The organism is Streptomyces sp. NPDC053493 (assembly GCF_044544825.1).
Taxonomy (GTDB): Bacteria; Actinomycetota; Actinomycetes; order Streptomycetales; family Streptomycetaceae; genus Streptomyces.
Genome location: NZ_JBITXS010000001.1, coordinates 533,995 through 590,496, shown reverse-complemented (window position 1 = coordinate 590,496; position 56,502 = coordinate 533,995). Strand labels below are relative to the sequence as shown.

At 73.4% G+C, this 56,502-nt stretch carries 49 protein-coding genes and 2 tRNA genes (2 of these 51 cut by a window edge); 35 read left to right on the top strand and 16 right to left on the bottom strand.

Going from position 1 to position 56,502, the window contains the following annotated elements; all coding sequences use genetic code 11:
• From ACIGO8_RS02555 to moeZ, 4 genes are all read left to right on the top strand, one after another.
• Nucleotides 1-726, top strand: the 3' portion of a protein-coding gene (locus ACIGO8_RS02555; RefSeq protein ID WP_399722962.1) for a hypothetical protein. 588 nt of this gene lie to the left of the window's left edge; 726 of the gene's 1,314 nt are visible here — the last part of the coding sequence; its start codon lies beyond the left edge, outside the window; it ends in the stop codon at nt 724-726.
• A 172-nt stretch (nt 727-898) separates the two neighbouring features.
• Complete coding sequence (locus ACIGO8_RS02550; RefSeq protein WP_399722960.1) at nt 899-1,861, top strand: NAD-dependent epimerase/dehydratase family protein; 963 nt, start codon at nt 899-901, stop codon at nt 1,859-1,861.
• Nucleotides 1,849-2,586 carry a spherulation-specific family 4 protein gene (locus tag ACIGO8_RS02545; protein ID WP_399722959.1) on the top strand — a complete coding sequence of 246 codons (738 nt, stop codon included), beginning with the start codon at nt 1,849-1,851 and terminating at the stop codon, nt 2,584-2,586. Before ACIGO8_RS02550 ends, ACIGO8_RS02545 begins: the two co-directional genes overlap by 13 nt.
• Before the next feature lie 78 nt (nt 2,587-2,664).
• A complete protein-coding gene (gene moeZ / locus ACIGO8_RS02540) occupies nt 2,665-3,843 on the top strand; it encodes an adenylyltransferase/sulfurtransferase MoeZ (protein WP_399722957.1) in 1,179 nt (392 codons plus the stop codon).
• 72 nt (nt 3,844-3,915) lie between these two features.
• Here the strand turns inward: moeZ and ACIGO8_RS02535 are convergent, their stop codons facing one another.
• The 3 genes from ACIGO8_RS02535 to ACIGO8_RS02525 all read right to left on the bottom strand — a co-directional run bounded on the left by ACIGO8_RS02535 (nt 3,916) and on the right by ACIGO8_RS02525 (nt 10,004).
• On the bottom strand, nt 3,916-5,508 hold the full coding sequence (locus ACIGO8_RS02535; RefSeq protein ID WP_399722955.1) for an alpha/beta hydrolase: 1,593 nt from the start codon (nt 5,506-5,508) through the stop codon (nt 3,916-3,918).
• A 56-nt stretch (nt 5,509-5,564) separates the two neighbouring features.
• Complete coding sequence (locus tag ACIGO8_RS02530; RefSeq protein WP_399722953.1) at nt 5,565-7,160, bottom strand: alpha/beta hydrolase; 1,596 nt, start codon at nt 7,158-7,160, stop codon at nt 5,565-5,567.
• Between the two features lie 210 nt (nt 7,161-7,370).
• The gene (locus ACIGO8_RS02525; RefSeq protein WP_399724275.1) at nt 7,371-10,004 is read right to left on the bottom strand and encodes a flippase-like domain-containing protein; all 2,634 of its coding nucleotides are present in this window, start codon (nt 10,002-10,004) and stop codon (nt 7,371-7,373) included.
• Between the two features lie 141 nt (nt 10,005-10,145).
• Between ACIGO8_RS02525 and ACIGO8_RS02520 the strand changes: the two genes are divergently transcribed.
• From ACIGO8_RS02520 to nudC, 7 genes are all read left to right on the top strand, one after another.
• Complete coding sequence (locus ACIGO8_RS02520) at nt 10,146-10,544, top strand: MGMT family protein (RefSeq protein ID WP_399722952.1); 399 nt, start codon at nt 10,146-10,148, stop codon at nt 10,542-10,544.
• 180 nt (nt 10,545-10,724) lie between these two features.
• Complete coding sequence (locus ACIGO8_RS02515) at nt 10,725-14,288, top strand: ATP-dependent helicase (RefSeq protein ID WP_399722950.1); 3,564 nt, start codon at nt 10,725-10,727, stop codon at nt 14,286-14,288.
• A gap of 131 nt (nt 14,289-14,419) precedes the next feature.
• Nucleotides 14,420-15,229 (top strand): hypothetical protein, encoded by an 810-nt coding sequence (locus tag ACIGO8_RS02510; protein ID WP_399722948.1) that lies wholly within the window; start codon nt 14,420-14,422, stop codon nt 15,227-15,229.
• A 148-nt stretch (nt 15,230-15,377) separates the two neighbouring features.
• On the top strand, nt 15,378-16,277 hold the full coding sequence (locus ACIGO8_RS02505; protein ID WP_399722946.1) for a hypothetical protein: 900 nt from the start codon (nt 15,378-15,380) through the stop codon (nt 16,275-16,277).
• A 157-nt stretch (nt 16,278-16,434) separates the two neighbouring features.
• On the top strand, nt 16,435-19,965 hold the full coding sequence (locus ACIGO8_RS02500) for a UvrD-helicase domain-containing protein (RefSeq protein ID WP_399722944.1): 3,531 nt from the start codon (nt 16,435-16,437) through the stop codon (nt 19,963-19,965).
• A 10-nt stretch (nt 19,966-19,975) separates the two neighbouring features.
• Nucleotides 19,976-21,442 (top strand): dipeptidase, encoded by a 1,467-nt coding sequence (locus ACIGO8_RS02495; protein WP_399722942.1) that lies wholly within the window; start codon nt 19,976-19,978, stop codon nt 21,440-21,442.
• A 35-nt stretch (nt 21,443-21,477) separates the two neighbouring features.
• Entirely contained in the window at nt 21,478-22,425 is a 948-nt protein-coding gene (nudC, locus tag ACIGO8_RS02490; protein WP_399722941.1) for an NAD(+) diphosphatase, read from the top strand.
• Nucleotides 22,426-22,557: 132 nt separating this feature from the next.
• Here nudC and ACIGO8_RS02485 read toward each other — a convergent pair whose 3' ends face one another.
• Entirely contained in the window at nt 22,558-22,815 is a 258-nt protein-coding gene (locus ACIGO8_RS02485; protein WP_399722939.1) for a mycoredoxin, read from the bottom strand.
• Between the two features lie 232 nt (nt 22,816-23,047).
• Here ACIGO8_RS02485 and ACIGO8_RS02480 point away from each other — a divergent pair, with 232 nt between their 5' ends.
• The 5 genes from ACIGO8_RS02480 to ACIGO8_RS02460 all read left to right on the top strand — a co-directional run bounded on the left by ACIGO8_RS02480 (nt 23,048) and on the right by ACIGO8_RS02460 (nt 26,846).
• Nucleotides 23,048-25,171 carry an ATP-dependent DNA helicase UvrD2 gene (locus tag ACIGO8_RS02480; protein WP_399724272.1) on the top strand — a complete coding sequence of 708 codons (2,124 nt, stop codon included), beginning with the start codon at nt 23,048-23,050 and terminating at the stop codon, nt 25,169-25,171.
• Nucleotides 25,172-25,282: 111 nt separating this feature from the next.
• Nucleotides 25,283-25,690: a hypothetical protein gene (locus ACIGO8_RS02475; protein WP_399722937.1), complete on the top strand. Its 408-nt coding sequence runs from the start codon at nt 25,283-25,285 to the stop codon at nt 25,688-25,690.
• Between the two features lie 173 nt (nt 25,691-25,863).
• Nucleotides 25,864-26,241, top strand: a complete 378-nt coding sequence (locus tag ACIGO8_RS02470) for a WhiB family transcriptional regulator (protein ID WP_399722936.1) — start codon at nt 25,864-25,866, stop codon at nt 26,239-26,241.
• Entirely contained in the window at nt 26,238-26,561 is a 324-nt protein-coding gene (locus ACIGO8_RS02465; RefSeq protein WP_399722934.1) for a hypothetical protein, read from the top strand. The genes ACIGO8_RS02470 and ACIGO8_RS02465 overlap by 4 nt, the downstream gene beginning before the upstream one ends.
• A 102-nt stretch (nt 26,562-26,663) precedes the next feature.
• Complete coding sequence (locus tag ACIGO8_RS02460; protein ID WP_399722932.1) at nt 26,664-26,846, top strand: hypothetical protein; 183 nt, start codon at nt 26,664-26,666, stop codon at nt 26,844-26,846.
• 23 nt (nt 26,847-26,869) lie between these two features.
• On the opposite strand, the gene ACIGO8_RS02455 is transcribed toward ACIGO8_RS02460, so the two are convergent.
• Nucleotides 26,870-28,240, bottom strand: a complete 1,371-nt coding sequence (locus ACIGO8_RS02455) for an ABC1 kinase family protein (RefSeq protein ID WP_399722931.1) — start codon at nt 28,238-28,240, stop codon at nt 26,870-26,872.
• A 40-nt stretch (nt 28,241-28,280) separates the two neighbouring features.
• On the bottom strand, nt 28,281-29,417 hold the full coding sequence (locus tag ACIGO8_RS02450; RefSeq protein ID WP_399722929.1) for a ThiF family adenylyltransferase: 1,137 nt from the start codon (nt 29,415-29,417) through the stop codon (nt 28,281-28,283).
• A 158-nt stretch (nt 29,418-29,575) separates the two neighbouring features.
• Here ACIGO8_RS02450 and ACIGO8_RS02445 point away from each other — a divergent pair, with 158 nt between their 5' ends.
• The 4 genes from ACIGO8_RS02445 to ACIGO8_RS02430 all read left to right on the top strand — a co-directional run bounded on the left by ACIGO8_RS02445 (nt 29,576) and on the right by ACIGO8_RS02430 (nt 33,410).
• Nucleotides 29,576-30,151 carry a M48 family metallopeptidase gene (locus ACIGO8_RS02445; RefSeq protein WP_399722927.1) on the top strand — a complete coding sequence of 192 codons (576 nt, stop codon included), beginning with the start codon at nt 29,576-29,578 and terminating at the stop codon, nt 30,149-30,151.
• A 118-nt stretch (nt 30,152-30,269) separates the two neighbouring features.
• Nucleotides 30,270-31,940: a TerD family protein gene (locus tag ACIGO8_RS02440; RefSeq protein WP_399722925.1), complete on the top strand. Its 1,671-nt coding sequence runs from the start codon at nt 30,270-30,272 to the stop codon at nt 31,938-31,940.
• Between the two features lie 14 nt (nt 31,941-31,954).
• Nucleotides 31,955-32,635 (top strand): AIM24 family protein, encoded by a 681-nt coding sequence (locus ACIGO8_RS02435; RefSeq protein WP_399722923.1) that lies wholly within the window; start codon nt 31,955-31,957, stop codon nt 32,633-32,635.
• A gap of 19 nt (nt 32,636-32,654) precedes the next feature.
• Complete coding sequence (locus ACIGO8_RS02430) at nt 32,655-33,410, top strand: AIM24 family protein (RefSeq protein ID WP_399722921.1); 756 nt, start codon at nt 32,655-32,657, stop codon at nt 33,408-33,410.
• Nucleotides 33,411-33,495: 85 nt separating this feature from the next.
• Here ACIGO8_RS02430 and ACIGO8_RS02425 read toward each other — a convergent pair whose 3' ends face one another.
• The gene (locus ACIGO8_RS02425; protein ID WP_399722919.1) at nt 33,496-34,017 is read right to left on the bottom strand and encodes an NUDIX hydrolase; all 522 of its coding nucleotides are present in this window, start codon (nt 34,015-34,017) and stop codon (nt 33,496-33,498) included.
• A complete protein-coding gene (locus tag ACIGO8_RS02420) occupies nt 34,014-35,501 on the bottom strand; it encodes a zinc-dependent metalloprotease (protein WP_399722917.1) in 1,488 nt (495 codons plus the stop codon). Before ACIGO8_RS02420 ends, ACIGO8_RS02425 begins: the two co-directional genes overlap by 4 nt.
• A gap of 210 nt (nt 35,502-35,711) precedes the next feature.
• Here ACIGO8_RS02420 and ACIGO8_RS02415 point away from each other — a divergent pair, with 210 nt between their 5' ends.
• The 4 genes from ACIGO8_RS02415 to ACIGO8_RS02400 all read left to right on the top strand — a co-directional run bounded on the left by ACIGO8_RS02415 (nt 35,712) and on the right by ACIGO8_RS02400 (nt 39,048).
• Complete coding sequence (locus tag ACIGO8_RS02415; RefSeq protein WP_399722916.1) at nt 35,712-36,821, top strand: SDR family oxidoreductase; 1,110 nt, start codon at nt 35,712-35,714, stop codon at nt 36,819-36,821.
• Nucleotides 36,822-36,900: 79 nt separating this feature from the next.
• A complete protein-coding gene (locus ACIGO8_RS02410) occupies nt 36,901-37,362 on the top strand; it encodes a molybdenum cofactor biosynthesis protein MoaE (protein ID WP_399722914.1) in 462 nt (153 codons plus the stop codon).
• 236 nt (nt 37,363-37,598) lie between these two features.
• Nucleotides 37,599-37,859: a hypothetical protein gene (locus tag ACIGO8_RS02405; protein WP_399724351.1), complete on the top strand. Its 261-nt coding sequence runs from the start codon at nt 37,599-37,601 to the stop codon at nt 37,857-37,859.
• Between the two features lie 100 nt (nt 37,860-37,959).
• A complete protein-coding gene (locus ACIGO8_RS02400) occupies nt 37,960-39,048 on the top strand; it encodes a PDZ domain-containing protein (protein WP_399722912.1) in 1,089 nt (362 codons plus the stop codon).
• 67 nt (nt 39,049-39,115) lie between these two features.
• Here ACIGO8_RS02400 and ACIGO8_RS02395 read toward each other — a convergent pair whose 3' ends face one another.
• On the bottom strand, nt 39,116-39,673 hold the full coding sequence (locus ACIGO8_RS02395) for a PPA1309 family protein (protein ID WP_399722911.1): 558 nt from the start codon (nt 39,671-39,673) through the stop codon (nt 39,116-39,118).
• A 144-nt stretch (nt 39,674-39,817) separates the two neighbouring features.
• On the opposite strand from ACIGO8_RS02395, the gene ACIGO8_RS02390 reads away from it, so the two are divergent.
• The 4 genes from ACIGO8_RS02390 to ACIGO8_RS02375 all read left to right on the top strand — a co-directional run bounded on the left by ACIGO8_RS02390 (nt 39,818) and on the right by ACIGO8_RS02375 (nt 45,315).
• Nucleotides 39,818-42,784: a UPF0182 family protein gene (locus ACIGO8_RS02390; RefSeq protein ID WP_399722910.1), complete on the top strand. Its 2,967-nt coding sequence runs from the start codon at nt 39,818-39,820 to the stop codon at nt 42,782-42,784.
• A gap of 48 nt (nt 42,785-42,832) precedes the next feature.
• A tRNA-Met gene (locus ACIGO8_RS02385) sits at nt 42,833-42,906 on the top strand.
• Nucleotides 42,907-43,110: 204 nt separating this feature from the next.
• The gene (locus ACIGO8_RS02380) at nt 43,111-45,195 is read left to right on the top strand and encodes a sel1 repeat family protein (RefSeq protein WP_399722908.1); all 2,085 of its coding nucleotides are present in this window, start codon (nt 43,111-43,113) and stop codon (nt 45,193-45,195) included.
• Between the two features lie 46 nt (nt 45,196-45,241).
• A tRNA-Met gene (locus ACIGO8_RS02375) sits at nt 45,242-45,315 on the top strand.
• Between the two features lie 134 nt (nt 45,316-45,449).
• On the opposite strand, the gene ACIGO8_RS02370 is transcribed toward ACIGO8_RS02375, so the two are convergent.
• The 3 genes from ACIGO8_RS02370 to hisN form a co-directional block, all read right to left on the bottom strand.
• A complete protein-coding gene (locus ACIGO8_RS02370; RefSeq protein ID WP_399722906.1) occupies nt 45,450-45,869 on the bottom strand; it encodes a Fur family transcriptional regulator in 420 nt (139 codons plus the stop codon).
• 235 nt (nt 45,870-46,104) lie between these two features.
• Nucleotides 46,105-46,491, bottom strand: coding sequence for a cyclic nucleotide-binding/CBS domain-containing protein (locus ACIGO8_RS02365; RefSeq protein WP_399722904.1), 387 nt, complete (start codon nt 46,489-46,491; stop codon nt 46,105-46,107).
• A 136-nt stretch (nt 46,492-46,627) separates the two neighbouring features.
• On the bottom strand, nt 46,628-47,440 hold the full coding sequence (hisN, locus tag ACIGO8_RS02360; RefSeq protein WP_399722902.1) for a histidinol-phosphatase: 813 nt from the start codon (nt 47,438-47,440) through the stop codon (nt 46,628-46,630).
• A 106-nt stretch (nt 47,441-47,546) separates the two neighbouring features.
• Here hisN and ACIGO8_RS02355 point away from each other — a divergent pair, with 106 nt between their 5' ends.
• Nucleotides 47,547-48,356 carry a TetR/AcrR family transcriptional regulator gene (locus ACIGO8_RS02355; RefSeq protein ID WP_399722900.1) on the top strand — a complete coding sequence of 270 codons (810 nt, stop codon included), beginning with the start codon at nt 47,547-47,549 and terminating at the stop codon, nt 48,354-48,356.
• On the opposite strand, the gene ACIGO8_RS02350 is transcribed toward ACIGO8_RS02355, so the two are convergent.
• From ACIGO8_RS02350 to ACIGO8_RS02335, 4 genes are all read right to left on the bottom strand, one after another.
• Nucleotides 48,248-48,571, bottom strand: coding sequence for a DMT family transporter (locus tag ACIGO8_RS02350; RefSeq protein ID WP_399722899.1), 324 nt, complete (start codon nt 48,569-48,571; stop codon nt 48,248-48,250). The genes ACIGO8_RS02355 and ACIGO8_RS02350 overlap by 109 nt on opposite strands.
• A gap of 94 nt (nt 48,572-48,665) precedes the next feature.
• On the bottom strand, nt 48,666-49,676 hold the full coding sequence (gene rsgA, locus ACIGO8_RS02345; RefSeq protein WP_399722896.1) for a ribosome small subunit-dependent GTPase A: 1,011 nt from the start codon (nt 49,674-49,676) through the stop codon (nt 48,666-48,668).
• A 3-nt stretch (nt 49,677-49,679) separates the two neighbouring features.
• Nucleotides 49,680-51,008 (bottom strand): 3-phosphoshikimate 1-carboxyvinyltransferase, encoded by a 1,329-nt coding sequence (gene aroA / locus ACIGO8_RS02340; protein ID WP_399722894.1) that lies wholly within the window; start codon nt 51,006-51,008, stop codon nt 49,680-49,682.
• Between the two features lie 31 nt (nt 51,009-51,039).
• A complete protein-coding gene (locus tag ACIGO8_RS02335) occupies nt 51,040-51,735 on the bottom strand; it encodes a M50 family metallopeptidase (protein ID WP_399722893.1) in 696 nt (231 codons plus the stop codon).
• Between the two features lie 51 nt (nt 51,736-51,786).
• Here ACIGO8_RS02335 and ACIGO8_RS02330 point away from each other — a divergent pair, with 51 nt between their 5' ends.
• From ACIGO8_RS02330 to ACIGO8_RS02305, 6 genes are all read left to right on the top strand, one after another.
• The gene (locus ACIGO8_RS02330) at nt 51,787-52,602 is read left to right on the top strand and encodes an SOS response-associated peptidase (protein WP_399722891.1); all 816 of its coding nucleotides are present in this window, start codon (nt 51,787-51,789) and stop codon (nt 52,600-52,602) included.
• 92 nt (nt 52,603-52,694) lie between these two features.
• A complete protein-coding gene (locus ACIGO8_RS02325; protein ID WP_399722889.1) occupies nt 52,695-53,336 on the top strand; it encodes an alpha/beta family hydrolase in 642 nt (213 codons plus the stop codon).
• Between the two features lie 253 nt (nt 53,337-53,589).
• On the top strand, nt 53,590-54,246 hold the full coding sequence (locus ACIGO8_RS02320) for a sigma-70 family RNA polymerase sigma factor (protein ID WP_399724269.1): 657 nt from the start codon (nt 53,590-53,592) through the stop codon (nt 54,244-54,246).
• Nucleotides 54,243-54,566 (top strand): mycothiol system anti-sigma-R factor, encoded by a 324-nt coding sequence (gene rsrA / locus ACIGO8_RS02315; protein WP_399722888.1) that lies wholly within the window; start codon nt 54,243-54,245, stop codon nt 54,564-54,566. Before ACIGO8_RS02320 ends, rsrA begins: the two co-directional genes overlap by 4 nt.
• Nucleotides 54,567-54,789: 223 nt before the next feature.
• Nucleotides 54,790-56,208, top strand: a complete 1,419-nt coding sequence (locus tag ACIGO8_RS02310; RefSeq protein ID WP_399724266.1) for an HD-GYP domain-containing protein — start codon at nt 54,790-54,792, stop codon at nt 56,206-56,208.
• 26 nt (nt 56,209-56,234) lie between these two features.
• Nucleotides 56,235-56,502, top strand: partial view of an HD-GYP domain-containing protein gene (locus ACIGO8_RS02305; RefSeq protein WP_399722886.1) — the start only. The gene runs 974 nt beyond the window's last position; the window shows 268 of its 1,242 coding nt (coding positions 1-268); its start codon is at nt 56,235-56,237; its stop codon lies off the right edge, out of view.

Sequence of the window (56,502 nt, the reverse complement as noted above, 5' to 3'; positions counted from 1 at the left end):
CACCGCGGCCCGCTGCGCGCCCGCGGCCGCACCGCGCCCGCCGCCCGCCTGTGGACCCTGGGACTGCTCGGCTACGCGGCGGCCGGCGACGGACTCCTCGACCAGCTGCTCAGCGGCGGACCGGACGGGCCGCCCGCCGTCGTCACCGTCCTGGACGGCCCGGCCGGGGCCGGCTGGGCGTTCGACACCGGCCCGCTGCTCGCCCTCGCCCTCTCCGTCGCGCCCGCCGCCTGCTGCGCCCGGCTCTTCGCGGCCCGCGCCCGCCGCAGACTGGCCGCGAGCCGGGGCCTGGACGACTTCGCGGCCGCCACCCGGCCGCTGCTCCTCGGCAGCGTCGCCCTCCACCTCGCCGCGCTCGCCGGGCTGCTCCTCCTCACCGGCTTCCACCCCGGCGCCCTCGCCCTCGGATCGCTGCTCCTGACCGCCCGGCTCCTCGTCGCGCATGGCCTCCCCGAGGCCGCGTCCGGCGCCCTCGCCGCCGCCTGCGCCGCCGAGGCGCTCGCCCTCGCGAGCGTCCTCGCCGCCCGCCTTCCCGGCCTCGACGTCCTCGACGCCCCGGTCCGCGCCGCCGTCCGGCTCGGCGGACCCGGCGCCGTCGCCGTCCTGGTCTGCGGCGGCGCGGCCCTCGTCCTCCTCGTCCACGCGATCGCCGCCCTCTCCCGGGCCTCGGCCCACGCCCGAGAGCACCGCGCCCGAGAGCACCACGCCCAGGAGCCCCACGCCTGAGAGCCCGAGCCCACCCGAGAGTCCGACCTCCGGAACGCCTCACCGTCCTGGCGCACCCGCGGAGCCGACGCCGCGGGCGTGCCGCCCTTCCCAGCGAGAACTCCCAAGGAGACGAAAGAGACATGACTGCCCAAGCCCACACCACGGCCGGTCGGCACGAAGGGGCCGCACGATGAGGGTGCTGCTGCTCGGAGCCAACGGATTCATCGGCCGCTTCGTCGCCGACCGCCTCCTCGCCGATCCGGCGGTCCACCTCACCGCCCTCGGACGCGGCGACGACGCCGACGTACGGTTCGACCTCGCCAGCGGCAGCCCCGGCGCGCTGACCCGGTTCCTCGACGCCGTCCATCCCGGAGTCGTCGTCAACTGCGCCGGCGCCACCCGCGGCGGCGCCCGCGACCTGACCCGGCACAACACCGTCGCCGTCGCCACCGTCTGCGAGGCGCTGCGCCGCAGCGGCTGCGGCGCCCGCCTCGTCCAGGTCGGCTGCGCCTCCGAGTACGGGCCGAGCCAGCCCGGCTCGTCCACCGCCGAGGACGCGGTGCCCCGCCCCGGCGGCCCGTACGGCGTGTCCAAGCTCGCCGCGACCGAACTCGTCCTCGGCTCCGGCCTGGACGCGGTCGTGCTGCGGGTCTTCTCACCGGTCGGACCCGGCACGCCGGCCGGCTCGCCGCTCGGCCGGCTCGCCGAGGCGATGCGCCGCGCCATGCAGGCCGGCGACGGCGAGCTGAAGCTCAGCGGACTCGGCGTGCAGCGGGACTTCGTGGACGTCCGGGACGTGGCCCGCGCCGTGCACGCCGCCTCGCTCTCCGCCGCGCAGGGCGTGGTCAACATCGGCACCGGCCGGGCCGTGAAGCTGCGCGACGCCGCCGCCGTCCTGGCCCGCGTCGCCGGATACGCCGGGCAGCTCCACGAGATCGACGGCCCGCCGCCGCGCCCGATGATCGGCGCCCCGCGCAGCGAGGCCACCATCGCCGAGCAGCTGGCCGCCGCCCCGTACCCGTACCCGGACGGCTGCGGCCCCTGGCAGCAGGCCGACGTGCGCACCGCCCGCGACCGGCTCGGCTGGCGGCCGAGGATCAACCTGGAGGAGTCACTCGCGGACATCTGGATGGAGGCGGCATGCCGCATCTGACCGCCACCGGGACGGTCACCGGGATGGGAGTGGGCGTCCCCGGCTACGCCCACCCCCTGCTCGCACCCGTCGAATGGGCCGAACTCACCCGCCCCGGCACGCCCGTCCACTGGGCGGTGCTCAACGTGGCCGACGGCCCGGGCGCCCATCCCGACCCGCACTGCCTGGAGGCAGCGGGCAGGCTGCGCAACGCGGGCGTCCGGGTGCTCGGCCACCTCGACCTGCGCCACGGCTCGCGGCCCTTCGCCGAGGTCGTCGCGGACGCCCAGCGCTTCCTGGACTGGTACCGGGCCGACGGCTTCTACCTGGACCGCAGCCCGGCCGACCGGGCCGACCTCGCGGCGGTGCGCCGGATCGCCGCCACCCTGGAGGCGCTGCGGGACGGCGAGGTCCACCTCGTCCTCGGCCACGGCACCCACCCGTATCCCGGTTACGCGGAGGTCGCCGACCAGCTCGTCACCTTCTGCGGCGGCTGGGCGGACTACCGCTGGTCGCAGGTGGCGGAGTGGACGGCCGACCATCCCGCGCGGAAGTTCGTCCACCTGGTCCACGGGGTGCCGCGCACCCACCTGGAGGAGGCCCTGCGGATCGCCCGCTGGCAGGGCGCCGGCACGGTGTTCATGACCGACCGCAGGGGCCAGGACGGACAAAGTGACCAATTCCACGCGCTGCCCGGCTACTGGGACGAAATCGTCTCGCGTATCGGACAGGGAGTCTCGGAATGAAATAAGGCGTGGCAGGGTTACAGGGAAGAACGATGCCTGCCCCCTCCCCGCGGACGCGGGGATGACCCTGGAGTCCCCGTGTCGCTGCCACCCTTGGTTGAGCCAGCAGCCGAGCTCACCGTTGACGAGGTCCGTCGGTACTCCCGTCACCTGATCATCCCGGATGTCGGGATGGACGGACAGAAGCGCCTGAAGAACGCCAAGGTGCTCTGTGTGGGAGCCGGCGGCCTCGGCTCGCCCGCCCTCATGTACCTGGCCGCCGCCGGTGTCGGCACGCTCGGCATCGTCGAGTTCGACGAGGTCGACGAGTCGAACCTGCAGCGCCAGATCATCCACAGCCAGTCCGACATCGGCCGGTCCAAGGCCGAGTCGGCCCGCGACAGCGTGCTCGGCATCAACCCGTACGTGAACGTGATCCTCCACGAAGAGCGGCTCGAGGCCGAGAACGTGATGGACATCTTCAGCCAGTACGACCTGATCGTCGACGGCACGGACAACTTCGCGACCCGGTACCTGGTCAACGACGCCTGCGTGCTGCTGAACAAGCCGTACGTGTGGGGCTCCATCTACCGCTTCGACGGCCAGGCCTCGGTCTTCTGGTCCGAGTACGGCCCGTGCTACCGCTGCCTCTACCCGGAGCCCCCGCCGCCGGGCATGGTCCCCTCCTGCGCCGAGGGCGGCGTCCTGGGCGTGCTGTGCGCGTCCATCGGCTCCATCCAGGTCACCGAGGCCATCAAGGTCCTCGCCGGCGTCGGCGACCCGCTGGTCGGCCGCCTGATGATCTACGACGCCCTGGAGATGCAGTACCGCCAGGTCAAGGTCCGCAAGGACCCCAACTGCGCGGTCTGCGGCGAGAACCCGACCGTCACCGAGCTCATCGACTACGAGGCCTTCTGCGGCGTCGTGTCCGAGGAGGCCCAGGAGGCGGCGCTCGGCTCCACGATCACTCCGAAGCAGCTCAAGGAGTGGATCGACGACGGCGAGAACATCGACATCATCGACGTCCGCGAGCCGAACGAGTACGAGATCGTCTCGATCCCCGGCGCCCGCCTGATCCCGAAGAACGAGTTCCTGATGGGCACCGCCCTCCAGGACCTGCCCCAGGACAAGCGGATCGTCCTGCACTGCAAGACGGGTGTCCGCAGTGCGGAAGTCCTCGCCGTCCTGAAGTCCGCGGGCTTCGCGGACGCCGTCCACGTCGGCGGCGGCGTGATCGGCTGGGTCCACCAGATCGAGCCCGAGAAGCCGGTCTACTAGCCGCACCCGCGCGCCTCGCACGCGAAGGGGCCCGGATCCGTCCACCGGATCCGGGCCCCTTCGCCTGCCCCGTCACGGACAGGCGGTGCCGTACGCGGGGACCTTTCCGTCCAGGAAGTAGGCGTCGACCTTGCGCGTGACGCACGGCGAAGTGCCGTACGCGCCGTGCCCCTCGCCCTTGTTGGTGACGAGCACGCCGACGCCCGCGCCCAGCTCCTTCGCCATCTTCTCCGCGCCCTCGAACGGCGTGGCCGGGTCGCCCGTCGTGCCCACCACCAGGACCGGGGCCGCGCCCGGCGCGCTCGCCTCCGGGTGGGCGCGCTCGCCCGGCACCGGCCACCGCGCGCACCAACCGGCCGTGTCCCAGGCCAGGAACGGGCCGAAGACGGGCGACAGCCGGCGGAACTCCGGCAGCAGCGCCTTCGCCTGAGCGGCCGTCGGCCGGATGCTGGAGTCGGCGCACGAGATCGCCCGCTGGGAGTGCGACTGGGTCGCGTAATGCCCGCTCCCGTCCCGGTCGTTGTACCAGTCGGCGAGCTGGAGCAGCCGCCCGCCGCGGCCCTGCTCGGCGTCCGCGAGGGCCTGCGTCAGCAGCGGCCAGTTGGCCTGCCCGTACAGCGTGACCGCGATCCCGGTGGTCGCCAGGCCCTCGGTGAGCCTGCGCTCGCCGACCCGCAGCGGCGCCCGGTCCAGCTTGCGCAGCAGCCGCGCGATCCGCTCCGTGCCGGCCTTCGGGTCCTGGCCCGTGCTGCGCAGGTAGTTGTCGAGGGCGCGCTGGAAGCCGAGCGTCTGGTTACGGGCGTGGCCGAAGGTGTCGGCGGTCGGGTCGACGACCGCGTCGAGGACGAGCCGGCCCACGTTCCCCGGGAAGAGGTGCGCGTAGGTGCCGCCCAGCTCCGTGCCGTAGGACATGCCGAAGTAGTTCAGCTTGGCGTCGCCGAGGATCCGGCGGATCAGATCGAGGTCGCGGGCCGTGTCACTGGTCGTGGTGTGCGGCAGGACGGTGCCGGAGCGGCGGGCGCAGCCGGCCGCGAAGTCCGCGTTGTCCTTCAGGAAGGCGGTCTCCTCGGCCGCCGAGTCCGGCGTGAGGTCGATCCTCGCCTCGGCCGCGGCCTGCTCGGCGTCGTCGCGGCAGACCACGCCCGCGCTGCGGCCGACGCCGCGGGGATCGAAGGACACCAGGTCGTAGCGCTCGCCGAGGCCGGCGTACTCGGCGGCGGCGCGCGGCAGGATCTCCACGCCGGAGCCGCCGGGCCCGCCGAAGTTGAACAGCAGCGAGCCGATGCGGTGTCCTCGGTCGGTGGCCTCCTTGCGGATCAGGGCCACCGGGATCGTGTCGCCGTCCGGCCGCGCGTAGTCCAGCGGCACCTTGACGGACGCGCAGCGCCACGCGGCGCCCGGGGCCTGGCCGTCGTCGGGCGCGGGGCAGGGCTGCCAGTCGGGGCGCTGGCCGGTGAGGGCGGCGGGCAGCGGACCCTCGGCGGGAGCGGCGGTCGAGGGAGCGGTGGTCGTGGGAGCGGTGGTCGTGGTCGCGGTCGTGGTCCTTCCGGGGCCGGTGGGCGACGGCGCGGCCGTCCCGCCGCCGGAACCCGTACAGCCCGCCACGAGCAGACCCGCGAGACCGAGCCCCGCGCCCCTGCGTATGAACCCGCCCGACCTGCCCATGCGCCGACCCCCCGTGTTTCCGTACCGGACCGCCATCGTAGGCGGCGCCCGCGGCCCTAACGGCAGACGGTCCCCGAGGCCGGCACCTTGCCCTCCAGGAGGTACGCGTCGGTCGCCGCCTTCACGCATCCGTTGCCGCTCGTGTAGGCACCGTGGCCCTGGCCGTGATACGTGAGCTCCACGCCGACGTCCTTGCCGAGCGCGTTCACCATCGCGCGGGCACCCGCGTACGGCGTCGCCGGGTCGCCGGTGTTGCCGACCACCAGGATCGGGGCCGAACCGGCCGCCGACACGTCCGGGTGCTCCCAGGCGCCCGGCACCGGCCAGGAGGCGCAGTTCGCGAGCGCCCAGCCCATGAAGTCGCCGAAGACGGCCGAGGCCTTGCGGAACTCGGGCAGCTGCTCCTTGGCCTGGCCGAGGGTGAAGCGCTCCTTGAAGTCCACGCAGTTGATGGCGATGTTGGCGGACTGGATGTTGCTGTAACCGCCGTTCTGGTCACGGCCGTTCATCGAGTCCGACAGGGCCAGCAGCAGCGCCCCGTTGCCGCCGTCGGCCTCGTCGAGGCCCTGCTCCAGATAGGGCCAGAACTCCTTGGAGTACAGCGCCTGCGCGATGCCGTTGGTGGCCTGCGTCTGGGTCAGCTTGCGGTCGCCGATGCCGGCGATCGGCTTCTTGTCGAGCTCGGCGAGCAGCTGGACGACGAAGTCCTCGATCCCGGCGACGGAGTCGCCGGGCAGCGCGCACTCGTCGCCCCGGTCCACGCAGTCCTTGGCGAAGTTGTCGAGCGCCAGCTGGAAGCCCTTCGCCTGCCCGATCGCCCCGGCCTTGACCCCGGCCGACGGGTCCACGACGGCGTCGAAGACGGCGCGGCCCACGTTCTTCGGGAACAGGTGGGCGTAGACGCCGCCGAGTTCGGTGCCGTACGAGATGCCGAAGTAGTGCAGCTTGTCGTCGCCGAGGACCCGGCGCATCAGGTCCATGTCGCGGGCCGCGTTCTCGGTGCCGACGTGGGGCAGCCGGGGACCGGCGTTCCGCTCGCAGCCGTCGGTGTACTTCCGCTGCGCCTCGGAGAGGGACTTCTCCTCTGCGGCGTCGTCCGGCATGAAGTCCAGGGCGTAGTAGGCGTCGAGCTCCTTGTCGGTGGCGCACTCGACGGGCTCGCTGCGGCCGACGCCGCGCGGGTCGAAGGAGACCAGGTCGTAGCGGGACCGCAGGCTCTCGAAGTCGCTCGCGAAACCGGGCAGGCCGGTGATGCCGGAGCCGCCGGGCCCGCCGAAGTTGAACACGAGCGAACCGATCCGGCCGGCCTGGTCGCGGGCCCGGCCGCGGATGAGGGCGATGTCGACGGTCTCGCCGTCCGGCTTCGCGTAGTCCAGCGGCGCGGCCATGAAGGCGCACTCCCACTTCGTGCCGCCGGGCAGCGGCGAGGGCGCCGGGCCGCCGCCCTCCGCCGCGGACGGCGGCAGACACGGCGACCACTCCAGCTTCTGCGCCGCGAGCCGGTCGAGCGCGGCCTGCCCGCCGGACCCGCCGGCCGACGGCGTGGCCGACGGCGCGCCCGCCGGGTCACCTCCGTCGTCGGAACACCCGGCGGTCAGGAGCAGGGCGGTCGCGGTGAACAGAGCGGCACGCTGAGCGGCGGAGATCGGCATGCCCCCATCGTGGTCCGCCCACTCCGCGCCCGCGCGGGCGGAGGTCCAAGCGGGTGGCGGGTGCGGTGCGGGTCCAGGCGGGTGACGGGGACGCACGGCGTCCCAGCGGGTGGCGGGGACGGTCCGGGTCCGAAGCGGGTGAGGGGGACGGACGCCGGTCCCGGCGGTGGCGGGTGCGGCTTCCCCGGCGGCCGGGCTCGGGCCGCCGCGTCAGAGCGCCTCGCGCTTCGTCAGCCAGTTGAAGCAGATCCAGCCCGGCAGCACCGGCAGCCAGAGCGTCAGGAGCCGGAAGAGGAGCACGGCCGGGGTGGCGACCTCCAGAGGGAGGCCGACCGCGACCAGGCCCAGGGTGAGCGCGGTCTCGACCGCGCCGACACCGCCCGGCGTGGGTGCCGCCGAGCCCAGCGCGTTGCCCGCGAGGAAGACGACCGCCACGCTCGCGTAGCTCAGCGTCGTCGACTCGGTCCCGAAGGCCCGGATCGAGGCGTCCAGGCAGAACACGAACGCGCCGGTGAGCAGCAGCATGCCGCCGATGCCGGTGACCAGCTTCATCGGCCGCTGGAGCACGTCCAGCATGCGCGGCACCACGCCCGCGAAGAGCGACCGCAGCCGGGTCGACACGAACTTCCGCATGAACGGGATCGCCGTCACGACGAGCACCAGCACCGCGACCGTCAGCAGACCCGCGATCACCGTCCTCGACGGCGTGAAGGACTGCGACTTCTCCGTGCCCGTCAGATAGCCGAAGGACAGCAGCAGCAGGATGTGCGCACCGAGCCCGAACAGCTGCGAGGCGCCGACGCTCGCGACCGCGAGCCCCGGACGTACGCCCGCACGCTGCAGGAAGCGGGTGTTCAGGGCCACGCCGCCGACCGCCGCCGGGGCGACGATCTTCACGAAGGAGCCGGCGACCTGGGCCACCACCGTCCGCCAGAAGCCGACCCGCTCCGGCACGAAGCCGAGCAGGCTCATCGCCGCCGCCACATAGCTGAGCGCCGAGAACAGCACGGCCGCCGCCACCCAGCGCCAGTCGGCCTCGCTGACCGTCGACAGCGGCGTACGGGCGATCTGGCTCAGCAGGAAGTACGCGGCGACGGCGCCCGCGATCAGCGAGATGAGCGTCCGCGGCTTGATCCGCTCCAGGCGGACCGGCTCCACCGGCGCCTGCGGCCGGATCAGCAGCACCTGGCGGCGGATCTGCGCCAGCAGGTCCTCCTCGCGGGCCTCGTCCAGGGCCACGTCGAGCGCCCGCTTCTCCGCCTTCTTGTCGGCCTTCCGGTCGGCCTGCTTCTCCGCCCGCGCGGACCTGCGGTCCTCCTGGAGATCGGCCTGCGCCCGCGCCTCCGCCCGGGCCTGCTTGGCCGCCTCGGAGGCGGCCAGGACCGCCTCGCGCTCCCGCTTGGACCGCTCGCGGCCGAGCCGGCGCAGCTCCGCGCGGGTCGACCGGCTCAGCGCGATCGGCTGGAGCAGCGGCAGACAGTCGGCGATCGCGTCCGGTCCGAGAATCTCCACGGCCGCGGCCACCGCCCGCTCGGCGCCCACCCGCAGACCGAGCGTGGTGAGCAGCTGGGCGATGTCCATCCGCAGCACCAGATCGCCGGCGGCGATCTCGCCGCCCCGCAGATCCGTGAGGATCACCTTGCCGGAACGATCCACCAGAATCGCGTCACCCGCGAGCCTGCGGTGCGCGATCCGGCGCGACTGGAGCGCCTTCACCTGGCGCCAGGCGCTGCGCACCAGGTCGTCGGTGATCTCCTCGTCGTCGAGGGAGTCCAGGGTCCGGCCGCCGAGGTGCTCGTAGACCAGCATCACCGCGTCCGGGCCCAGCTCGGAGGTGGCGATCAGCTTCGGCGCGTTCGCGCCCGCCGCGATCGCCGCGTACGCGAGCAGCGCCTCCTGTTCCAGGGCCTGGCGCAGGGACACGATCGAGCGGCGGGTGGTGATGGTGCGCAGGGTCAGGCGCCGCCAGGCCCGGTAGAAGAAGCCGTGCGCCTGCTGCTCGCGGTCGACGACGGTGACGTCGAGCGGCGGCCCGTCCTCCAGGGTCACGATGTAGCGCCGGCCCCGGTCCCCGCTGTCCGCCGAGTCGGGCACGCCCTCCGCGCGCAGCGCCGTCACCGGCCGGAAGCCGACCCGGCGCAGGCCCGCCAGCAGCGTCTGCCCGGTGGGCCGGACGTTCGGCGAGCCGACCGCGTACAGCGTGCCGTACGCCACGGTCCAGCCGATCAGCACGGTCAGGATGATCGAGAAGGCGGTGGTGTAGCCGGCCACGAGCATGGTGAACGCGTCGAGCAGCAGCACCACCCACAGCACCACCCGCCAGCGCGGTCTGCGGGCCATGCCGACGGCGGTCATGTACGCGATGACCGGCGCCAGGTAGTTGTGCACCGGGTCGGTGAGCCCGCCGCCGGACTGCGGCTGCGTGAGCGCGTCCTGGATGGTGCCGGGCGCCGCCCGCGCCACCCACAGGTCGGTGGCGAGCGTCACGCCGTGCGCGAGCACGGCGGCGAGCACGCCGTCGGCGATGCGCAGTCCGTCACGTTTCACCAGCCGCTCGATCGCGAACGCCACCGGGACCAGCAGGACCGCGATCGACGACACCAGGCCGGCGATCTTGACGAAGACGTCGGGCGCGCCGCCGGCGCCCTTGTTGATGTCCTGCTCCAGGCCGGAGGTGGTGCCGTGGGCGAAGGCGGCGATGGCGAGCACCAGGGCGATGGCGAGCACGCCGATCAGCAGCCGCATCAGATCGGACGGCCGGTGCACCCGGGCGGCGAGCAGCGGCTCGTCACCGGAGACGCGCTCGGGAGCGCCCTCCGGCGGGCTGTCGTGCGCCATCACCATGTCCGTCTCTGCGCTCTGTGCCGTCGTTGTCACGTGTTCTTGTTCTCGTATCACCAGTCACCGCCCGCACGATGGTGGCACGAAGTGGGCCCGTTCGGAGGCATCAGGGCCCTGTCGGTGGGGTGAGGCAGGATGAGCCGAATGGAGACGCAGGAGCTGCCCGAGCTGCCCGAGTACGCGGAACGAGTCCTTCAGGTCGCCGAGGAGATCCCGCCCGGCCGGGTGATGACGTACGGCGACGTCGCCGAGTGGCTGGGCGAGGGCGGCCCGCGCCAGGTGGGCCGGGTGATGGCCCTGTACGGCGGCTCGGTGCCGTGGTGGCGTGTGGTCAAGTCCGACGGCACGCTCCTGCCGGGCCACGAGCACCGCGCGCTCGGCCACTACCGGGCGGAGGGCACACCGCTGCGGGAGCCCAGGGGCGGCGGCGCGGTACGGCTGGACATGCGCGAGGCGCGGTGGGACGGGACGCCGGCGGGAGGGGACGGGGAGCGGGGCGGGGAGGTCGACGGGGACGGGGCCGCCGTGGGCGCGGACGCGTGAGATACGAGGACGACATCGCGTAACGTCGAGGGTCGCGCGGCTCATCCGGGCACCCAGCGGACCGCGGCCCACGGGCGCCCCGGCCGAACCGCGCACCCGGCGTACGCCGCGCACCACCCGGCGTGCTCCTCGTACTCCTCGTACTCCTCCACAGACCCACCAGCAGGACCGGCGACCCACGTGACTTCCTCCTCCACCCTTCGGCACACCCGGGGCCCCGGCGCGTACCGGCTGGTGCGGGCCGTCCCGGCGCCGGTGCGGCCCCCTGTGCTGGACGCAGCGCAGCGGGCGGTGGTTGAGCATGCGGAAGGACCGCTTCTCGTCCTCGCCGGACCCGGCACCGGGAAGACGACGACGCTGGTGGAGGCGGTCGCGGCCCGGATGGAGCGGGGCGCCGACCCCGAGCGGATCCTCGTCCTCACCTTCAGCCGCAAGGCCGCCGTGGAACTCCGCGACCGGATGGCGGCCCGGCTCGGCGGGCGGCGGCCGCCGCAGGCCACCACCTTCCACTCGTACTGCTACGCCCTCGTCCGCGCCCACCAGGACGCCGACCTCTTCGCGGAGCCGCTGCGGCTGCTGTCCGGCCCCGAGCAGGACCTGGCGGTCCGGGAACTCCTCGCCGGCCAGATCGACCTGGAGAAGGCCGGTCTCGCCCACGTCCGCTGGCCCGACGAACTGCGGGCCTGCCTCACCACGCGCGGTTTCGCCGACGAGGTGCGCGCGGTCATCGCGCGGTCCCGGGAGCTGGGCCTCGGGCCGGGCGAGCTCGAGGCGTTCGCCCGGCGGGTCGGGCGGCCGGACTGGCGGGCGGCGGCCGGCTTCCTCGCGGAGTACCTGGACGTGATGGACCTCCAGGGAGTCCTCGACTACACCGAGCTCGTCCACCGGGCCGTGCTCCTCGCGGAGACGGCGCGGCCGGGCGCCCTGCCGTCGTACGACGCGATCTTCGTCGACGAGTACCAGGACACCGACCCGGCGCAGGTCCGGCTGCTGCGCGGGATCTCGGCCGCCGCCCCGACGGTGGTGGCCTTCGGCGACCCGGACCAGTCGATCTACGCCTTCCGCGGCGCCGACGTGAACGGCATCCTCGACTTCCCGTCCGTCTTCGGCGGCGAGGTCCGCGTGCTCGGCACCTCGCGCCGCTCGGGCGCGACGCTCCTCGGCGCGACCAGGCTGCTGACCCAGCGGATGCCGCTGCCCCGCCTTCCCGCCGCCCAGGCCCGTGCCCACCGCGAGCTCGCGCCGGTACGGGACGGCGGGCGGGTGGAGGTCTACACGTATCCGACTCCGTCCACCGAGACGGACAACATCGCCGACCTCCTGCGCCGCGCCCACCTGGAGGACGGCGTCCCCTGGCACGACATGGCCGTGCTCACCCGCGCCGCCGCCCACCTCCCGTCCCTCCGCCGCGCCCTCACCTCCGCGGGCGTCCCGGTCGAGACCGACACCGCCGACACCCCTCTCCGCCACGAACCCTCCGTGGCCCCTCTCCTGCTCGCGCTGCGCGCCGCCGCCACCTCCGCCGGCCCGCCCACGGACGCGTCGGCGCCGGCCACACCTGCCGAGGACCCCGGCACCGGGCCGGAGGGCCAGGCGGCGGACGTCGTCGAGGGTGGGGCCGGTGACGGGGGCGGCGACGAGGTCGGCGCGGACGGGCCCGCGGGCGACGGGGGCGGCGCGGATGGGCCGGCGGACAACGAGGTCGCGGCCGGTGCCGACGCGGTGGGGCAGCGCGGCTCGGCCGAGGAGGCCGGCTCGGTGGAGGAGCTCGGCGGCGCCGGCGCGGCCGCGGAGCCCGGCGCGGTGGAGGAGGCCGGTGGCGCCGGCTCGGCCGCGGAGCCCGGCTCGGCCGGGGAGGCCGAGGAGGCCGGGTGGCTCGACGTCGAGACCGCCGTCGCGCTGCTCGCCTCGCCACTCGCCGGGATGGATCCCGCCGATCTGCGGCGGCTCGGGCGGGCGCTCAGGGACGAGGAGCGGGCCGGCGGCAACGCGGTGCCCGCGCCGTCGGACGTGCTGCTCGCGCGGGCCCTCGCCGAGCCCGAGCGGCTGGTCGCGCACGACCAGGCGTACGCGCGCGGCGCGCGGCGCCTCGGCGAGCTGCTGCGCGCCGTGCGGAACGCCCTGCGGGCCGGCGGCACCGCCGAGGAGGCGCTCTGGCTCCTCTGGAACGGCACACCCTGGCCCACCCGCCTCGAACGCGCCTCCCTGCGCGGCGGCCCCGCCGGCCGCAACGCCGACCGCGACCTCGACGCCGTCTGCGCCCTTTTCGAGACCGCCGCCCGCGCCGAGGACCGCGTCGGCGGCCGTGGCGCGCTCAACTTCCTCGAAGAGCTCGACGCCCAGGACATCGCCGCCGACACCCTCACCCGCCGCCACACCCGCCCCGACGCCGTGCGCCTCATGACCGCCCACCGTTCCAAGGGCCTCGAATGGAGCCTCGTCGTCGTCGCCGGCGTCCAGGAAGGCCTCTGGCCCGACCTGCGCCGCCGCGGCTCCCTCCTCGAAGCCGACCGCATCGGCCGCGACGGCCTCGCCGAGCCCCTCACTCCGGGCGCCCTCCTCGCCGAGGAGCGCCGGCTCTTCTACGTCGCCGCCACCCGCGCCCGCGACCGCCTCGTCGTCACCGCCGTCAAGGCTCCCGCCGACGACGGCGACCAGCCCTCGCGCTTCCTCAACGAGCTCGGCGCCGAGCCCAAGGAGGTCACCGGCCGGCCCCGCCGGCCCCTCGCCGTCGCCGCTCTCGTCGCCGAACTCCGCGCCACCACCGTCGACCCCGACGCCTCGCCCGAGCTGCGCGCCGCCGCCGCCGAACGCCTCGCCCGGCTCGCCGCCCTCACCGACGAGGACGGCGGCCCGCTCGTGCCCGCCGCCCACCCGGACCGCTGGTGGGGCCTCGCCGAGCCGACCCGCAGCGCCGTGCCGCTGCGCGACCGCGACCGCCCGGTGGCCCTGTCCGGCTCCGCCCTGGACCAGCTCGCCCACACCTGCGCCCTGCAGTGGTTCCTGGGCCGTGAGGTCAAGGCCGACGCACCCGCCACCGCCGCCCAGGGCTTCGGCAACGTCGTGCACGTCCTCGCCGACGAGGTCGCCTCCGGCCGTACGCCCGCCGACCTCGACGTCCTCATGGCCCGTCTCGACTCCGTCTGGGACGCCCTCGCCTTCGACGCGCCGTGGAAGTCCGCGCAGGAGAAGGAGAACGCCCGCGTCGCCCTGGAACGCTTCCTGCACTGGCACGTCATGGACCGGGCCGGCCGCACTCCCGCCGCGACCGAGCACGCCTTCGACGTGACGCTGCCGGCCGGCGCGTACGAGGTCCGCATCCGCGGCTCCATGGACCGCGTCGAGGCCGACGAACAGGGCCGCGCCTACGTCGTCGACTTCAAGACCGGCAAGTCCGCCCCGACCAAGGACGAGGTCGCCCACCACCCGCAGCTCGCCGTCTACCAGCTCGCCGTCCGCGAGGGCGCCGTCGACGAGGTCTTCGGCGGCCGCACTCCGGAGCCGGGCGGCGCCGAACTCGTCCACCTCCGCCAGTCCGCTCCCAAGAAGGAGGGCGGCGACGCCCTGCCCAAGGTGCAGGCGCAGGAGCCGCTCGACGGCGAGTGGGTCGGCGACCTCCTCGCCACCGCCGCCGGCCGCGTCCTCGACGAGCGCTTCACGCCCTCCACCGGCCAGCACTGCACGACCTGCGCCTTCCGCGCCTCCTGCAGCGCCCGCCCCGAGGGCCGCCACATCGTGGAGTGACCTCGTCGCGAACCGACGTCATCGTGGACCTCGTCGCGGCGTGACCGACATCTCTTGTTGTCCGTGCAACCTTCTGAGGTTTCCGGCTGTCGCATAAGACTGCTGTGAAGGAAACCTGTGAGGAGTTGCGCATGGCTGCCAACCGAAAGCTCTGGATCGCGGCGCTCGTCTGTGCCGCCGCCACCACCGTCGGTGTGACGGGCTGCGGCAAGGGCGACGACACCGGGGCCAAGGGCGGCGGCACCACGTCCCCGTCGGCCGCGCCCACCAAGGAGGCGCCCAAGGACCCGTTCGCGGGCATGGACGCCGACGCGATCGCCGACAAGGCCACCGAGGCCACCAAGAAGGCCACCTCGCTGCACATGATCGGCGGCGGCAAGAACGACGGCGCCGACATGAAGGTCGACTTCGCCGTCGACGAGCGCGGCGCCTGCACCGGCAAGATGACCCAGCAGGGCGCGACGGCGGAGATGCTGAAGGCCGAGGGCCAGCTCTACATGAAGGGCAACGAGAAGTTCTGGCGGACCACCGCCGGCGGCAAGGGCGGCTCCGCCGAGGAGACCAACGCCATGGTCGAGCTCCTCAAGGGCCGCTGGATGAAGGTCTCCGGCAAGGACAAGGACATGGGCGAGGTCTGCGACCTCGACTCGCTCCGCAAGGACATGGAGAAGGACAAGTCGGACACCAAGGGCGCGACCCGCGGCCCCGACTCCGAGGTGAACGGGCAGCCGGCCGCCGTCCTGACGAACAAGAAGAGCGGTGGCGAGTCGGTCACGATGTACGTGGCGAAGGAGGGCGAGCCGTACATCCTCAGGGTCGTCGAGACGGGCGGCGACGAGCCCGGCACCGTCACGCTCACCGACTACAACAAGCCGGTCAACGCCACCAAGCCGCCGGCCGACCAGGTCATCGACCTGGAGAAGCTCGGCGGCCGTTCCTGACCGAAGCCTTAGGACGGCGGCGGTACGGCCGCGCGGGCGTGCCCCGGGCGGGCTCCCACAGGCCCCAGGCGCGCCCGAGGCGTGCGGTAGCGGGCCCCGGCCCGCTCCGGCACGCTGGAAGACCGGGGGAGTCCGCGAGGAGGCTCGCATGGCGTCCCACAGCACCCGGCTCCGCGCCGCCACCGTCGTCGTCACCGCCCTGATCGCCGGGGCCGCCGCCCCGGTCACCTCGGTCGCCTCGGCACAGTCGGCACAGACGGAGACGCCCGCGCAGGCGCAGGCGCAGGCACAGGCGCAGGCGCAGTTCCAGGCACCGGCGACTGCGCCGGAGCCGCTGACGGCGGTCGTACGGGCCGCGGCGCCCAGCCCCTCGCCCGACCCCTTCAAAGGCCTCAGCGCCGACCAGATCGCCGACAAGGCCGTCAAGGCCACCCGGTCCGCGACCTCCCTGCGCATGGCCGGCCGGGTCGTCACCGGCGGACAGCCGATGGCCGTCGACTTCTCCGTCAACGACCACAACGAGTGCACCGGCGCCATCAAGCTGGAGGGCGGCGCCGCCGAACTCCGCCAGACCGGCAAGGTCACGTACATGAAGGGCGACGAGAAGTTCTGGCGCGCCTCCATGACCTCCCAGGGCCTGCCCGCCCCGCAGATCGAGGCGACGATCGAGCTGCTCAAGGGCCGCTGGCTGAAGATCACCCAGGGGCAGGCGGGCACCGGCGACCTCGGCGGTGTCTGCGACCTGAAGTCGCTCCTCGCCGACATCGGCAAGGACAAGGCCGAGCGCAGGGGTCTCACGCGAGGCCCCGACGCCGAGGTCAAGGGCACTCCCGTCGCCACGCTCGTCAAGAAGAAGCCGGGCGGCGAGACCACCACCGTGTCCGTCTCCGAGCGCGGCAAGCCGTACATCCTCAGGATGCTCAAGACGGGCGGCGGCGAGCCCGGAGACGTGGTCCTGTCCGACTACGACAAGCCGGTCAAGGTCGTCGTCCCGCCCGCCGACGAGACCGTCGACCTCTCCAAGCTGGACCAGGGCACGTCGGCCTGAGGCACCCGGCCAGACGTCCGGCCCGACGTCCGGCCCGACGCGCCCCGCCTGAGGCACCCGGTCCGCCGCGGCCTCGGCCCTGACGCGCCCCGGGGTGAGACGGAGGGCACCTTCGGGCCGGGCCGGATTGTCGGTCCGTCCCGTTAGCCTCTTTCGGGTGACCGCACGCATCACCGACCCCGAGCAGCTCAAGGAGCTGCTCGGCATCCCGTTCACGCCGGAGCAGACGGCCTGCATCGTCGCGCCGCCCGCCCCGCAGGTCATCGTGGCCGGAGCCGGCTCCGGCAAGACGACGGTGATGGCCGCCCGGGTGGTCTGGCTGGTCGGCACCGGCCAGGTCGCACCCGAGCAGGTGCTCGGCCTGACCTTCACCAACAAGGCCGCCGGCGAACTCGCCGAGCGCGTGCGCACCGCCCTCGTCCGGGCCGGCGTCACCGACCCCGACGTCATCGACCCGGACAACCCTCCGGGCGAACCCCGCATCTCCACCTACCACGCCTTCGCCGGCCAGCTCCTCACCGACCACGGCCTGCGCATCGGCCTGGAGCCCACCTCCCGGCTCCTCGCCGACGCCACCCGCTATCAGCTCGCCGCCCGCGTCCTGCGCGAGGCCCCCGGCCCGTATCCCGCGCTGACCCGCTCCTTCCCGACCCTCGTCGGCGACCTCCTCGCCCTCGACGCCGAGCTCGCCGAACACCTCGTACGGCCCGAGCGTCTCCGCGCGTACGACACCGAGCTGCTCGCCGGTCTCGCCACCGCCAAGCTCACCAACGCCGACCTGCGCAAACTGCCCGAGGCCGCCGGAGCGCGCCGCGAACTCCTCGACCTCGTCGTGCGCTACCGCGCCGCCAAGCGCTCCCGCGACCTGCTCGACTTCGGCGACCAGATCGCGCTGTCCGCCGAGCTCGCCACCACCCGCCCCGAGGTCGGCGCGATCCTGCGCGACGAGTTCCGGGTCGTCCTCCTCGACGAGTACCAGGACACGTCCGTCGCCCAGCGGCTGCTCCTCTCCGGCCTCTTCGGGCAGGGCACCGGGCACGCCGTGACCGCCGTCGGCGACCCGTGCCAGGCCATCTACGGCTGGCGCGGCGCCTCCGTCGCCAACCTCGACGACTTCCCCGAGCACTTCCCGTACGAGGACGGCAGCCCTGCCACCCGTTACGCGCTCTCCGAGAACCGGCGCAGCGGCGGCCGCCTCCTGGACCTCGCCAACGGTCTCGCCGCGCCGCTGCGCGCCCTGCACGCGGGCGTGGAGGCGCTGCGGCCCGCGCCCGGCGCCGAACGGGACGGCAGCGTCCGCATCGCCCTGCTCCCCACCCACGTGGAGGAGATCGACTGGCTCGCCGACTCCCTCGCCCACCTCGTCCGCACCGGCACCGCGCCCGGCGAGATCGCCGTCCTGTGCCGCACGGCCACCGACTTCCCGGCGATCCAGGCCGCCCTCGTCGCCCGGGACGTGCCCGTCGAGGTCGTCGGCCTCTCCGGACTGCTCCACCTGCCCGAGATCGCCGACCTCGTCGCCGTCTGCGAGGTCCTCCAGGACCCGGGCGCCAACGCCTCCCTCGTACGGCTCCTCACCGGCCCGCGCTGGCGGATCGGCCCTCGCGACCTGGCCCTCCTCGGCCGCCGCGCCCGGCTCCTCGTCCACCGGCCGGCAGACGGCTCCGACGACGCCGACCAGCGGCTCGCCGCCGCCGTCGAGGGCGTCGACCCGGCCGAGGTGATCTCCCTCGCCGACGCGCTCGACACCTTCCTCGACTCCGGCGGCGGCGAGGACGACGGCCTGCCCTTCTCGCCCGAGGCCCGGGTCCGCTTCGCCCGCCTCGCCGCCGAGCTGCGCGCCCTGCGCTCCTCGCTCGCCGACCCGCTGATGGACGTCCTGCACCGGGTCCTCGCCGCCACCGGCCTGGAGGTCGAGCTGTCGGCCTCGCCGCACGCCCTCGCCGCCCGCCGCCGCGAGACCCTCGGCAACTTCCTCGACATCGCCGCCGGCTTCGCCTCCCTCGACGGCGAGGCCACGCTGCTCGCCTTCCTCGGCTTCCTGCGCACGGCCGCGCAGTACGAGAAGGGCCTCGACAACGCCCTGCCCGGCGGCGAGAACACCGTCAAGGTGATGACCGCCCACAAGTCCAAGGGCCTGGAGTGGGACGTCGTCGCCGTGCCGGGCCTGGTCACCGGCCAGTTCCCGTCCACCCGCGCGCGCGAGTCCTGGACCTCCCAGCCCCAGGTCCTCCCGCACGCCCTGCGCGGCGACGCGGCGACGCTGCCGCACCTCGACGCCTGGGACGCCAAGGCGCTCACCGCCTTCAAGAACGGCATGCGGGAGCACCAGCACACCGAGGAACTCCGCCTCGGCTACGTCACCTTCACCCGGCCCCGCTCCCTCCTCCTGGCCTCCGCGCACTGGTGGGGCCCGGCGCAGAAGAAGCCGCGCGGCCCGTCCGACTTCCTCCACGCGCTGTACGCCCACTGCGAGGCGGGCCACGGCGAGATCGAGGCATGGGCGGACGCCCCGGAGGAGGGATCGGAGAATCCGCTGCTGGCGTCCGAGCTGGCGGACCAGGCCTGGCCCCTGCCGCTGGACAAGGAGAGCCTGGAACGGCGCAGGCAGGCGGCGGACGACGTCCTGACCCGGCTGTGGGCGATCGTTCCGCGGGACGGCGACGCGGGTGCGTCCGGCCGGAGCCCGCGGGAGGGCGGGCCCGGCCGCACGGCGGCGCCGCACGTCACCGCCACCGACACCACCGCCGCCACCGCCGCCACCGCCGCCGAGGACGACCTCTGGCTCCCCGGCGAGCTCGACTGGGACGAGGAGCCCCACGCGGAGGCCCCGGCCGCCGACGCGGACCCGGCCCCGCACCCAGAGGTCCCCGCCCCGCACCCGGAGGTCCCGGCCGCCCGCGCGGAGGTCCCCGCCCCGCGCCAGGAGCCGCGTCCAGGTCCCCGGGAGCCGCACGTCCTGTCCCAGGAGGACGCCAGGACCATCGCCTCCTGGGACCGCGACCTCACCGCCCTCACCGCCGAGCTCCACCGCTCCCGGGCCACCACCCGCGACGTCGTCCTGCCCGCCTACCTCTCCGCCTCCCAGGTCCTGCGCCTCGCCGCCGATCCCGACGGCTTCGCCAAGGAGCTGGCCCGGCCGATGCCCAAGCCGCCGCAGCCCGCCGCCCGGCGCGGGACGCGGTTCCACGCCTGGGTGGAGTCGCGCTTCGAGGAGCTGCCGCTGCCCATGCTGGGCCCGGACGAGCTGCCCGGCGGCGAGGAGTTCGCGGGCGAGCCGGAGATCCTGGACGAGCGGGACCTGGACGCGCTCAAGGAGGCCTTCGACCGCACGCCGTACGCCCGCCGCACGCCGTACCGCGTGGAGGTCCCCGTCCATCTGTCCCTCGCCGGCCGGGTGGTCCGGGGCCGGATCGACGCCGTCTACCGCGACCCGGACACCGGCGCGTACGAGATCGTCGACTGGAAGACCAGCCACCTGCGCACCGCCGATCCGCTCCAGCTGGCGATCTACCGCCTCGCCTGGGCCGAGCAGCACGGACTGGCTCCCGAGGAGGTCGAGGCCGCCTTCGTCTACGTGCGCACGGGAGAGGTCGTACGGCCCTCGCGGCTGCCCGGACGGGCGGAACTGGAGGCCGTGCTCCTCGGCACACCGGCCGACGACGGACCGCCGCACGGCGCCGGATAGGCTCGGGACCATGAGCGAGACCCCGGACAACGCCGTCCACTCCGTCGACTCCGTGCCCGCCGACGAGGCCGTACGCGACTCCGTGCGTGCCGTGCGCGCGTACGTCGACCAGCACCGGTCCGCCTTCCTCGACGGCCTCGCCGAGTGGCTGCGGATCCCGTCCGTGTCCGGTCAGCCGGACCGGGCCGGGGACGTGCGGCGCAGCGCCGAGTGGCTCGCCGCCACGCTGACGGAGACCGGGTTCACGACCGTCGAGATCTGGGAGACCGCCGGGGCGCCGGCCGTCTTCGCCGAATGGCCGTCGGACGACCCGGACGCGCCGACCGTCCTCGTCTACGGGCACCACGACGTGCAGCCCGCCGCCCGCGAGGACGGCTGGCACACCGACCCGTTCGAGCCGACGGTGGTCGACGGCCGGATGTACGCGCGCGGCGCCGCCGACGACAAGGGCCAGGTCCTCTTCCACACGCTCGGGGTCCGCGCGCACCTCGCCGTCACCGGCCGCACCGCGCCCGCGGTCCACCTCAAGCTGCTCGTCGAGGGCGAGGAGGAGTCCGGCTCGCCGCACTTCCGCGCCCTGACCGAGGAGCACGCCAACCGGCTGGCCGCCGACGTCGTGATCGTCTCCGACACCGGCATGTGGTCCGAGACCACTCCGACCGTCTGCACCGGCATGCGCGGCGTCGCGGACTGCGAGATCGACCTCTTCGGGCCCGGCCAGGACATCCACTCCGGTTCCTTCGGCGGCGCCGTGCCCAACCCGGCGACCGTCGCGGGCCGGATCGTGGCCGCCCTGCACGACGCCGACGAGCGGGTCGCGATACCCGGCTTCTACGACGGTGTCACCGAGCTCTCCGACGCCGAGCGGGCGCTGATCGCCGAGCTGCCCTTCGACGAGAGCGCCTGGCTGGCCACCGCCCGGTCCCACGGGACCCTGGGCGAGGCCGGCTACTCCACCCTCGAGCGGGTCTGGGCCCGCCCCACGGCCGAGGTCAACGGCATCGGCGGCGGCTATCAGGGCCCCGGCGGCAAGACGATCGTCCCGGCCTCCGCCCACCTGAAGCTCTCCTTCCGGCTCGTCGCCGGCCAGGACCCGGAGCGGATCGAGACCGCCGTGCGCGCCTGGCTGGCCGGCCTGGTCCCGGCGGGCATCCGCCACGAGATCGTCTTCGGCGCCCCGACCCGGCCCTGCCTCACGCCGCTCGACCACCCGGCCCTCAAGGCGGTGGCCGGTGCGATGAGCCGCGCCTTCGACGGCGCCAAGATCCGCTACACCCGCGAGGGCGGCTCGGGACCGGCCGCCGACCTCCAGGACGTCCTGGGCGCGCCGGTGCTCTTCCTGGGCATCTCGGTCCCCTCCGACGGCTGGCACGCCCCGAACGAGAAGATCGAGCTCGATCTCCTCATGAAGGGCGTCGAGACGACCGCTCATCTGTGGGGCGACCTGCCCGCCGCCCTCCGCGGCACCGAGCGCTGAACCCACCCATCGATCCGGGGGAGTTGGAAGCACCTGTGAGCACCCTGAACAACGCGTTCGCGGAACGCCCGATCTCGCTCACCGCCCCGAGCGGCATCGACCGGGCGGCGCACCACCGCCTCGACGAGGCGTGGCTCGCGGCCGCCTGGAGTCACCCGACGACCCGGGTCTTCGTGGTCTCGGGCGGCCAGGTGCTGATCGACGACACACCGGACGGCCGGACCGAGCTGGTCATGACGCCGGCCTTCGACGCGCCGGTCACTGAGACCCACCGCTACTTCCTGGGCACCGACGAGGACGGCGTCTCGTACTTCGCGCTGCAGAAGGACAGCCTGCCGGGCCGCATGGACCAGTCCGCGCGGCCGGCGGGGCTGCGCGAGGCGGGCCTGCTGCTGTCGCCGCGCGACGCCGGTCTGATGGTGCACGCGGTCGCCCTGGAGAACTGGCAGCGGCTGCACCGCTTCTGCTCGCGCTGCGGCGAGCGCACGGTCGTCGCGGCGGCCGGGCACATCCGCCGCTGCCCGGCGTGCGGCGCCGAGCACTACCCGCGCACCGACCCGGCCGTGATCATGCTGGTCACCGACGACCAGGACCGGGCGCTGCTCGGGCGCCAGGTGCACTGGCCCGAAGGCCGGTTCTCCACGCTCGCGGGCTTCGTCGAGCCGGGCGAGTCGATCGAGCAGGCGGTGGCGCGCGAGGTCTTCGAGGAGGCGGGCGTGACGGTCGGCGAGGTGGAGTACATCGCCAGCCAGCCGTGGCCGTTCCCGTCCAGCCTGATGCTGGGCTTCTTCGCCCGGGCGACGTCCTCGGAGATCAACGTGGACGGCGAGGAGATCCACGAGGCCCGCTGGTTCTCCCGCGAGGACCTGGCCGCGGGCTTCGAGTCGGGCGAGGTGCTGCCGCCGTACGGGATCTCGATCGCCTCGCGGCTGATCGAGCTCTGGTACGGCAAGCCGCTGCCGAAGCCGGGCGACGTGGTCTGAGCCGACCTGAGCCAAGGCGGTTCGGCGGGGCCGGTCCGGCGAGGCCGGGCGCGTCTCCGGCGGCGGAAACGGAAGCGGAACAGCCCCCTCCCGGCGTGCCGGGAGGGGGCTGTTTTCAGCCAGAGAGGCGGGTCAGGCGGCGAGGGCCTGCTTGACCTGGGCCAGGCTCGGGTTGGTCATGACGACCTCGTCGCCGCCGGCCGTCGGGCTGACCCGGACGGTCGGAACGGTCTGGTTGCCGCCGTTGGCCTGCTCGACGAACTTCGCCGACTCCGGGTCCTGCTCGATGTTGATCTCGGTGTACGCGATGCCCTCACGGTCCAGCTGGCTCTTCAGCCGGCGGCAGTAGCCGCACCACGTCGTGCTGTACATCGTCACAGTGCCCTGCATGGCCAGGCGCTCCTCTTGTTCGTTCACTACGTTCGACGGTGGGTGCCGAGGGAGAGAACGTACGACGTCTCCCGGCCATTCCCGCACGCGACCCGTCTCACATTCGTATGACCGCGGCCCCGCGCCTGTGGACAGCCCGCCGCACCGACCCCCTGGAACCTGGCAGCATGGCGGGGTGACAGCAGCAACGCACTCCACTCTCTTCCCGCAGGTCCCCGAGTCGGCCGACGCGGTGCTCGACGGGCTCGACCCGGAGCAGCGCGAGGTCGCCCTGGCCCTGCACGGCCCGGTGTGCGTCCTCGCCGGAGCCGGCACGGGCAAGACGCGCGCCATCACCCACCGCATCGCCTACGGCGTGCGGGCGGGCATCCTCGCGCCCGCCAGCGTGCTCGCCGTCACCTTCACCAACCGGGCCGCCGGCGAGATGCGCGGCCGGCTGCGGCAGCTCGGCGCGGGCGGCGTGCAGGCCCGCACCTTCCACTCCGCCGCCCTCCGCCAGCTCCAGTACTTCTGGCCGAAAGCGGTCGGTGGCGAGCTGCCCCGGCTCCTGGAGCGGAAGGTCCAGCTGGTCGCCGAGTCCGCCGCCCGCTGCCGGATCCGGCTCGACCGGAACGAGCTGCGGGACGTCACGAGCGAGATCGAGTGGGCCAAGGTCACCCAGACCGTGCCCGCCGACTATCCCGCCGCGGTCGCCAAGTCGGTCCGCGACGCCCCGCGCGACCCGGCCGAGATCGGCCAGATCTACGCGATGTACGAGCAGCTCAAGCGCGACCGTGACGTGATCGACTTCGAGGACGTGCTGCTGCTCACGGTCGGCATCCTCCAGGACCGGCACGACATCGCCGACCAGATCCGCCGGCAGTACCAGCACTTCGTCGTGGACGAGTACCAGGACGTGTCCCCGCTGCAGCAGCGGCTGCTCGACCTGTGGCTCGGCGACCGCGACAGCCTGTGCGTGGTCGGCGACGCCAGCCAGACCATCTACTCCTTCACCGGCGCCACCCCCGACCACCTGCTGAACTTCCGCACCCGCCACCCGAACGCCACCGTGGTCAAGCTGGTCCGGGACTACCGCTCCACCCCGCAGGTCGTCCACCTGGCCAACGGGCTGCTCAGCCAGGCCCGCGGCCGCGCCGCCGAGCACCGCCTGGAGCTGGTCTCCCAGCGCGAGGCCGGCCCCGAGCCCGCGTACACGGAGTACGCGGACGAGCCCGCCGAGGCCGAGGGCACCGCCCGCCGCATCCGCGACCTGATCGCCGCCGGCGTCCCGGCCGGCGAGATCGCCGTGCTCTACCGGGTCAACGCCCAGTCGGAGGTCTACGAGCAGGCCCTCGCCGACGCCGGAGTGCCTTATCAGCTGCGCGGCGCCGAGCGCTTCTTCGAGCGCCAGGAGGTCCGCGAGGCGGGCGTCGCGCTGCGCGGCGCCGCACGGGCCGGCGGGAACGACGCACTGCTCGACGACACCGAGGACCTGCCCGCCCAGGTCCGGGCCGTGCTCTCCACCAAGGGCTGGACCACCGAGCCGCCGGCCGGCTCCGGCGCGGTCCGCGACCGCTGGGAGTCGCTCGCCGCACTGGTCCGGCTGGCCGAGGACTTCGCCCGGGCCAAGCCCGGCGCCACCCTGTCCGACCTGGTCGCCGAGCTCGACGAGCGGGCCGCCGCCCAGCACGCGCCCACCGTCCAGGGCGTCACGCTCGCCTCGCTGCACGCGGCCAAGGGCCTGGAGTGGGACGCCGTCTTCCTGGTCGGCCTCACCGAGGGCATGATGCCGATCACCTACGCCAAGACCGACGAGCAGGTCGAGGAGGAGCGGCGCCTGCTCTACGTCGGCGTCACCCGCGCCCGGCTCCACCTGTCGCTGTCCTGGGCGCTCTCGCGCTCGCCCGGCGGCCGGGCGTCGCGTCGCCCCACCCGCTTCCTCAAGGGCCTGCGGCCCGGCTCGGGGCCGCTCGGCGCGGCCGGCTCGGGCGGCGCGGGCGGCGGCATCGACCGGGGCAGCGGCTCCGGACGGCGCAAGCGGCGCGGGCCGGTGCAGTGCCGGGTCTGCGGCGCCACCCTCACCGAGGCCGGTGAGATGAAGCTGATGCGCTGCGAGGACTGCCCCTCCGACATGGACGAGGGCCTGTACGAGCGGCTGCGGGAGTGGCGCTCCGGCCAGGCCCGGGAGCTCGGCCAGCCCGCCTATTGCGTCTTCACCGACAAGACGCTCATGGCGATCGCCGAGCGCGTCCCGTCCTCCGACGGTGAGCTCGCCGCCATCTCCGGCGTGGGCGCCCGCAAGCTGGACCGCTTCGGCGCCGACGTTCTCGCCATCTGCGCAGGTGAGGAGCCCGGAGGAAGCGACGAGGAAGCCTGAGCGAAACTCGTCGGAAAAATAGTTTGCGCCCGCCCCGTCAAGCCCCATAGGTTCTTAACCACGGAAACAGCGGCTTCTTCGAAGCCCTGTCTTCGTGCTGTACTTGTCCAAATGAACATGAGGGTCCGGCTCACCCCGAGCCCTCCGAGACGCCGAGAGGAGGCGATTCCAGTGATCAGCAGCATCAAGAACGTCAAGACCAGCACCGCCAAAATGACCGATCTCTCGGTCGTCTCCGCCTGCACGCTCGGCCTCTCCGCCTCCGCGTCCTCCGCGCTTCTTGGCAGTGGTCTGTCCGGCGCCGGCCTGCCCGTTCTCGGCATGCCCGGTCTGCTGATGGATCGCCCGGAGCGCAATGAGCGACCGACCAAGGCACTGGAAGCAGGAGTGGTGGGCAAGGCCCAGGCCCCGGCCTATGGCTTTGCGGCGACCGCGACCGGTGCCGGCATTCAGCAGACGACGCAGCACCACACGATGTGGGCCTTCCGTGGGCTCGAACCCTGGAGTGATCCAGCCTGATCGACGATCAGGCCGGCGCCTTCAGGGCCGCGGAACCCCATCAGGGATCCGCGGCCCTTCTGTTTGTCCCCGAACGGGGCTGACGGAGCGAGGGGGCCTCGGGACCAGCAGTGACCGGTACCAGCCGAAACCCCGGCCAACAGGCCGGAACCAACAGACGAGGAAGAACACCCGTGCAACTCGAAGCGCACGCCCCGTCCGTACCGCCTTCCGAAACGATCCCCCCGCCCGGCCTCACGGAGGACTCCGCCTTGACCGCCCTCACCCCCCTCACCGCGCTCACCGCGCTCGACGACGCCATCGAGAACCTCGGTGTGCCCGTGCCCTGCCGCTCGTACGACCCCGAGGTCTTCTTCGCCGAGTCCCCGGCCGACGTCGAGTACGCCAAGTCGCTGTGCAAGACCTGTCCGCTCATGGAGGCCTGCCTCGCGGGCGCCAAGGAGCGCCGCGAGCCCTGGGGTGTCTGGGGTGGCGAGCTCTTCGTCCAGGGCGTGGTCGTGGCCCGCAAGCGGCCCCGTGGCCGCCCGCGCAAGAACCCGGTCGCGGCATGAACGCCACCGGAACCATCGACCGCCCCCTCACGCACGATCCCCAGAAGCAGGCCCCGATGACCTCGCCCGCCTTCGAGCCCTCCGGCTCCGCTACTCCAGACGTCTCCACCGCCGGCGCGCACCGCTCGCGTCAGAACAGGACCCGTGAAATGCAACTCATCCCAGAAGCCCTGGCCCGTGCCCATATGCGCGACCGCCTGCGGGAAGCCGACGCGGAACGCCAGGCCGTGCGCCTGGTCGCCGCTCGGCGGATGCAGCGACGCGCCGAGCGCGTGTCGATGCGCGCCCGCCGCGCGCTCGCCATGGCCGTCATGCACTGACCCAGGCACAGATCCCTGACACCGCGGGGGCCGGTCCGAACGGACCGGCCCCCGCGGTGCGTTGCGCCCGCCACGGGCGCTCGTCGGGTTATCGTCACCAAGGTGAACGAAGCCCCCACGGCCGAGCCCCCCGTCGTGTGCGCCCGCTGCGGCAGAACCGCCCCGGAGCTGCCGCTCACCTGGACCTGCTCGGTGGAGAACGGCACCCGCGAGTACTTCTGCGAGGAGTGCGCCCGCGCCAACATCAGGGCCATCGAGGGCCGCCTCGACTCCTCCTGGTGGTGAGCCCGACCCCGACCTGCCAGGCCCTAGGCCTCGTCCGGCTCCTCGGCGGCGAAGCCGGGCAGCCACCGCGCCAGCTCGTCCCGCAGCCGCACCGTCGCGCCCAGCTGGCACAGCACCCCGATCGTGCTCAAGGTCACACGATGGATCAGCAGATACGACGGCGGCAGATTGAGCTGCTTGCCCAACTGGTGGGCGGGAGAGCGAGGATCGGCGATCCGGGCCGCCTGGGCCCGCATCCAGCCGCGGGTGAACACGAACTCCTCCGCCCGGGCCGGCTCGATGATCGGCAGCAGATACTCCAGGACCGCGTCCGGATCGAGCGCGATCGACTTCTTCACGAAGCCCTCCGCGCACAGCAGCGCGTACACCGGCTCGGCCTCGCCGGCCAGCGTCATCCTCAGACAGGTGCCGATCGTCTCCGGCAGCCCGCCCGGCAGCCGGTCCACGGTGCCGAAGTCCAGCACTCCCAGCCGCCAGGACGCCGCCGCACCGGCCTCGTCCCCGTCCTCGCCCGCCGGCCCGGGCAGCAGCCGGAAGTTCCCCGGATGCGGGTCGGCGTGCAGCAGCCCCGTGCGCGCGGGCCCGGAGAACAGGAACCGGGCGAGCAGCTGTCCGGCCCGGTCCCGCTGCTCCTCGGTGCCGTCCGCGATCACCTCCGACAGCGGGATGCCGTCCATCCACTCCGTGACGAGCACCTGCTCGGACTGGTGCACCACCGCCGGCACCACCACGTCCGGGTCGTCCGCGAACTCCTCCGCGTGCGCCCGCTGCGCCTCGGCCTCCAGGCCGTAGTCCAGCTCCTCCGAGACCCGGTCCCGCAGCTCCGTGATCAGCGGCTTGATGTCCATGCCCGGAATCAGCGGCCCCAGCAGCCGGGCGAACCGGCTCAGCTGGGTCAGATCCGACAGCAGCGCCTCGCCGGCTCCCGGATACTGCACCTTCACCGCCACCTCGCGGCCGTCGTGCCACACCGCCCGGTGCACCTGCCCGATCGAGGCGGCGGCCGCCGGCTTGTCCTCGAACTCCAGGAACAGCTCCCGCCATTGCGGGCCGAGCCGCTCCGCCAGCACGCCGTGGACCGTGCGCGTCGGCATCGGCGGCGCGGCCTCCTGGAGTTTGGTGAGCGCCGCCCGATAGGGCCCGGCGATCTCCTCGGGCAGCGCCGACTCGAAGACCGACAGGGCCTGCCCGAACTTCATGGCCCCGCCCTTCAGCTCGCCGAGCACCCTGAACAGCTGCTCGGCGGTGCGCTGCTGGAGCTCCCGCGCGACGATCTCCGCCGACTTCCCGCCGATCCGCTTGCCCAGGCCCCAGGTGGCCCGCCCGGCGAAGCCGAGTGGCAACGCGGCCAACTTGGCGGTCCTGGTGACCGCCTTCCGGGGAAGATCAGACATACGCCCTCCAAGTCCCAGACTGCCGTGCCGCGCAGGCTCGTTACCCCGCCATTGTGTCGTGCACCGCTCGAGCCGCCGTCGCATGCTCCCCCTCCCCGCCGCGCCAGGCCCCGCACGGACACGCCTGGTGCGGCCGGACCGGAGCCGAGCGCCACTCCAGCAGCGGCAGCGAGGCCTCCCAGCGCGCCCCGGTGCTCGACGGCAGATCGCCGTCCAGGAACGTCAGGGCGTGCGCGGCGGCGAGCCCCGCCACCGCCGACGCCAACGCCACGTCGCAGGCGGGCAGCGCGTGCGGCGCGCCGGAACGCCACTGCGCCGGAAGCCGCGGCCAGACCGGCTCCCGCTCCGCCTGCTCCCGCTGCATGCAGCCCGCGCACGCCGTGCCGCCCGGCAGCACCAACGGCCCCACCACCCCGGTGGCCTCGAGGACGCCCGCGTACAGATGGGGCGTGCCGCCGGCGAGCCAGGCCTCGGCCGGCAGCGGATCGGGGACGTAGGCGCCGAGTCCGTCCCGCGGCGTCACCACGACGAGCGAGAGCCCCGGCTCGCCGGTCCCGCCCCGCGGCGGCCGACCGCCCGGCGCCGCGCGCCCCACGAGCTTCCGCGCCGCCACCGCCCTGCGCTCGCCGACCGCCTCGGCCGGCAGCCCGCCCGGCGACACCTCCCACGGTGCGACCGTGCCCGAGTCCAAGATCTCCACCCGTCCCACACCCGCCGCGGACAGCAGCGCCGCCACGGCCGCGCCCACCCGTCCCGCGCCCCGCACCTGCACCCGCAGCGCCCGCCGCGCGGCCAGCGTCCGCGGCGCGCCGTCCGGCTCCCGGTGGACCACCGAGAGCGAGGCCAGGTCCGCGCGCACCGGATCGAGCTCCGCGTCCGCCCGGCCCGGCGGCCCGCCGGGAGGCCCGCCCGGCGGCCGCACCGAGGCGTCCGCGATCAGCCCGGCGGCGGCGAGCCGGCCGAGCAGGGCCTCCAGACGGCCGGCCGGAAGACCGAGGGCCGCCGCCTCGGCCCGCAGCAGCTCCATTCCGCGCGTCCCGTCGAACAGCCCGATCAGACTGCCGGTCGTCGTGTCGACCGGTCCCAGCACCACCGCGTGCGCGGGCGTCACCCCGAACTGCACGTCCCGCATGTTCCGCCAGGCGCGACGCAGCGCCGGCTTCACCATCGGATGCATGACCCACCCCCGTGAACGATCTCGATTCGTCGCTTTTCCGTCCGGGATCAGACTGCCCGTCCGGGACGAGCGGTGCGGAAAGTTGTCCACAGGGACGAGGGATTAATCATTCGAACGGTGCGGGACTTCCCGCGCCGGCAGCGGGTAACGTCGGGGCCGTGCCGGCCGACCCACAACGCAGCGCGACAAGCAGACCGCCCCGCGGCTCGGGGACGAGCGCGGTCGAGGTCCGCAGGAGCTCCCGCCGGAGCCGAACCGTCTCCGCCTACCGCGAGGGCGACCGGACCGTCGTGCTCATCCCGGCCCGGATGTCCGAGGCGGAGGAGCGCCGCTGGGTCACGGTCATGCTGGACAAGCTGGCCGCGCAGGAGAGCAGGAGCGTCCTCGGCGACCGGGAGCTGACCGAGCGCGCCGAGCAGCTCTCCGAGCAGTACTTCGGCGGCCGCGCCCGGCCCACCTCCGTGCGCTGGGTGACCAACCAGAACACCCGCTGGGGCTCCTGCACGCCCTCCGAGGGCAGCATCCGGCTCTCCCACCGTCTGCAGGGCATGCCCGAGTACGTCGTCGACTACGTCCTGTGCCACGAGCTCGCCCACCTCCTCGTCCCCGGCCACGGCCCCCGCTTCTGGCGGCTGCTGGAGGCGTATCCGCGCACCGAACGCGCCCGCGGCTATCTGGAGGGCGTCGCCGCCGCCGGCCGGCTGCCGCACCTGCCGCGCGCCCGCGAGGAGTGAGCGCGCCCGTGCTGCGGTTCTGTACCGAAGACGTACGGGCTTGGTCCGATCTCCGGGACAGCCGTTAGCCTGGCGCGACGCAATGTCGTACTTCCGGGATGGGGGACGGTCGTCACATATGGCCAGGGAATTCCAACGCGGCCACAAGGCCAAGATCAGTGATCTCACGGCAGGGACCGATCTGTACGTGGGCGTGCAGATCGCGGCGCCCGGCCTGACCTTCGACATCAGCTGCTTCGGCCTCGACGCGGACGAGCGGCTCTCCGACGACCGCTACTTCGTCTTCTTCAACCAGCCCAAGTCGCCCGAGGAGTCCATCCAGCTGCTCGGCGCGCAGGCCGGTGACACCGAGTCCTTCCGCGTCACCCTGGACCGCGTCCCGGCGCACATCCACAAGCTGTCCTTCACGGCGACGATCGACGGCGCCGGGCAGATGTCCCAGGTCGGCCCCGGCTGGATCCGGATCGTCGCGGGCGGCGAGGAGGTCGCCCGCTACGCCTTCACCGGCGCGGAGTTCTCCACGGAACGCGCCGTCATGCTCGGCGACTTCTACCTGAAGGACGTGTGGCGCTTCGCGGCCGTCGGACAGGGCTTCGACGGCGGCCTGGAAGCGCTGCTCAAGAACTTCGGCGGCGAGGTCGCCGAGGAGGAGCAGCCCGCCGCCCAGCAGCAGCCGGCCGCCGCGCCCGGTTTCGCCCCGCCCGCCCAGACCGCGGCGCCGCCGGCCTTCGGCGCGCCCGCGGCCCCGGCCGCCCCGGCGCCCACCCCGCCTCCGGCACCCGCCCCGGCGCCGATGCACGCCGCGCCCACCATGGCCGCGCCCCTGGCGCCCCCGGCGCCCGCGCCCGCCCCGGCTCCGGCGCCGCCCGCGCCCACCCCGCCGCCCGCGCCCTACGGCCAGCCCGCCCCGGCACCGTACGGACAGCCGGCCCCCGCCCCGTACGGCCAGGTACCCGGCCAGGCCCCGCCCCACGGCGCGCCCGCCCCGGCCCCCGCGCCCTACGGCCAGCCCGCTCCCGGCCCGTACGGCCAGCAGGCCCCGGCTCCCTACGGCCAGGTCCCGCCGCCCGGCATGCCCCCGCAGGGCATGCCGCCGCAGGGCGTGCCCCAGGGGGTCCCCGCCGCCGGTGCCGGGCTCGCCGCCGCGCTCGCGCCGTACAAGGAGAACGCCACCGGCGCCCGCTGGACGCCGCAGAACCAGCAGCTCGTCCGGGTCGACCTCGCCATGGGCGGCGTGCCCGTCCTCGCCCGCCAGGGCTCCATGGTCATGTACCAGGGCAAGGTCGAGTTCGGTTACAAGGGCGCCGGCTTTGCCGGCCGGATCGTCGGCAACGCCACCGGCCAGGAGATGCAGCTGATGCGGTGCACCGGCCGCGGTCAGGTCTTCCTCGCCGAGAACGGTGCCCATCTGCACCCGATCGAGCTCCAGGGCGACGGCATCTGCGTCTCCGCCGAGAACGTGCTCGCCTTCGACGAGTCGCTGCAGTACGAGGTGCGCCGCATCGACGGCCACGGCATCCCGGGCGGCGCGCTGTTCACCATGCAGTTCCAGGGCACCGGCACGGTCGTCGTGAAGACCCACGGCACGCCGGTCGTGCTGCCCGTCACCCCGACCACCTTCGCCGACTGCAACGCCGTCGTCGCCTGGTCGGCCGCCTCCCAGGTCATCCTCTCCAGCCAGGTCAGGCTGCGCCGCAACGCCTATCCGGGCCACAGCGGCGAGACCGTCAACCTCCAGTTCCGGGGCGCTCCCGGCAACTTCATCGTCGTTCAGCCCTACGAGGTCTGAGGGAGCCCGGAACCATGAACCAGCAACTCGCGGGCTACGCCCCGACCCCCGTCACGGCCCGCATGGAGAACCACGGCCGCTCCATGCTCAAGGTCGCCATGGCCACCGGCCAGGACCTGTACGCGCGCACCGGCTCGATGGTCGCCTACGAGGGCTTCGTCTCCTACGAGCCCAACCCGCCGGCCGTCCGCCAGATCGCCCACCAGTGGGCCACCGGCGAAGGCGCGCCGATCATGAAGTGCTCCGGCGACGGACTGCTCTACCTCGCCGACTACGGCGCCGACGTCGTCGTCATCAACCTCAACAACGACTCCCTCTCCGTGAACGGCACCAACGTCCTCGCCTTCGACGCCCACCTCCAGTGGGGCGTCGAGCGGGTCAAGGGCCTCGCCAAGTTCGCCGGCCAGGGCCTGTTCAACGTGCAGATCGCGGGCACCGGCTGGGTCGCGATCACCTCGCGCGGCACGCCGATCGTCGTCGACTGCGGCCGCGGCGAGGACGAGACCTACGTCGACCCCGACGCGCTCGTCGCCTGGTCGCCCACCCTCAAGGTCAAGGGCAAGCGCAGCTTCAAGGCCGGCTCGCTGATCGGCCGGGGCAGCGGAGAGGCCTATCAGATGGGCTTCTCGGGCCAGGGCATCGTCGTCGTACAGCCGAGCGAGGACAGCACCGACCGCCTGCGGGCCCGGGGCTGAGGGGGAGCGAGAACACACCATGCAGAGCCCGCTTTTCAACTACGCCGAACAGCAGAGCCAGGAGCGCTACGTCGTCCAGAACCCGCAGCTGCTGCGGGTCGCCCTCGGCGGCCAGGACGACATCCTGGCCCGCAAGGGCGCGATGGTCGCCTACCAGGGCCTGATCGACTTCGACGGCGAGTACCAGACCCCCAACCAGCGCCGGGCCCGCGCCCGCACCGGCGAGGGCCTCGACCTGATGCGCTGCTCCGGCCAGGGCACGGTCTACTTCGCCAACCTCGCCCAGTACATCCACGTCGTCGACATCGAGCCGGAGGGCATGACCGTCGACAGCGCCTACGTCCTGGCGCTCGACTCGAGCCTCCACACCGAGGTCATCGCCGTCGACAGCCAGTACGGCGTCTCCGGCACCGGCAAGTACCAGCTCAACATCTCCGGCCGCGGCAAGGTCGCCCTGATGACCTCGGGCCAGCCGCTGATGCTGCAGGTCACGCCCGACAAGTACGTCAGCGCGGACGCGGACGCCATCGTCGCCTGGTCCACCGGGCTCAGGGTCCAGATGCAGGCCCAGACGCACAACGCGTCCGTACGCCGCCGCCGCGGCAGCACCGGCGAGGGCTGGGAGCTCAGCTTCCTCGGGCAGGGCTTCGCCCTGGTGCAGCCCAGCGAGGTCATGCCGCCGCAGAACGCCGCCCTCGGCCAGGGCATCGCCGCCCAGTACGGCGTCGGCCAGCACGGCGCCCACGCCCAGAACCAGAACAACGCCTGGAACTGAGCGCCCGGCACCGAGCACGGATGAGGGGCGGCCTCCGTGGAGGCCGCCCCTCACGCGTCGGTGTACGCGTCGGTGTACGCGTCGGTCACAGACGGGCGCGGGCGCTCTCCAGGAGCCGCACCACCGAGGCGTCGGCCACGCCGGCCACCTCGTCGTACCCGTACCAGCGCAGGTCCAGCGACTCGTCGCTGATCTCCGCCACCGCGCCGTCCGGCGCCAGCGCCGCGTACTGCACGTCCAGGTGCCAGTGGCACGGCGCCGGGATCGGGTGCCGGTCCAGCCGGACCGGGCCGCCCGGCAGCAGCGACAGACCGGAGATCCCGGACTCCTCCGTGGCCTCGCGCAGCGCGGCGGCCTCGAGCGTCGGGTCGCCCGGCTCGCAGTGGCCACCCATCTGCAGCCACATGCCCAGCTTCCGGTGCAGGGTCAGGAGCACCCGCTCCCGGGACGGATCGATCACCAGCGCGCTGCTGGTGAGGTGACCCGCCCGGCAGGGCTTGTACATGCCGTCCTCATGAGCTGCCAGGTGCTCGAGATAGACGTCCCGGAGCTCCGGCTGGTCCTCGTACTCCTTCAGCACCAGGACCGCGTCGTCGTACAGGCTCACTCCTTGTCGCCCTCGCCCTTGGAGTCGTCCGAGCCGCCCGAGCCGCCGGAGCCGTCCAAGTCGCGGGAGCCGCCGGAGTCGCCGCGCGCGGCCTCGCCGAGCATCTTGTCCAGCTCCGAGAAGTCCAGGTGCTCGCGGTGCACGAAGCCGTCCGGGTCGTCCAGGTCGGTCGCCGTCGGCAGCATGTCCGGGTGCTCCCACAGGCCGTCCCGGCCGTCCACGCCGCGCGCGTCGGTCAGCGACGCCCACAGCCGCGAGGCGTCGCGCAGCCGGCGCGGACGCAGCTCGAGGCCGATCAGGGTGGCGAAGGTCTGCTCCGCGGGACCGCCCGTCGCCCGGCGCCGGCGCAGCGTCTCGCGCAGCGCGTCCGCCGAGGTCAGCCGGGTCTTCGCGGCCTCGTGCACCACCGCGTCCACCCAGCCCTCGACCAGGGCGAGCGCCGTCTCCAGACGGGCCAGGGCCGCCTTCTGCTCCGGCGTGTCCTCCGGCTGGAACATGCCCTGCTGGAGCGCCTCCTGCAGCTGCTCGGGGTGGCTCGGGTCCAGCTGGCCCACCGCCTCCTCCAGCTTGGAGGTGTCGACCTTGATGCCCCGGGCGTAGCCCTCGACCGCGCCGAACAGGTGCGAGCGCAGCCACGGCACGTGCGCGAAGAGCCGCTGGTGGGCGGCCTCGCGCAGGGCCAGATAGAGCCGGACCTCGTCGGACGGGACACCCAGGTCCTTGCCGAAGGACTCGACGTTCAGCGGCAGCAGCGCCGCCTTGCCGGCCGGGCCGAGCGGCAGACCGACGTCCGTCGACCCCACGACCTCGCCCGCGAGCACGCCCACGGCCTGGCCGATCTGCTGGCCGAACATGGCGCCGCCCATGGAGCGCATCATGCCGATCAGCGGGCCCGCCATGGCCTGCATCTCCTCGGGCAGTACGTCACCCATGGCCGCGCCGACCCGCTCGGCGACCGGGTCGACAAGCTGCTGCCACGCGGGCAGCGTCGCCTCGACCCACTCGGCGCGGCTCCACGCCACGGCCGTGCTCGCGCCGGACGGCAGGGAGGTCACCTGGTCGAGCCACAGGTCGGCAAGCCGCACCGCCTCCTCGACCGCGGCCTTCTCCGCCGGGCCGACGCTCGCGTCCTTGGTGCCGTCCGCCGTGCCCTGGGCGACGACCTGGCGCGCGATCTGCTTGGCCATGTCCCAGTTGACCGGCCCGCCCTCGTAGCTGAGCATCTGGCCCAGCTGCTGGAAGGCCGCTCCCAGGTCCTGGGGATTGAGCGAGCCGAACATCGCGGCGAAAGGATTGTCCGCGCCGCCCTGGCCGCCGCTCATGCCCGGCAGACCGCCGAAGCCGAACGGGTTCGCCCCGAACGGGTTCGCGCCGCCCTGGCCACCGGACCCCTGGCCACCTCCGGCGGGGTCCTTCTTCTTGCCCTCGTCGCCGTTGTCCGGCTCCTCCGGCGGAAGGCCGAATCCGAATGGGGTGTCACTCACAGGTTTCCTCGGCTCGTCAGGCCGCCGGCTTCCTGCCGACGGCGGGCTCTCGGCTCGGCTCGCCTCCCCGACTCCACACCACCAGCGTAGACATCCGCACCGGATCCGGGCTCGGTGCTCCGCCGGGCCGTGGCCTGCGGCAGGATGGACGCCACCTGGTACGTACGCGTCATTCGGGTACGTACTGAAGTCAACCGCTGGAGACGCCCGGTGAGTTCCCCAGATCCTCAGGTTCGCGCAGCGCGAAACCCGTCAACCAGGTCCGCCGCGCGCGGCCCCGTCGTCGCGGTCACCGGTGCCGCGTCCGGCGTCGGCGACCTGCTGACCCGGCGCCTCGCCGAGTCCGCGGAGGTCAAGCAGGTCATCGCCATCGACGAGCGCCGGGGCGAGGTCCCGGAGGCGCAGTGGCACATCCTCGACGTCCGCGACCCGGCCATCGCCGAGAAGCTGCGCGGCGCGGACGTCGTGGTGCACCTCGCGGTCGACCTCGACCTGGAGACCGACTCCGCCGCCCGTACGGCCTACAACGTCCGCGGCACGCAGACCGTCCTCACGGCCGCCGCCGCGGCCGGCGTGCACCGGGTGGTCCTGTGCACCTCGGCGATGGTCTACGGCGCGCTGCCCGACAACGACATCCCGCTCTCCGAGGACGCCGAGCTGCGCGCCACCGCCGAGGCCACCGGCGTCGGCGACCTCCTGGAGATCGAGCGGCTCGCACGCCGCGCGCCGCGGGCCCATCCCGGGCTCAACGTGACGGTGGTCCGGCCCGCGGTCCTGGTCGGCGGCACGGACACGGCGCTGACCCGCTACTTCGAGTCGCCCCGGCTGCTCGTCGTCGCCGGTTCCCGCCCCACCTGGCAGTTCTGCCACGTCGAGGACCTGGTCAGCGCGCTGGAGTACGCGGCCCTGGAGAAGGTCGACGGCGAGTTCGCGGTCGGCTGCGACGGCTGGCTCGAGCAGGAGGAGGTCGAGGAGCTGTCCGGGATCCGGCGCATGGAGCTGCCCTCGGCCGTCGCCCTGGGCGCGGCGGCCCGGCTGCACCGGATCGGCCTCACGCCGTCCCCGGCGGGCGACCTCGCCTACACCATGCACCCGTGGGTGGTCAGCGTCGGCCGGCTGCACGACGCGGGCTGGCGGCCCCGGTGGACCAACGAGGAGGTGCTCGCCGCGCTCCTGGAGGAGGTCGAGGGCCGGCACACGGTCGCCGGCCGCCGGCTCGGCCGCAAGGACGCCACGGCGGCGGGCGCGGCGGGCGCGACGGTGGCGCTGCTCGGCACGGCGGCGCTGGTCCGGCAGATGCGGAAGCGGCGGGGCCTGTAGGACCCTCCTACGGAGGGTCCCGAGCCACCGGCGGAAAGCGCTATTCCGCCGTGTCCGTGCCGTGCGGCACGATGGAGGCATGGCAGACAGGCATGACCACCCCGGCGAGCGGGTCGCGGACGAACCGATCAAGCTGCTCGCGATCCGTGACACCCCGCTCTCGGTCGACGAGGTCTTCCGCGCCGTCGGCGACGACGCGGCGGGCGGCACGACGCTGTTCGTGGGCACGGTGCGCAACCACGACGGCGGCGCCGACGTCGACGCGCTCGGCTACTCCTGCCACCCCACGGCCGAGGCGGAGCTGCGCCGCGTCGCCGAGAAGGTCGTGGCGAACTACCCGGTCCGCGCCCTGGCGGCGGTCCACCGTGTGGGTGACCTCCATGTGGGCGACCTCGCCGTGGTCGTGGCCGTCTCCTGCCCGCACCGCGGCGAGGCCTTCGAGGCCTGCCGCAAGCTGATCGACGACCTCAAGCACGAGGTCCCGATCTGGAAGCACCAGACCTTCTCGGACGGCACCGAGGAGTGGGTCGGCGCCTGCTGAACCTCCGCTCCGAGCTGGGGGTCCCCCCGGCCGAAGGCTGGGGGAGGGTCGGCGCCTGCTGAACGTCCGCTCCGATCGGGAGCGGTCGTAGCACGAGGACGCGCAAGCAGCCACGCCGACGTGCTGTAGCCGAACGCCCCGATTTGCGTAACCGACCCCCAGGCGTGAGCGTTGGTCTCGCGGATGAATAATCTGCTGATCCACTCACTGGGGACCATTGGGGATGGGAGGTCGGAATGGCAGCGCTGGCCTGGTTGTTGATTCCGCTTTTCGCCGTCGTCGGCGCGGCGATATGGGGAAGCTGGGCGCAACGGAACAAGACCATCGGGGACGTCGCCGAGCTCGCGGGCTACGCGCGGTTCCGGGACGCCATGGAGCGGTCCCACGCCACCACACCCGTCACGGCCGTCGCGGTCGCTCCCGCCGCCTCCGTTTCGGCCCGCGCGGAGCACGAGACGCCGCATCCCGCCTCCGCCGCGACGCCGACCACCGGCTGACCGCCGGCCCGCCGGCCGGCCAGGTCCGCCGGGCCCGCGGGGCGCCTCGTACGGACCGCCCCGGGGGTGCACTCACAGGCCCGTCCCGTACTGTCGTTCCATGCCACGCCGCACCGCGACGATGCTCGCCTCCACCCTGGTCCTGATCACGCTGCTCTGTGTCGGCGTCCTCATCCCGGTGCCCTACGCGGAGATGAGCCCCGGCCCGACGGTGAACACCCTGGGTGACGCGCGCGGCGAGCCGGTCCTGCAGATCTCGGGACACCAGACCTACCCGACGTCCGGACACCTCAACATGACGACGGTCCGGGTCACCGGCGCGGACTACAAGATGAACGCGGTCGAGGCCGTCTACGGCTGGCTCGCCCACGACAACGTCGTGGTCCCGCACGACACGCTCTACCCGGACGGCAAGACCGAGGAGCAGTCGAGCCAGGAGAACGCCGAGGAGTTCAGCCAGTCCCAGGAGAGCGCCAAGGTCGCGGCCCTGAAGGAGCTGAACATCCCGGTGACCACCCGGGTCGTCGTCGCCACCGTCGTCAAGGGCACGCCCGCCGAGGGCAGGCTGCACGCGGGCGACGTCATCCGCGCGGTGGACGGCGTGGCGGTCAAGGAGCCCGGCGACGTGGCCAAGCTGGTCACCAAGCGGAAGCCGGGCCAGGACGTCGCCTTCACGATCGTCCCGGCCCAGGAGGCCGCCGCCGCGGAGAAGGCCCACAAGGACGCCACCACGACCCGGCGGGTGGTCATCACGACCACGAAGTCGCAGGAGGGCGACCGGGCCATCGTCGGCATCCAGGCCGGCACCGACCACGTCTTCCCGTTCACGATCGACATCAAGCTGGCCGACGTCGGCGGCCCCAGCGCCGGCCTGATGTTCGCGCTCGGCATCGTCGACAAGCTGACGCCCGAGTCGCTGACCGACGGCAAGTTCATCGCCGGCACGGGCACCATCGACGACAAGGGCAAGGTCGGCCCGATCGGCGGCATCGAGATGAAGCTGGTCGGCGCGCGCAAGGCGGGCGCCGAGTACTTCCTCACCCCGGCCGAGAACTGCGCGGCCGCGGCCGCCGACACCCCGAGCGGCCTCACCCTGATCAAGGTGGACACCATCGACGACGCGACGAAGTCGCTCGAGAAGCTCCGCAAGGGCGACACCGCGTCCCTGCCCAGCTGCTCCAAGAGCTGAGACGCGGCAGGGGGCGCCCTGGAGCGCCCCCTGCCCACGCCTTCGCGACCTCAGGCCGCGAACGGCCTCAGGCCTCGAACGTCGCCGCCAGCGCGTCCGCGAGTCCCGGCACCAGGTCCGGCCCGGTCAGCACCTCGCTCGGCGAGTCCTTCTCCCGCAGCCGGATCGCGGCCTCGCGCGCCCCGTCCCGCAGCACCGCGACGGTCATCCTGACCTCCTGCCGGTCCGGGTGCCGGGCCACCCACTTGCTGAGCCCGGCCTCGTCCAGGCCCTTGGGCACGGCGGCCTCGGCCGACGGCGGCAGCATCAGCCGCTCGACCGTGAGCGCGCAGCCGGCCACGGCGTCGGGCCAGGCGATCGTGCCGAGGAACTCGTCGAGCGGCTTGCCCGCCGGCAGCTCCTCCTGCTCGATGGGCGTGTACGCCGTGGCGGCGTCGTCGCCGGTGGCGCCGAGACGGCCGCCGAGCGAGGGCGCCTGGGCGCGCAGACGGGCGGTGTCGACCAGGGCGAAGAGCCGGGCGGGGCGGTCCCAGCCGAGGCCCGACGCGTACTCGTCGATCTCGAGCACGGCGCGGGTGAGAGGACTCGCGGCCATCGGGGGGCCGGAGGGGGAAACGTTGGACATGGACAACATCCTGCCTCCTCTTCCCCGGAAGACGGGAACTAGGTAAAGCCTCAGTAAGTTGCATCAGTGGGCTCTACGATCGCGGAGCCTGCTTATCGACGCATACGACGCATCAACCTCGAGGGGCGCACGTTGGCTTTCCAGATGCCGGACCGCGGAGGCGGCACAGGTCCTTCCGGGCCAAGGATCAGAGTCGGCCGGCCGTCCCGGCGCGCCCGTACGCTGCTGATGACGCTGGGCGTCCTCGCCGTCCTCGCCATGGTGTTCGTGATGTTCGCCGGGTTCTGGACGGACTGGCTCTGGTACCGCTCGGTGAAGTACCAGTCGGTGTTCACCACCACCCTGTGGACCAAGATCGGCCTCTTCCTGGTCTTCGGCCTGCTCATGGCGCTGGCCGTCGGCCTGAACATCTGGCTCGCGTACCGGCTGCGGCCGCCGCTGAGCGCGATGTCGATGGAACAGCAGAGTCTCGACCGCTACCGCACGGGCCTCGCGCCCTTCCGGAAGTGGGTGCTGCTCGCCGTCACCGCGCTGGTCGGCCTGATCGCCGGCGCCTCCGCCTCCGGGCAGTGGCGGACCTGGCTGATGTGGGTGAACGGGGTCTCCTTCGGTGAGAAGGACCCGCAGTTCCAGCTGGACGTGGCCTTCTACGCCTTCGACCTGCCCTGGTACCGCTTCCTGCTGGCCTTCGGCTTCGCGGCCACGATCCTGTCGCTGATCGCCGCCGCGCTGACCCACTACCTCTACGGCGGGCTGCGGATCACCAGCCCGGGCGCGCGGGCCACCGCCGCCGCCACCGGCCACCTGTCGGTGCTGCTCGGCGTGTTCGTGACGCTCAAGGCCGTCGCGTACTGGCTCGACCGGTACGGCCTGGCCGTGAAGTCCAGCGACTTCAAGGCCACCGGCAACTGGACCGGCCTGCGCTACGTGGACGCCAACGCCTATCTGCCGGCGAAGACGATCCTGTTCTGCATCGCGGTGATCTGCGCGGTGCTGTTCTTCGCGACGCTGTGGCGGCGCACCTGGCAGCTGCCGGTGATCGGCTTCGGTCTGATGGTGCTGTCGGCGATCCTGATCGGCGGCCTGTACCCGGCCATCGTGCAGAAGTTCCAGGTCCAGCCGAACGAGCAGGCCAAGGAAGCGCCGTACATCCAGAAGAACATCGACGCGACCCGCAAGGCCTACGACATCGACTCGACCAAGCCGGAGGACTACTCGGGCAAGTCGACGGTCAAGGACAAGAACCAGCTGCGCGGCGACGCGGACACGGCGGCCAGCTACCGGCTGATCGACCCGAACATCGTCTCGCCGACCTTCCAGCAGCTGGAGCAGAAGCGGAAGTACTACCAGTTCCCGCTGACCCTCGACGTCGACCGCTACCAGGGCAAGGACACCGTCGTCGGTCTGCGTGAGCTCAACATCCGCGGCATCCCGAAGCGGAACTGGATCAACGACCACTTCACCTACACCCACGGCTACGGCGCGATCATGGCCATGGGGACGCAGACGGACGCCAACGGCTCCCCGGTCTTCACCGAGCAGGGGCTGCCGACGACGGGCAACCTCGGCCCGTACGAGCAGCGCGTCTACTACGGCGAGAAGACCGACCAGTACTCGATCGTCGGCGGGCCCCAGAAGGAGCTCGACTACGAGGAGAACGGCGAGAAGACCACCAGCTACGCGGGCAAGAGCGGGGTCAGCCTCTCCAACACCTTCAACCGGGCGGCGTACGCGGTCGCCTTCAGCGAGCCGCAGATCCTCTACTCGGGCGCCATCGGCGACGGCTCGCGGATCCTGTACAACCGCACTCCCAAGGAGCGGGTCGAGGCGGTCGCGCCCTGGCTGACGATCGACGGCGACGCCTACCCGGCGGTCGTGGACGGCCGCATCCAGTGGATCGTCGACGCCTACACCACCACCAACGGCTACCCGTACGCCTCGCGCACCACGCTCGGCGACACCACGGCCGACTCCCTGACGGTCGGCAACCAGCAGCGCGCGGTGGTCGCCCAGCAGAACCAGGTCAACTACATCCGCAACTCGGTGAAGGCCACCGTCGACGCCTACGACGGCACGGTGAACCTCTACCAGTGGGACACGAAGGACCCGGTCCTCAAGACCTGGATGAAGGCGTTCCCGGGCACGGTCAAGGACCGTTCGCAGATCGACGCGGACCTCATGAAGCACCTGCGCTACCCGCAGGACATGTTCAAGGTCCAGCGCGAGCTGCTCACCCGCTACCACGTCCAGGACCCGGCGCAGTTCTACAGCGGCTCGGACGCCTGGCAGGTGCCGGACGACCCGACCAACAAGGACGGCAACGCGGTCCCGCCGTACTACCTGAGCATGAAGATGCCCGGGGACACGGCGGAGAAGTTCTCGCTGACGACGACGTTCACGCCCAACGGGCGGCCCAACCTGGGCGGCTTCATGGCGGTGGACGCCGACGCCGGCAGCAAGGACTACGGAAAGATAAGGCTGCTCCGCGTCGGCGAGGACGTGCCGGGACCCGAGCAGGTGCAGAACAAGCTCAACGGCCTTCCGTCGGTGGCCCAGTTCGTCCGTGACATGAAGGGCGCCGACTCCGACATCCAGTACGGCAACCTGCTCACGGTGCCGCTGGACGGCGGCTTCCTGTACGTCGAGCCGGTGTACGCCCAGGGCCGCAACGCGCACTATCCGCTGCTGAAGAAGGTGGCGGTGTCCTACGTGGACGCGGACCAGCCGGGCGGCGACACCACCAAGGACACCACGGTGTTCGAGAACAGCCTCACGGAGGCGCTGAACGCCGTCTTCGGCGTCAAGGGCACGGCCCCGCCGACGACCCAGCCGCCGGGCACCACCAAGCCGCCGACGCCGACGACGAACGACGCCGCGCTGAAGCAGGCCATCGCCGACGCGCAGAAGGCGTTCGACGACGGTGAGGCGGCGCTGCAGAAGGGCGACTGGGCGGCGTACGGCAAGGCCCAGGACGCCCTGGACGAGGCGCTCAGGAGGGCGGCGGACGCGGGAGCGAAGCTCCAGACGCCGGCCCCCGGGACGCCGCCCGCCAAGCCGGGCCCGGGGACCCCGTCCGCCAGGCCGGCCCCGAGCGCGAGTCCCGGCGGCTGATCCGTCGCCAAGGCATCACCCCGCGTCGTGATACGGTGGCGTAGCCGACGCGGGGTGGAGCAGCTCGGTAGCTCGCTGGGCTCATAACCCAGAGGTCGCAGGTTCAAATCCTGTCCCCGCTACTGAAGACGAGGGCCCGGATCCAGCTGGATTCGGGCCCTCGTCGTGTGCCCGGACACGCGACGCGCCCCGAAGAGCGGTGGGGAGGGGGCGAGTTGGGGTGACTCGTGTTTGACTTATCTCTCTGTGGGCATGTCGACAAAACGCTGAAGTGACCTCACTGGCTGCGATATACCAGGTGTACGCGGGTTGCGGGTGGTGCGACGATGGTATTTATGGGGGACAGGGCAACTCTGTTGGAGACAGGGCGGTTTGTGCAGCGGCATGCCGGAAACGCCGCAGACGAGATCATCGAGGCCGCGGGGGCCGTCGATGCGGCCGTCGACACCACCACCGAGAACGAGACCGACGCCGAGACCGAGGCCCGCCACCGGCGTGCCGCCGAGAGCGGGGACGCCGCGGGGATGAGCGTCCTCGGCGCGCTGCTGCTGCGCCGCGGGGACCTGGACGGCGCCGAGCCGTATCTGCGCGGGGCCGCCGCCCAGGGCGACCGCGCCGCCGCGAACAACCTGGGCGTCCTGCTGCACCAGCGCGGCTATCCCGAGGAGGCCGCCGGCTGGTGGCGCGTCGCCGCCGTCGCGGGCTCCGCGCCGGCCGCGCACGCGCTGGGCCGCCACCACCGCGAGCGGGGCGACGAGCCCGCCGCCGAGTACTGGCTGCGCCAGTCCGCCGAGCAGGGCCACGCGCTGGGCGCCTACGCCCTCGCCGATCTCCTGGAGCACCGCAGTGACGTCGGCGCCGAGCGCTGGCTGCGGGCCGCCGCCGAACAGGGCCACCGCGAGGCCGCCTACCGGCTCGCCCTCGCCCTGGAGCGGCGGGCGACCGAGCCGGCCCGCGGCCCGCACGCCTACGACACCGGCACCGGCCTGCGCACCGCGCCGTCCGGCACCGGAGCCGCCCGCCCGGCCGTCGACGCCGTCCTCGCGGCGCCCACCCGCGGCGGCCCCGGCCTCGCGTCCGGTACGGGCACGGGCCCGGGCGCCCGCACGCGTACGGGCTCCGCGGCCGGCCCCGGCGCCCGCACCGGCACGCGGACCGGCACCGGTACCGAAGCCGCCGAGCAGCCGACCGGGCCCCAGGACGGGCTCTCCGAGGCCGAGCAGTGGTTCCGGCAGGCCGCCGCGCGCGGCCACCGGCGGGCCGCGCTGCACCTCGGCGCGATCCTGGAGAAGCGGGGCGACCTGAAGGAGGCCGGCCGCTGGTACCTCACCTCCGCCAAGGACGGTGAGGCCAAGGCCGCCTGCGCGCTCGGGTTCCTGCTGCGCGACGCGGGCGACGAGGAGAGCGCCGCCGTGTGGTGGCTGCGGGCCGCCCAGGACGGCGACGGCAACGCCGCCAACGCGCTCGGCGCTCTGCACGCCGCCCGCGGCGAGCAGCAGACCGCCGAGCGCTGGTACCGCGCTGCCATGGACGCGGGCGACGTCAACGGCGCGTACAACCTCGGGCTGCTCTGCGCCGCCCAGGAGCGGATCACCCAGGCCGAGCAGTGGTACCGCCGGGCCGCCTACGCCGGCCACCGCGAGGCCGCCAACGCGCTCGCCGTGCTGCTGCTGCAGGCCGGCGACGCGAACGGCGCCGAGCCGTGGTTCTCCAAGGCCGCCGAGGCCGGCAGCGTCGACGCCGCCTTCAACCTCGGCATCCTGCACGCCGGCCGTGACGACGACCGCACCGCCCTGACCTGGTACGAGCGCGCCGCGGCCGCCGGGCACACGGAGGCCGCCCTGCAGGTCGGCATCGCCTATCTGCGCGACGGCGACGAGCAGGGCGCGGAGCGCCATCTGCGGTGCGCGGCGGGTGGCGGCAGCGCCGAGGCCGCCTACCGGCTCGCCACCGTCCTCGACGCGCGCCGCCCCGACCCGGGCCCGCCCGCGCTCGGCGCACCGCGCGAGGAGAAGAGCGAGTGCGAGGAGTGGTACGAGCGGGCGGCCGAGCAGGGCCACCGCCGTGCCCAGGTGCGGGTCGGCATGCTCGCCGCCGCCCGCGGCGACGTGGCCGAGGCGGCCCGCTGGTACCGGGAGGCGGCCGAGGCCGGCTCCCGCAACGGCGCCTTCAACCTGGGGCTGCTGCTCGCCCGCGAGGGCGCGGAGCGCGAGGCGGCCCTCTGGTGGACCCGCGCCGCCCACGCCGGTCACGGCCGGGCCGCGCTCCGGCTCGGCCTGCTCGCGGCGCGCCGCGGTGAACTCACCGAAGGGCGCCGCTGGTGCGCCCGCGCGGTCGAGCTCGGCCCCGCGGAGGTGGCGGAGCGGGCGGCGCGGCTGAGCGAGGCACTGCACCAGGAGCTCACCGCCTAATCGATTTGCGCTGCTCGGAGGGCTCCCGTAAGGTTGGGTTCACCGACGCGGGGTGGAGCAGCTCGGTAGCTCGCTGGGCTCATAACCCAGAGGTCGCAGGTTCAAATCCTGTCCCCGCTACTCAGTAGCACGAAGGCCCGGATCCGGAAGCGGATCCGGGCCTTCGTCGTTCCCGCGCATGCGCGCGGGCGCACGAGAAGGCCCCCACCGATCCGCCGATGGGGGCCTTCTCGTAGGTGCTGGGCCGTGGGCCGTCAGGCGGAGGCCGCGCAGCTGGGGCAGATGCCGCGGTAGGTGACCTCGACGTCCGAGACCGTGAAGCCGAAGCGCTCCGAGTCGGGCAGGTCGGCCAGCGGGTTGCCGGCCGGGTGGACGTCGCGGATCGCGCCGCAGCGGGCGCAGACCAGGTGCTGGTGCGGCCGGTGCGCGTTCGGGTCGTACCGCTTGGCACGGCCGTCCGTCGCGACCTCCATCACCTCGCCGAGCGTCACCATCTCGCCCAGCGTGTTGTAGACGGTCGCCCGGGAGATCTCGGGCAGCCGCTCCACGGCGCGGGCGTGGACCTCGTCGGCGGTCAGGTGCACATGGTCCCCGTCGAGCACCTCGGCCACGACACGGCGCTGCGCGGTCATCCGCCAGCCGCGGCCGCGCAGTCGTTCCAACAGGTCACTCATGAGGGTCAGGGTAACAGTCGCCCTCGAAGAGCCACGAACCCGTGTGAGGTTGGATGAGGACTTGACTTGGATTATGTCCAGAGTAGGATCGCTGCGATCGCGCGACGATCGCAGACTTCGGCGGGCGGCTCGACGGCCGTGGTCCAGGCCCTTCCCGGCCGACGGGAGGCGCCGCCGGAGAGGTGGAGGGCCGGGCCTCCGTATCCGTACGGAGGCCCGGCCCTCCCGTATGCCCTCAGGCGGCGCTGTGCACCGGCAGCCAGCAGCGGATGATGTCGCGTACGGAGACGATGCCGACCGGCCCGTGGTCGTCGAGGACCACCAGGTGGCGGAAGCCGCCGCGGGTCATCGCGTCCGCGGCCTCCTCCAGGGTCCAGGTCGGGGCGGCGAAGACGACGTCCCGGGTGGTGTGGGCGTCGGCGGTCTCGTGGTCGGGATTGCGGTCGGCGCCCAGGGCGTTGAGGATGTCGCGCTCGGTGAGGATGCCGAATCCGCCGGAGTCGCCGTCCTGGACGACGGCGGCGCCCACGCGGCGCGCCGACATCAGTCGGGCCGCCTGGCGGAGGGTATGGGCCGGGCCGATGGTGAGGACCACCGTGCTCATGGCGTCACGGACGAGCATGGAGGGGACCACCTCCTGTTCGATGACTTCGAGAACTCTTTCACAAGTTCACAAGTGAGCGGAGTCTCAGAGTGGCACCGGGGGAGAGGGGCGACAAGGGGGCGCGCGAAGCGCCCCCGGGAGCGCTGAGGGGCGGTCAGTCCTCCGTGGTGGTGCGCTGGTTGAGGTAACTCAGCAGTTCTCCGTGCAGCAGTCCGTTCGACGCCGCCGCGTTCCCGCTGTGCGGGCCGTGCCGCCCGTCGAGGCCGGTGAACGTGCCGCCCGCCTCCTGCACCACGACGGCCGTGGCCGCCATGTCCCACAGCGACAGCTCCGGCTCGGCGCACAGGTCGACCGAGCCCTCGGCGACCATCATGTACGGCCAGAAGTCGCCGTACGCCCGGGTCCGCCAGCACGCGCGCGTGAGGTCCAGGAAGCCGTCGAGCCGGCCCCGCTCCTCCCAGCCGCTGAGGCTCGAGTACGCGAACGAGGCGTCCTCCAGGCGGCCCACCTTCGACACCCCGATCCGGGTCGCCGACGCCAGGCTGCGGCCCGTGTAGGCGCCGAGCCCCTTCGCCGCCCACCAGCGGCGGCCGAGCGCCGGCGCGGACACGACGCCGACCACCGGCTGGAAACCGGTGTCCCCGGCCTCCATCAGCGCGATCAGGGTCGCCCACACCGGCACGCCACGGACGTAGTTCTTGGTGCCGTCGATCGGGTCGATCACCCAGCGGCGCGGGCCCGTGCCCTCCACGCCGTACTCCTCGCCGAGGATCGCGTCGCGCGGCCTGGCGCGCTGCAACTGCCCGCGGATCAGCTCCTCCGCGGCCTTGTCGGCCTCGCTCACCGGAGTCATGTCGGGCTTCGTCTCGACCTTCAGGTCGAGCGCCTGGAACCGGTCCATGGTGGCCGCGTCCGCGGCATCCGCGAGGACATGGGCGAGACGCAGATCGTCGTGGTAATCGGCCATGGTCGAAACTCTATCCCCCGGACGGGGATCGACCGGCGGCGACCCTTGACAGTGCGTGGTCGCGCGTCAACGCTGAGCGCAGAACCGAACCGGCTGGGAGGCGAGGATGCCGACTGCCCGTAAGCCACCGAAGCCGCCGACTGCCCGCGAGGCCCTGCTCGACGCGGCCCTCGCGGCCCTCGGCCGCCTGCCCTGGTCCGCCGTGCGGATGGTGGACGTCGCCGCCGCCGCCCGGGTCTCCCGGCAGACGCTCTACAACGAGTTCGGCAGCAAGGAAGGGCTCGCCAGAGCCCTCGTCCGCCGCGAGGCCGACCTCTATCTGCGCGGGGTCGAGGCCGCGCTCGCCGAGCCGGGACCGCCCGCCCGCCGCCTGGTCGCCGTCGCCGAGTGGACCGTCGCCGCGGCCGGCGCCCGGCCCGTGCTGCGCGCCCTGCTCACCGGCGCCTGGGGCGAACGCCTTCCCGCGCCGCGGCCCGCGCGCGCCGGCGCCCGCCCGCCCGCCGTACCGGAACAGCGGCGCGCGGACGCCGGGGTGCCCACGCCGGGCGAGTTGCTCGTGCAGGCACGGGACCGGGCGGCGGCCCTGCTCGCGGCCGAGCCCGACAGCGGCGGAGGCGCCGCCGACGGCTCCGGGGACACCGCGCGTTCCGGGAGTTCCGGCAGGAGCGGGAGCGCCGGGAGTTCCGGGACCGCCGGGACGGCCGACCGGGCCCGGCGCGCCGACGCCGCCGTCCGCGGCTGCGAACTGGCGCTGCGGCTCGCCCTGTCGTACGTCGTGACACCGCCGGCCCGCACGGGAGCCGCGGCTCAGTGGGCGGAGCCCGACAGCTGGAGGCCGATGACGCCGGCGATCACCAGCGTGATCGAGACGATCTTGAGGGTGGACACGACGTCACCGAGGAAGATCATCCCGTAGATCGCCGTCCCCGCCGCCCCGATCCCGGTCCACACCGCGTACGCCGGGCCCACGTCGAGCTTGCGCAGCGCGAGCGTCAGCAGACCGAAACTGCCCAGCGCGAAACAGGCGAACGCGACCGTCGGCCACAGGCGGGTGAAGCCGTGCGAGAGCTTGAGACAGACGGCGAAGCCCGTCTCGAGCAGTCCGGCGACCACCACCAGCAGCCACGCCATCGTCAGTGCCTCCCACGCCGTCGGTGACTGCTTCGTCGCACTTGGTGCGATTATGCACTTACCAACAGCCGGCGCCCGCGCAAACGTGCGCGGCTCAGTCGCCCTCGCGCCGCTCCCGGGTCGCGAGCAGCCGCCGCAGCGAGAACAGCCGCGCCGGATCGGCGTGGCCCTCCTCGACCCAGTCGTCCAGCGCGCAGTCCGGCTCGTCGTGGGAGCAGGCCCGCGGACAGTTCTCCGTGCCCGGCTCCAGGTCCGGGAAGGCGTGGATGACGCGGGACGGATCGACGTGGTGCAGACCGAAGGAGCGCACGCCCGGCGTGTCGATGACCCAGCCGCCGGTCTTGTCCAGCGGCAGCGCGAGCGCCGAAGTCGTGGTGTGCCGGCCGCGGCCCGTGACCGCGTTGACATGGCCGGTGCTCCGCCGCCGCTCCTGCGGCACCAGCGCGTTCACCAGCGTCGTCTTGCCCACGCCGGAGTGCCCGACGAACGCGGTCACCCGGTCGCCCAGGTGCTCGCGCACCCGGTCCGCGGCGCCGCCGTCGTACAGCTCCTCGCGGTTGACGACGACGTACGGGATGTCCAGCGCGCCGTACAGCTCCAGGAGCTTCTCCGGCGGGGCCAGGTCCGACTTGGTCAGCACCAGGAACGGGTCGAGCCCGCCGTCGTAGGCCGCGACCAGACAGCGGTCGATCAGGCGCGGGCGCGGCTCCGGGTCGGCGAGCGCCGTCACGATCGCCAGCTGGTCGGCGTTGGCGACGACCACCCGCTCGTACGGGTCGTCGTCGTCGGCCGTGCGCCGCAGCACCGAACTGCGCTCACCGATCCGCACGATCCGCGCCAGGGTGTCCTTCTCGCCGGACAGGTCGCCCACCAGGGAGACCCGGTCGCCCACCACGGCGGCCTTGCGGCCCAGCTCGCGGGCCTTCATCGCCATCACGACCCGGTCGTCCACCAGGCAGGTCAGCCGGCCCCGGTCGACGGTGAGGACCATGCCCTCGACGGCGTCCTCGTGCTTCGGCCGGATGTTCGTCCGCGGACGGTTGCCCTTGCGGTTGGGCCGCTGGCGGATGTCGTCCTCGTCGGTGTGCTTCCCGTAACGCCGCATGGCTCAGACCCCGAGCATTTCGGTCCACATCCTCGGGAAGTCCGGCAAGGTCTTCTCGGTCGTCGCCACGTTCTCGATCTCCACGCCCTTCACGGCCAGGCCGATGAGCGCGCCCGCGGTCGCCATCCGGTGGTCGTGGTACGTGTGGAACACGCCGCCGTGCAGCGGGCGCGGGTTGATCCGCAGGCCGTCCTTGGTCTCCGTGACGTCACCGCCGAGCCCGTTGATCTCCTTGGTGAGCGCGGCCAGCCGGTCGGTCTCGTGCAGCCGCAGATGCGCCACGCCGCGCAGCACGGACGGCGAGTCGGCGAGAGCGGCGACGGCGGCGATGCCCGGCGTCAGCTCGCCGACCTCGCCGAGGTCGACGTCGATGCCGCGGATCCGGCCCGTGCCGGTGAAGGTCAGACCCCGCTCGTCGAGCTCGCAGGAGCCACCCATCTCGGTGAAGATCTCCCGCAGCGCGTCACCGGGCTGGGTGGTTTTCGCCGGCCAGTCCGGAACCGTCACCCGCCCGCCGGTGACCAGCGCCGCGGCCAGGAACGGCTGCGCGTTCGACAGATCGGGCTCCACCACCAGGTCGCGGCCGAGCAGCGCGGACGGCGCGACCCGCCACACGTTGGGCCGCCCGCCGTGCTCCGGCTCGTCGACCTGGGCGCCGACCGCGCGCAGCATGTCGACCGTCATCCGGATGTGCGGCAGCGACGGCAGCCGGTCGCCGACGTGCCGCACCTCCACGCCCTGGTTGAAGCGGGCGCCCGACAGCAGCAGGGCGCTGACGAACTGGGACGACGAGGAGGCGTCGATCTCCACCACACCGCCCTCGACACCGCCGCCGCCGTGCACGGTCATCGGCAGCGCGCCGCGCTTGTCGTCGTCGATCCGGGCGCCGAGCGTGCGCAGCGCGTCGATGACGCCGTGCAGCGGGCGCTCGTGGGAGCGCGGGTCGCCGTCGAAGCGGACCGGGCCGTCGGCGAGGGCCGCGACCGGCGGCAGGAAGCGCATGACCGTGCCGGCGTTGCCGACGTCCACGGTCGCCGGGCCGCGCAGTCCGGCCGGGAGGATCCGCCAGGCCTCGCCGGTGCCGTCCGGGCCCACGCCCTCCTCGATCTTGACGCCGAGGGTGCGCAGGGCCTCCGCCATCAGCAGCGTGTCGCGCGACCGCAGCGGACGGCGCAGCCAGCCCGGCTCGGCGGCCAGCGCGGCGAGCACCAGCGCGCGGTTGGTGACCGACTTCGATCCGGGCACGGTGACGGTGGCGTCGACGGCGCCGCCCGCGTACGGGGCGGGCCAGAGGCCGGTGAGCGGATCGGGCTTCGGGGAGCTTTCGGTCATGCCCTCACTCTACGGTGGCGGCGACCGCCCGCTACACGCCGAGCAGCCGGCGTCCACCGCCGATCAGGCAGCAGAGCGACACCGCGTGGAAGAAGCAGAGCCACAGCGTGGGCGGCACATGGGTGAGCCGGCCGAGCTGGTCGGCGTCGGAGTCGGCGGCGCCTGCGTGGCGCCGCTTGCGCTGGAGTTCGAAGGCCGGGCGCACACCGCCGAGGAGCAGGAACCAGACCGCCGCGTACGCGAAGACGGACTGCACGTCCGGGCCGGTCAGCCAGGACACCAGGAGGAACACTCCGCCGGTGAGGAGCACGGTGAGGATCCCGTACGCGTTGCGGACCATCACCAGCATGGCGAGCAGCAGCGCGGTGGCCAGCCACAGCAGCAGCGTGACCCGGTGCGAGGAGAGCAGCGCGGCGCCGCCGAGGCCGAGCAGCGGTGCGGCGGTGTAGCCGGCGGCGGCCGTGAGGATCATGCCGAGGCCGGTGGGACGGCCGCGCGAGACGGTGAGTCCGCTGGTGTCGGAGTGCAGCCTGATCGACTCCAGCCGCCGGCGGGTGGCGACGGCGAGCAGGGCGTGGCCGCCCTCGTGCGCGATGGTGATCGCGTTGCGCGACAGCCGCCATATCGGGCGCGGGACGACCGCGGCGAGGGCGGCGAGGGCGGTGGCGATCACGATCCACTGCTCGGGGGCCGGCTGGGTGCCGAGAAGGGCCGGGGCGAGGCTCATTTTGTGAACGGGCTCCTCATCAGCGGTCGGGTCCGTGGCAGTGTGGCACTCATGTGCGGACGGTATGCGGCGAGCAGGCGCCCCGAGGATCTGGTGGACGCCTTCGAGGTCGAGAAGTGGGAGCCGGAGGAGACCCTGGCGCCCGACTGGAACGTGGCCCCGACCAAGGAGGTCTACGCGATTCTGGAGCGTCCTCTCAAAGACGCGGAATCGCGGCGTCCGGTTCGCCAGATGCGGGTCCTGAAGTGGGGCCTCGTGCCGTCCTGGGCGAAGAGCCCGGAGGGCGCCGCCCGGATGATCAACGCCCGCGCGGAGACCGTGCACGAGAAGCCCTCCTTCAAGCGGGCCTTCTCCGCGCGCCGCTGCATCCTGCCCGCCGACGGCTATTACGAGTGGGTGACCGGCACCGACGAGCGCGACCTGGAGGTGGAGGGCAGGAAGAAGCGGCCCCGCAAGCAGCCGTACTTCGTGACCCCGGCCGACGGTTCGGTCTTCGCCATGGCCGGCCTCTACGAGTTCTGGCGGGACCGGACCCTGCCCGACGACCACCCGCAGGCCTGGTGGGTGACCTGCTCCGTCGTCACCACGGAGGCCGAGACCGGCCCGCTGGGCGTCGCCCCGGCCGAGGGCCCGCGCTCGCTCGCCGACATCCACCCGCGGATGCCGCTGATGCTGACGCCGGACCGCTGGGACGCCTGGCTGGACCCGTCCCGCACCGACGTGGAGGAGCTGCGCTCGCTGCTCGCCCCGCCGCCGGAGGGCCTGATGCGGGCCTACCCGGTGGCGACGGCGGTCAGCAACGTGCGCAACAACGGGCCCGAGCTCCTGACGGAGCTGGAGGGCCCGGAGGTGGCGACGCTGTTCTGACGGCGACCGCCCGCGTGCCGCGGGCCCGGTGAGCCGGCGAGGTGGCGCAGGGCGCCGCGGGGTGCGCCGGTTCGGGAGTCTGCCGGGGCAGGATGGGGAGCGTGACCAAGACCGAGATCGTTCCGACCGACGCCGGCGACGCCCGGATCACCTGGGCCCCGGCGAAGAAGCCGTGGACCGTGCTCGCCGTGAGCCACGGCGCCGGCGGCGGCATCGAGGCCCGCGACCTGGTCGCCCTCGCCGCCGCGCTGCCCGCCGAGGGCGTCACCGTCGCCCTGGTCGAGCAGCCCTGGCGGGTCGCCGGCAAGAAGCTCGCGCCCGCGCCCAGGACGCTGGACACCGGCTGGCGCGGCCTGTGGCCCGCGCTCGCCGCTCCCGGCCTCCCGGTGATCGCCGGCGGCCGCAGCGCCGGCGCCCGGGTCGCCTGCCGCACCGCCGCCGAACTGGGCGCCAGCGCCGTGCTCGCGCTGAGCTTCCCGCTGCACCCGCCCGGCAAGCCCGAGAAGTCCCGGGCCGACGAACTCCTCGGCTCCGGCGTCCCGACCCTCGTCGTGCAGGGCGGCAACGATCCCTTCGGCCGGCCCGCCGAGTTCCCGGCCGGCCCCTTTGCCCTCGCCGAGGTCCCGTACGGCGATCACGGCTTCGCCGTGGCCAAGAGCGCGCCGCTCACCCAGGACGAGGCCGTCGGCACCGTCGTCCGCGAGGTGACGGAGTGGATCGCGTCACTGCGCTGACCGCCCGGCCGCCCCGGGAATGTTGAGGCGGGGACCACTGTTGTGAGGGACATCGGTGCTTGAGAGCAAGGAAGAGGGAGTCCGTCGCATGGGTTCGACCATCTGCCCGGAGCGCCCGCAGGCCGCTGACCTCGACTGGACGGTGCTGCCCGGGCCCAAGGCCACGCCTATTCGGGCGGCGGGCGGAGCGGTTCCTCGTCTATCCTCCGAAGCGAGCGGGTCCGCGTTCGGGTTCGCCGCAGCGCTGGAGGAGGTGGGTCCGGTCACCGGGACCGACACAGGGACCGACGAAGGCCCCGAGGAGACGACCGCGGAGCGCAACGCGCGCTTCGAGCGGGACGCCCTCGGCTACCTCGACCAGATGTACTCGGCCGCGCTGCGCATGACGCGCAACCCCGCGGACGCCGAGGACCTGGTGCAGGAGACGTATGCCAAGGCGTACGGATCCTTCCACCAGTTCCGTGAGGGCACGAACCTCAAGGCGTGGCTGTACCGCATCCTCACGAACACCTTCATCAACTCGTACCGGAAGAAGCAGCGCGAGCCGCAGCGTTCCGCCGCCGAGGAGATCGAGGACTGGCAGCTCGCCCGCGCCGAGTCGCACATGTCGACCGGTCTGCGGTCGGCCGAGTCGCAGGCCCTCGACCACCTGCCGGACTCCGACGTGAAGGAAGCGCTGCAGGCGATCCCCGAAGAGTTCCGCATCGCCGTGTATCTCGCGGACGTCGAGGGCTTTGCGTACAAGGAGATCGCGGACATCATGGGTACACCCATCGGTACGGTGATGTCCCGACTGCACCGGGGCCGCCGCCAGCTGCGCGGCATGCTCGAGGACTACGCCCGCGACCGCGGGCTGGTACCCGCGGGCGCCGGAGAGTCGTCGCACGATCTGAAAGGTTCGGGCTCATGAGCTGCGGAGAGCCGCACGAGACGGACTGCTCGGAAATCCTCGACCATCTCTACGAGTTCCTCGACCACGAGATGCCGGACAACGACTGCACCAAGTTCGAGGTGCACTTCGAGGAGTGCTCCCCGTGCCTGGAGAAGTACGGGCTCGAACAGGCCGTGAAGAAGCTCGTCAAGCGCTGCTGCGGCAGTGACGAGGTCCCGATCGACCTGCGGGCCAAGGTGATGGGCCGGATCGAGCTGATCCGCGAGGGACACACGGTGCCCGAGCAGGACATCAGCGCGCCCGAGGCGACACCGCAGGCGACCTCGCAGGAGCAGTGACTCCGGGACCGGTGACCCCGGGACGGGTGACCCCGGGGCCGGTGACTCCAGGAGAGCGGCGACTCCCGCGGCCGTGACCGAGGCCGGGCGCGCATCGCGCCCGGCCTCCGGTGTGTCCATCCGCTTGTATCACCCGATGGTGCGAATCGCTCCCGGCCGGCCGTCGCGACGGCGCCGACTCGCTAGCGTGGCCGGTGTGATGGGCGCGAAGGTCATTCCGCGGATGAAGGTCGTTCCGCACACGGCACGCGGCTACGTCGGCTGCGCCCTGCTCGCCGCCGCCGCGGTCACCCTGCCCGCGTTACGCCCGGGCGCGGACACTCCCTGGCAGACCGTGCTGCTGCTCGCCGCCCTCAACACCGTGTGCGAGGTGCCGGCCCGCTGCCCGCTCGCCACCCGCTCGCACCGCCGCTCCGGCCGCGGCGGCGCGGTCCCGGTCTCGCCGCTCGGCACCGTCTCCTTCTTCCCCGTCCTGCTCGCCGCCGCGCTGCTGCTGCCGCCCGCCGCCGCCGCGCTCACCGCCCTGCCCGGGGCCGTGCTCGCCCGCGTCGACCAGCCGCCCGCCGGACTGCGCCGGGCCTGGCGGGCCGCCGAACTCGCCCTCGCCGTCTGGGCCGCGGCCCTGGTCGGCCAGCTCCTGCAGTGTCCCGGCGCGCTCGGCCGCGGCGCCCTGGGCCCCGACTTCCCGTACGTGCTGCTCCCGGCCGCGGTCACCGCGCTCACCTTCTGCCTGGTCCTCACCGCCCTCGACGGCGGCATCCGCGCCACCGCCGAACAGATGCCGCCGCGCACCGCCTGGCGCGGGCTGCTCGCCCGCTCCCTCGCCCCGCACTCCGTCCACGGCCTCGCCGGGCTGATGATGGCCGTGCTCTGGCGCAGCGGGTACGGGCCGGTGGCCGCCCTCTTCGTCCTGCTGCCCATGTACATCTCCTGCTGGGGCTTCGCGCAGTACCACCGCGAGCGCGCCGCCCACCAGGCCACCATCCGGGCCCTCGTCCAGGCCGTCGACATCAAGGACCGCTACACCCGCGGCCACAGCGAGCGGGTCGGCCACGCCTCCGTCCTGATCGCCCGTGAGCTCGGCATGCCGGAGCCCCGGCTGGAGGTCGTCCGCTTCGCCGGCATCCTCCACGACGTCGGCAAGCTGGGCGTGCCGACCCGGGTGCTGCGCAAGGACGGCCCGCTCACGCCGGAGGAGCGGCGGGTCATCGAGCTCCATCCCGAGTACGGGCACGAGATGGTGCGGGGCATCGGTTTCCTCGGCGAGGCCCGCACCGCGATCCTGCACCACCACGAACGCATGGACGGCAGCGGCTACCCGTACGGCCTGAAGGGCCACGAGATCCCGGAGTACGCGCGCGTGGTCGCCGTCGCCGACGCCTTCGACGCCATGACCTCCACCCGCTGCTACAGCCGGGCCCGGCCCGTCGGGACGGCGCTCGCCGAACTGGAGCGGTGCGCCGGCACCCAGTTCGACCCGCGCATGGTCGAGGCGCTGGCCCGGGCCCTGGACCGGCACGGCTGGCAGACCGAGGTCACGGCCGACGAGACCACCGTCCCGGCCCCGCGCACCCCGGCTCCCAGGCCGGCTTCGGCACCGCCCGGCGCGCAGGCCCCGGCGCCCGCCCGGGAGCGCGGGTGAGGGCCGGGCGGGCCGTCGTGGGCGCCGTGCACGCAGCCGCCGTGCTGCTCGCCCTCACCGCCTTCGGCGCCACCCTCTGGACCGGTCTCCGCGAACCCGGCACCGCCCTCGCCTTCGGCGTCCTCATCGCCTGCGGCGAGCTCGCCCGCCGGGGCGCCGACGCCGAGGAGCGCGAGCCCGCGCCGCTCGCCGCCGCCGGAGCCCTCGCGTACGCCCTGCTCGGCGAGAGCGGCGGCGAGCCCACCACCCACGGCGTCCTGCAGACCGTCGCCGTCGTCGTCGCGGCCGGGCTCG

What these genes read in the sequence shown, in the direction of transcription:
- ACIGO8_RS02550 (WP_399722960.1), top strand. Translation starts at nt 899, where the DNA reads ATGAGGGTGCTGCTGCTCGGAGCCAACGGATTCATCGGCCGCTTCGTC.
- ACIGO8_RS02545 (WP_399722959.1), top strand. Translation starts at nt 1,849, where the DNA reads ATGCCGCATCTGACCGCCACCGGGACGGTCACCGGGATGGGAGTGGGC.
- ACIGO8_RS02535 (WP_399722955.1), bottom strand. Translation starts at nt 5,508, where the DNA reads ATGGGCAGGTCGGGCGGGTTCATACGCAGGGGCGCGGGGCTCGGTCTC.
- ACIGO8_RS02530 (WP_399722953.1), bottom strand. Translation starts at nt 7,160, where the DNA reads ATGCCGATCTCCGCCGCTCAGCGTGCCGCTCTGTTCACCGCGACCGCC.
- ACIGO8_RS02525 (WP_399724275.1), bottom strand. Translation starts at nt 10,004, where the DNA reads ATGGTGATGGCGCACGACAGCCCGCCGGAGGGCGCTCCCGAGCGCGTC.
- ACIGO8_RS02520 (WP_399722952.1), top strand. Translation starts at nt 10,146, where the DNA reads ATGGAGACGCAGGAGCTGCCCGAGCTGCCCGAGTACGCGGAACGAGTC.
- ACIGO8_RS02510 (WP_399722948.1), top strand. Translation starts at nt 14,420, where the DNA reads ATGGCTGCCAACCGAAAGCTCTGGATCGCGGCGCTCGTCTGTGCCGCC.
- ACIGO8_RS02505 (WP_399722946.1), top strand. Translation starts at nt 15,378, where the DNA reads ATGGCGTCCCACAGCACCCGGCTCCGCGCCGCCACCGTCGTCGTCACC.
- ACIGO8_RS02495 (WP_399722942.1), top strand. Translation starts at nt 19,976, where the DNA reads ATGAGCGAGACCCCGGACAACGCCGTCCACTCCGTCGACTCCGTGCCC.
- ACIGO8_RS02485 (WP_399722939.1), bottom strand. Translation starts at nt 22,815, where the DNA reads ATGCAGGGCACTGTGACGATGTACAGCACGACGTGGTGCGGCTACTGC.
- ACIGO8_RS02475 (WP_399722937.1), top strand. Translation starts at nt 25,283, where the DNA reads ATGAACATGAGGGTCCGGCTCACCCCGAGCCCTCCGAGACGCCGAGAG.
- ACIGO8_RS02465 (WP_399722934.1), top strand. Translation starts at nt 26,238, where the DNA reads ATGAACGCCACCGGAACCATCGACCGCCCCCTCACGCACGATCCCCAG.
- ACIGO8_RS02455 (WP_399722931.1), bottom strand. Translation starts at nt 28,240, where the DNA reads ATGTCTGATCTTCCCCGGAAGGCGGTCACCAGGACCGCCAAGTTGGCC.
- ACIGO8_RS02450 (WP_399722929.1), bottom strand. Translation starts at nt 29,417, where the DNA reads ATGCATCCGATGGTGAAGCCGGCGCTGCGTCGCGCCTGGCGGAACATG.
- ACIGO8_RS02440 (WP_399722925.1), top strand. Translation starts at nt 30,270, where the DNA reads ATGGCCAGGGAATTCCAACGCGGCCACAAGGCCAAGATCAGTGATCTC.
- ACIGO8_RS02435 (WP_399722923.1), top strand. Translation starts at nt 31,955, where the DNA reads ATGAACCAGCAACTCGCGGGCTACGCCCCGACCCCCGTCACGGCCCGC.
- ACIGO8_RS02430 (WP_399722921.1), top strand. Translation starts at nt 32,655, where the DNA reads ATGCAGAGCCCGCTTTTCAACTACGCCGAACAGCAGAGCCAGGAGCGC.
- ACIGO8_RS02410 (WP_399722914.1), top strand. Translation starts at nt 36,901, where the DNA reads ATGGCAGACAGGCATGACCACCCCGGCGAGCGGGTCGCGGACGAACCG.
- ACIGO8_RS02405 (WP_399724351.1), top strand. Translation starts at nt 37,599, where the DNA reads ATGGCAGCGCTGGCCTGGTTGTTGATTCCGCTTTTCGCCGTCGTCGGC.
- ACIGO8_RS02400 (WP_399722912.1), top strand. Translation starts at nt 37,960, where the DNA reads ATGCCACGCCGCACCGCGACGATGCTCGCCTCCACCCTGGTCCTGATC.
- ACIGO8_RS02395 (WP_399722911.1), bottom strand. Translation starts at nt 39,673, where the DNA reads ATGTCCAACGTTTCCCCCTCCGGCCCCCCGATGGCCGCGAGTCCTCTC.
- ACIGO8_RS02390 (WP_399722910.1), top strand. Translation starts at nt 39,818, where the DNA reads ATGCCGGACCGCGGAGGCGGCACAGGTCCTTCCGGGCCAAGGATCAGA.
- ACIGO8_RS02380 (WP_399722908.1), top strand. Translation starts at nt 43,111, where the DNA reads ATGGTATTTATGGGGGACAGGGCAACTCTGTTGGAGACAGGGCGGTTT.
- ACIGO8_RS02370 (WP_399722906.1), bottom strand. Translation starts at nt 45,869, where the DNA reads ATGAGTGACCTGTTGGAACGACTGCGCGGCCGCGGCTGGCGGATGACC.
- ACIGO8_RS02365 (WP_399722904.1), bottom strand. Translation starts at nt 46,491, where the DNA reads ATGCTCGTCCGTGACGCCATGAGCACGGTGGTCCTCACCATCGGCCCG.
- hisN (WP_399722902.1), bottom strand. Translation starts at nt 47,440, where the DNA reads ATGGCCGATTACCACGACGATCTGCGTCTCGCCCATGTCCTCGCGGAT.
- ACIGO8_RS02355 (WP_399722900.1), top strand. Translation starts at nt 47,547, where the DNA reads ATGCCGACTGCCCGTAAGCCACCGAAGCCGCCGACTGCCCGCGAGGCC.
- ACIGO8_RS02350 (WP_399722899.1), bottom strand. Translation starts at nt 48,571, where the DNA reads ATGGCGTGGCTGCTGGTGGTGGTCGCCGGACTGCTCGAGACGGGCTTC.
- rsgA (WP_399722896.1), bottom strand. Translation starts at nt 49,676, where the DNA reads ATGCGGCGTTACGGGAAGCACACCGACGAGGACGACATCCGCCAGCGG.
- aroA (WP_399722894.1), bottom strand. Translation starts at nt 51,008, where the DNA reads ATGACCGAAAGCTCCCCGAAGCCCGATCCGCTCACCGGCCTCTGGCCC.
- ACIGO8_RS02335 (WP_399722893.1), bottom strand. Translation starts at nt 51,735, where the DNA reads ATGAGCCTCGCCCCGGCCCTTCTCGGCACCCAGCCGGCCCCCGAGCAG.
- ACIGO8_RS02330 (WP_399722891.1), top strand. Translation starts at nt 51,787, where the DNA reads ATGTGCGGACGGTATGCGGCGAGCAGGCGCCCCGAGGATCTGGTGGAC.
- ACIGO8_RS02325 (WP_399722889.1), top strand. Translation starts at nt 52,695, where the DNA reads ATGGGGAGCGTGACCAAGACCGAGATCGTTCCGACCGACGCCGGCGAC.
- rsrA (WP_399722888.1), top strand. Translation starts at nt 54,243, where the DNA reads ATGAGCTGCGGAGAGCCGCACGAGACGGACTGCTCGGAAATCCTCGAC.
- ACIGO8_RS02310 (WP_399724266.1), top strand. Translation starts at nt 54,790, where the DNA reads ATGAAGGTCGTTCCGCACACGGCACGCGGCTACGTCGGCTGCGCCCTG.